At 69.1% G+C, this 54875-nt stretch carries 54 protein-coding genes and 1 pseudogene (2 of these 55 only partly in view); 20 read left to right on the top strand and 35 right to left on the bottom strand.

Translation table 11 applies throughout. From position 1 onward, the window contains the following. The 4 genes in view from BLR05_RS14755 to BLR05_RS14740 are tightly spaced (at most 42 nt apart) and all read left to right on the top strand, a layout consistent with a single transcriptional unit that may run on beyond the window. A protein-coding gene (locus BLR05_RS14755; RefSeq protein WP_092835471.1) for an HNH/endonuclease VII fold toxin-2 domain-containing protein crosses the window boundary here: on the top strand, positions 1-337 show its 3' end. Its footprint begins 899 nt before the window's first position; 337 of the gene's 1236 nt are visible here — the last part of the coding sequence; its start codon lies beyond the left edge, outside the window; it ends in the stop codon at positions 335-337. Between the two features lies 1 nt (position 338). Further along, complete coding sequence (locus BLR05_RS27230) at positions 339-1289, top strand: beta propeller repeat protein (RefSeq protein ID WP_143015918.1); 951 nt, start codon at positions 339-341, stop codon at positions 1287-1289. Continuing rightward, positions 1271-2641: a hypothetical protein gene (locus BLR05_RS14745; protein ID WP_143015917.1), complete on the top strand. Its 1371-nt coding sequence runs from the start codon at positions 1271-1273 to the stop codon at positions 2639-2641. The genes BLR05_RS27230 and BLR05_RS14745 overlap by 19 nt, the downstream gene beginning before the upstream one ends. Before the next feature lie 42 nt (positions 2642-2683). Further along, the gene (locus BLR05_RS14740; RefSeq protein WP_092835465.1) at positions 2684-3070 is read left to right on the top strand and encodes a thioredoxin domain-containing protein; all 387 of its coding nucleotides are present in this window, start codon (positions 2684-2686) and stop codon (positions 3068-3070) included. 539 nt (positions 3071-3609) lie between these two features. Here the strand turns inward: BLR05_RS14740 and BLR05_RS25910 are convergent. From BLR05_RS25910 to BLR05_RS14725, 4 genes and pseudogenes are all read right to left on the bottom strand, one after another. Continuing rightward, positions 3610-4122, bottom strand: coding sequence for a hypothetical protein (locus tag BLR05_RS25910; protein WP_143015916.1), 513 nt, complete (start codon positions 4120-4122; stop codon positions 3610-3612). Then, positions 4112-4888 (bottom strand): TIGR04255 family protein, encoded by a 777-nt coding sequence (locus BLR05_RS14735; RefSeq protein WP_092835463.1) that lies wholly within the window; start codon positions 4886-4888, stop codon positions 4112-4114. Before BLR05_RS14735 ends, BLR05_RS25910 begins: the two co-directional genes overlap by 11 nt. Positions 4889-5090: 202 nt before the next feature. After that, positions 5091-5384 (bottom strand): annotated as a pseudogene (locus tag BLR05_RS14730) (transposase); the annotation flags it as partial. Between the two features lie 114 nt (positions 5385-5498). Continuing rightward, positions 5499-6386 (bottom strand): LysR family transcriptional regulator, encoded by an 888-nt coding sequence (locus BLR05_RS14725; RefSeq protein WP_092835461.1) that lies wholly within the window; start codon positions 6384-6386, stop codon positions 5499-5501. Between the two features lie 275 nt (positions 6387-6661). Between BLR05_RS14725 and BLR05_RS14720 the strand changes: the two genes are divergently transcribed. The 3 genes from BLR05_RS14720 (at position 6662) to BLR05_RS14715 (ending at position 8435) form a co-directional block, all read left to right on the top strand. After that, positions 6662-7666 (top strand): TerC family protein, encoded by a 1005-nt coding sequence (locus BLR05_RS14720; RefSeq protein ID WP_092835459.1) that lies wholly within the window; start codon positions 6662-6664, stop codon positions 7664-7666. Between the two features lie 29 nt (positions 7667-7695). After that, complete coding sequence (locus BLR05_RS26585; RefSeq protein ID WP_167361269.1) at positions 7696-7860, top strand: hypothetical protein; 165 nt, start codon at positions 7696-7698, stop codon at positions 7858-7860. 104 nt (positions 7861-7964) lie between these two features. Then, positions 7965-8435: a DUF2062 domain-containing protein gene (locus BLR05_RS14715; RefSeq protein WP_244160102.1), complete on the top strand. Its 471-nt coding sequence runs from the start codon at positions 7965-7967 to the stop codon at positions 8433-8435. A gap of 22 nt (positions 8436-8457) precedes the next feature. On the opposite strand, the gene BLR05_RS14710 is transcribed toward BLR05_RS14715, so the two are convergent. Further along, positions 8458-9675, bottom strand: coding sequence for an MFS transporter (locus BLR05_RS14710; RefSeq protein WP_092835455.1), 1218 nt, complete (start codon positions 9673-9675; stop codon positions 8458-8460). Positions 9676-9775: 100 nt separating this feature from the next. Here BLR05_RS14710 and BLR05_RS14705 point away from each other — a divergent pair, with 100 nt between their 5' ends. Beyond that, positions 9776-10384, top strand: coding sequence for a TetR/AcrR family transcriptional regulator (locus BLR05_RS14705; RefSeq protein WP_092835453.1), 609 nt, complete (start codon positions 9776-9778; stop codon positions 10382-10384). Between the two features lie 168 nt (positions 10385-10552). Further along, complete coding sequence (locus tag BLR05_RS14700; protein WP_092835501.1) at positions 10553-11572, top strand: formylglycine-generating enzyme family protein; 1020 nt, start codon at positions 10553-10555, stop codon at positions 11570-11572. A gap of 23 nt (positions 11573-11595) precedes the next feature. Here the strand turns inward: BLR05_RS14700 and BLR05_RS14695 are convergent, their stop codons facing one another. Together BLR05_RS14695 and BLR05_RS14690 are read right to left on the bottom strand one after the other, a co-directional pair. After that, positions 11596-13857, bottom strand: a complete 2262-nt coding sequence (locus BLR05_RS14695; protein WP_208606019.1) for a protein-disulfide reductase DsbD family protein — start codon at positions 13855-13857, stop codon at positions 11596-11598. A gap of 48 nt (positions 13858-13905) precedes the next feature. Further along, a complete protein-coding gene (locus BLR05_RS14690; protein WP_092835451.1) occupies positions 13906-14673 on the bottom strand; it encodes an alanyl-tRNA editing protein in 768 nt (255 codons plus the stop codon). Positions 14674-14872: 199 nt separating this feature from the next. Here BLR05_RS14690 and BLR05_RS14685 point away from each other — a divergent pair, with 199 nt between their 5' ends. The 3 genes from BLR05_RS14685 to BLR05_RS14675 all read left to right on the top strand — a co-directional run bounded on the left by BLR05_RS14685 (position 14873) and on the right by BLR05_RS14675 (position 19026). Then, the gene (locus tag BLR05_RS14685; protein ID WP_244160101.1) at positions 14873-15241 is read left to right on the top strand and encodes a DUF2946 family protein; all 369 of its coding nucleotides are present in this window, start codon (positions 14873-14875) and stop codon (positions 15239-15241) included. A 180-nt stretch (positions 15242-15421) separates the two neighbouring features. Continuing rightward, on the top strand, positions 15422-17533 hold the full coding sequence (locus BLR05_RS14680; RefSeq protein ID WP_244160100.1) for a TonB-dependent receptor: 2112 nt from the start codon (positions 15422-15424) through the stop codon (positions 17531-17533). Between the two features lie 2 nt (positions 17534-17535). Then, the gene (locus BLR05_RS14675) at positions 17536-19026 is read left to right on the top strand and encodes a PepSY-associated TM helix domain-containing protein (RefSeq protein WP_092835445.1); all 1491 of its coding nucleotides are present in this window, start codon (positions 17536-17538) and stop codon (positions 19024-19026) included. 36 nt (positions 19027-19062) lie between these two features. On the opposite strand, the gene BLR05_RS14670 is transcribed toward BLR05_RS14675, so the two are convergent. Further along, positions 19063-20880, bottom strand: coding sequence for a methyl-accepting chemotaxis protein (locus BLR05_RS14670; protein ID WP_092835443.1), 1818 nt, complete (start codon positions 20878-20880; stop codon positions 19063-19065). 164 nt (positions 20881-21044) lie between these two features. Here BLR05_RS14670 and BLR05_RS14665 point away from each other — a divergent pair, with 164 nt between their 5' ends. Next, positions 21045-21878 (top strand): creatininase family protein, encoded by an 834-nt coding sequence (locus tag BLR05_RS14665; protein WP_092835441.1) that lies wholly within the window; start codon positions 21045-21047, stop codon positions 21876-21878. 280 nt (positions 21879-22158) lie between these two features. On the opposite strand, the gene phnX is transcribed toward BLR05_RS14665, so the two are convergent. From phnX to BLR05_RS14640, 5 genes are read right to left on the bottom strand one after another with little or no spacing between them, the layout of a single operon-like run. Further along, positions 22159-22989 carry a phosphonoacetaldehyde hydrolase gene (gene phnX / locus BLR05_RS14660; RefSeq protein WP_092835497.1) on the bottom strand — a complete coding sequence of 277 codons (831 nt, stop codon included), beginning with the start codon at positions 22987-22989 and terminating at the stop codon, positions 22159-22161. A gap of 17 nt (positions 22990-23006) precedes the next feature. Continuing rightward, the gene (locus BLR05_RS14655; protein WP_092835439.1) at positions 23007-24152 is read right to left on the bottom strand and encodes a TIGR03364 family FAD-dependent oxidoreductase; all 1146 of its coding nucleotides are present in this window, start codon (positions 24150-24152) and stop codon (positions 23007-23009) included. A gap of 32 nt (positions 24153-24184) precedes the next feature. After that, positions 24185-25900, bottom strand: coding sequence for a putative 2-aminoethylphosphonate ABC transporter permease subunit (locus tag BLR05_RS14650; RefSeq protein ID WP_092835437.1), 1716 nt, complete (start codon positions 25898-25900; stop codon positions 24185-24187). A 4-nt stretch (positions 25901-25904) separates the two neighbouring features. Continuing rightward, positions 25905-27092, bottom strand: coding sequence for a putative 2-aminoethylphosphonate ABC transporter ATP-binding protein (locus tag BLR05_RS14645; RefSeq protein WP_092835435.1), 1188 nt, complete (start codon positions 27090-27092; stop codon positions 25905-25907). Continuing rightward, positions 27092-28126, bottom strand: coding sequence for a putative 2-aminoethylphosphonate ABC transporter substrate-binding protein (locus BLR05_RS14640; protein WP_092835433.1), 1035 nt, complete (start codon positions 28124-28126; stop codon positions 27092-27094). Before BLR05_RS14640 ends, BLR05_RS14645 begins: the two co-directional genes overlap by 1 nt. Positions 28127-28260: 134 nt before the next feature. Here BLR05_RS14640 and BLR05_RS14635 point away from each other — a divergent pair, with 134 nt between their 5' ends. Together BLR05_RS14635 and BLR05_RS14630 are read left to right on the top strand one after the other, a co-directional pair. Beyond that, positions 28261-29028 (top strand): phosphonate utilization associated transcriptional regulator, encoded by a 768-nt coding sequence (locus tag BLR05_RS14635; RefSeq protein ID WP_092835431.1) that lies wholly within the window; start codon positions 28261-28263, stop codon positions 29026-29028. Continuing rightward, positions 29025-29894: an EamA family transporter gene (locus BLR05_RS14630; protein WP_092835429.1), complete on the top strand. Its 870-nt coding sequence runs from the start codon at positions 29025-29027 to the stop codon at positions 29892-29894. Before BLR05_RS14635 ends, BLR05_RS14630 begins: the two co-directional genes overlap by 4 nt. A gap of 20 nt (positions 29895-29914) precedes the next feature. On the opposite strand, the gene BLR05_RS14625 is transcribed toward BLR05_RS14630, so the two are convergent. From BLR05_RS14625 to BLR05_RS14585, 9 genes are all read right to left on the bottom strand, one after another. Continuing rightward, entirely contained in the window at positions 29915-30589 is a 675-nt protein-coding gene (locus tag BLR05_RS14625) for a histidine phosphatase family protein (protein ID WP_092835427.1), read from the bottom strand. A 110-nt stretch (positions 30590-30699) separates the two neighbouring features. Beyond that, entirely contained in the window at positions 30700-31719 is a 1020-nt protein-coding gene (locus tag BLR05_RS14620; protein ID WP_092835425.1) for a threonine dehydratase, read from the bottom strand. Then, positions 31716-32372: a LysE family translocator gene (locus BLR05_RS14615; protein ID WP_092835423.1), complete on the bottom strand. Its 657-nt coding sequence runs from the start codon at positions 32370-32372 to the stop codon at positions 31716-31718. The genes BLR05_RS14620 and BLR05_RS14615 overlap by 4 nt, the downstream gene beginning before the upstream one ends. Further along, positions 32369-32605, bottom strand: coding sequence for a hypothetical protein (locus tag BLR05_RS14610; RefSeq protein ID WP_230681055.1), 237 nt, complete (start codon positions 32603-32605; stop codon positions 32369-32371). The genes BLR05_RS14615 and BLR05_RS14610 overlap by 4 nt, the downstream gene beginning before the upstream one ends. Then, positions 32602-33486, bottom strand: a complete 885-nt coding sequence (locus BLR05_RS14605; protein ID WP_092835421.1) for a PhzF family phenazine biosynthesis protein — start codon at positions 33484-33486, stop codon at positions 32602-32604. Before BLR05_RS14605 ends, BLR05_RS14610 begins: the two co-directional genes overlap by 4 nt. A gap of 143 nt (positions 33487-33629) precedes the next feature. Further along, positions 33630-34250 (bottom strand): glutathione S-transferase, encoded by a 621-nt coding sequence (locus BLR05_RS14600; RefSeq protein WP_092835419.1) that lies wholly within the window; start codon positions 34248-34250, stop codon positions 33630-33632. 4 nt (positions 34251-34254) lie between these two features. After that, entirely contained in the window at positions 34255-35451 is a 1197-nt protein-coding gene (locus tag BLR05_RS14595; RefSeq protein ID WP_092835495.1) for an aminotransferase-like domain-containing protein, read from the bottom strand. A gap of 126 nt (positions 35452-35577) precedes the next feature. Beyond that, the gene (locus BLR05_RS14590; RefSeq protein WP_092835417.1) at positions 35578-36576 is read right to left on the bottom strand and encodes a DMT family transporter; all 999 of its coding nucleotides are present in this window, start codon (positions 36574-36576) and stop codon (positions 35578-35580) included. Then, the gene (locus BLR05_RS14585) at positions 36573-37172 is read right to left on the bottom strand and encodes a LysE family translocator (RefSeq protein WP_092835415.1); all 600 of its coding nucleotides are present in this window, start codon (positions 37170-37172) and stop codon (positions 36573-36575) included. The genes BLR05_RS14590 and BLR05_RS14585 overlap by 4 nt, the downstream gene beginning before the upstream one ends. A gap of 145 nt (positions 37173-37317) precedes the next feature. Here BLR05_RS14585 and BLR05_RS14580 point away from each other — a divergent pair, with 145 nt between their 5' ends. Then, the gene (locus BLR05_RS14580; RefSeq protein ID WP_092835413.1) at positions 37318-38787 is read left to right on the top strand and encodes an aminotransferase-like domain-containing protein; all 1470 of its coding nucleotides are present in this window, start codon (positions 37318-37320) and stop codon (positions 38785-38787) included. Here BLR05_RS14580 and BLR05_RS26580 read toward each other — a convergent pair. The 6 genes from BLR05_RS26580 to BLR05_RS14550 all read right to left on the bottom strand — a co-directional run bounded on the left by BLR05_RS26580 (position 38726) and on the right by BLR05_RS14550 (position 46452). Continuing rightward, on the bottom strand, positions 38726-39466 hold the full coding sequence (locus BLR05_RS26580; protein ID WP_279616013.1) for a YopT-type cysteine protease domain-containing protein: 741 nt from the start codon (positions 39464-39466) through the stop codon (positions 38726-38728). The genes BLR05_RS14580 and BLR05_RS26580 overlap by 62 nt on opposite strands. Positions 39467-39772: 306 nt before the next feature. Then, positions 39773-41002, bottom strand: coding sequence for an HDOD domain-containing protein (locus BLR05_RS14570; protein ID WP_092835409.1), 1230 nt, complete (start codon positions 41000-41002; stop codon positions 39773-39775). Positions 41003-41069: 67 nt separating this feature from the next. After that, positions 41070-42356 carry a flagellar hook-associated protein FlgL gene (flgL, locus tag BLR05_RS14565; RefSeq protein ID WP_092835407.1) on the bottom strand — a complete coding sequence of 429 codons (1287 nt, stop codon included), beginning with the start codon at positions 42354-42356 and terminating at the stop codon, positions 41070-41072. Positions 42357-42392: 36 nt separating this feature from the next. Next, entirely contained in the window at positions 42393-44324 is a 1932-nt protein-coding gene (gene flgK / locus BLR05_RS14560) for a flagellar hook-associated protein FlgK (protein ID WP_092835405.1), read from the bottom strand. Positions 44325-44340: 16 nt separating this feature from the next. Next, positions 44341-45243, bottom strand: coding sequence for a flagellar assembly peptidoglycan hydrolase FlgJ (gene flgJ / locus BLR05_RS14555; RefSeq protein WP_092835403.1), 903 nt, complete (start codon positions 45241-45243; stop codon positions 44341-44343). A gap of 42 nt (positions 45244-45285) precedes the next feature. Continuing rightward, on the bottom strand, positions 45286-46452 hold the full coding sequence (locus tag BLR05_RS14550; RefSeq protein WP_092835401.1) for a flagellar basal body P-ring protein FlgI: 1167 nt from the start codon (positions 46450-46452) through the stop codon (positions 45286-45288). Positions 46453-46704: 252 nt separating this feature from the next. On the opposite strand from BLR05_RS14550, the gene BLR05_RS14545 reads away from it, so the two are divergent. Beyond that, a complete protein-coding gene (locus tag BLR05_RS14545; RefSeq protein WP_092835399.1) occupies positions 46705-47058 on the top strand; it encodes a helix-turn-helix domain-containing protein in 354 nt (117 codons plus the stop codon). 17 nt (positions 47059-47075) lie between these two features. After that, positions 47076-48374 carry a HipA domain-containing protein gene (locus tag BLR05_RS14540; RefSeq protein ID WP_244160103.1) on the top strand — a complete coding sequence of 433 codons (1299 nt, stop codon included), beginning with the start codon at positions 47076-47078 and terminating at the stop codon, positions 48372-48374. Between the two features lie 40 nt (positions 48375-48414). Here BLR05_RS14540 and BLR05_RS14535 read toward each other — a convergent pair whose 3' ends face one another. The 7 genes from BLR05_RS14535 to flgB form a co-directional block, all read right to left on the bottom strand. Then, entirely contained in the window at positions 48415-49128 is a 714-nt protein-coding gene (locus tag BLR05_RS14535; protein WP_092835493.1) for a flagellar basal body L-ring protein FlgH, read from the bottom strand. A gap of 41 nt (positions 49129-49169) precedes the next feature. Continuing rightward, complete coding sequence (gene flgG / locus BLR05_RS14530; protein WP_011797436.1) at positions 49170-49952, bottom strand: flagellar basal-body rod protein FlgG; 783 nt, start codon at positions 49950-49952, stop codon at positions 49170-49172. 64 nt (positions 49953-50016) lie between these two features. Further along, the gene (gene flgF / locus BLR05_RS14525; RefSeq protein WP_092835395.1) at positions 50017-50757 is read right to left on the bottom strand and encodes a flagellar basal-body rod protein FlgF; all 741 of its coding nucleotides are present in this window, start codon (positions 50755-50757) and stop codon (positions 50017-50019) included. Positions 50758-50818: 61 nt separating this feature from the next. Then, the gene (gene flgE, locus BLR05_RS14520; RefSeq protein WP_092835393.1) at positions 50819-52096 is read right to left on the bottom strand and encodes a flagellar hook protein FlgE; all 1278 of its coding nucleotides are present in this window, start codon (positions 52094-52096) and stop codon (positions 50819-50821) included. A gap of 55 nt (positions 52097-52151) precedes the next feature. Beyond that, entirely contained in the window at positions 52152-52802 is a 651-nt protein-coding gene (locus BLR05_RS14515) for a flagellar hook assembly protein FlgD (protein WP_092835391.1), read from the bottom strand. 22 nt (positions 52803-52824) lie between these two features. Further along, a complete protein-coding gene (flgC, locus tag BLR05_RS14510; protein ID WP_092835390.1) occupies positions 52825-53229 on the bottom strand; it encodes a flagellar basal body rod protein FlgC in 405 nt (134 codons plus the stop codon). Between the two features lie 53 nt (positions 53230-53282). Further along, positions 53283-53726: a flagellar basal body rod protein FlgB gene (flgB, locus tag BLR05_RS14505; RefSeq protein ID WP_092835388.1), complete on the bottom strand. Its 444-nt coding sequence runs from the start codon at positions 53724-53726 to the stop codon at positions 53283-53285. Between the two features lie 245 nt (positions 53727-53971). Between flgB and flgA the strand changes: the two genes are divergently transcribed. Both flgA and flgM read left to right on the top strand, forming a co-directional pair. Then, complete coding sequence (flgA, locus tag BLR05_RS14500; RefSeq protein WP_092835386.1) at positions 53972-54754, top strand: flagellar basal body P-ring formation chaperone FlgA; 783 nt, start codon at positions 53972-53974, stop codon at positions 54752-54754. A 91-nt stretch (positions 54755-54845) separates the two neighbouring features. After that, positions 54846-54875 carry the 5' end (the start) of a flagellar biosynthesis anti-sigma factor FlgM gene (gene flgM / locus BLR05_RS14495; RefSeq protein ID WP_092835384.1) on the top strand. The gene runs 312 nt beyond the window's last position, so 30 of the gene's 342 nt are visible here — the first part of the coding sequence; it begins with the start codon at positions 54846-54848; its stop codon lies beyond the right edge, outside the window.

Genomic DNA, 54875 nt, shown 5'->3' with positions numbered 1-54875 from the left:
CCATGACGCCGCGCCAACGATTTGCGTTGAAGGGGTAAACAACAGTCATGGTTCTCACGGTACTGCTCACGACCGCTTAGAGGGCGAATTGAAAAGACTAGGTTTTCCAGATGGCAAGCCAATTACCAAAGAGGATGCAATTAACGCTGGAGCCAGGTCAGTGGTGGAAGCTTTTCCAGAGTCTGGCTGCGACATACGCTGCATTCAATCCCAATTGCATGCATTCTATGACAAGCTAAATTGCCCCGCAAAAAGCGCATCAGGAAAGTCGCCGGGACCAAAGGGAGGTGGCGGCAAACCCAAACCCCAGCCCGGAAACACGAAGAAGTCTAAATAACATGTCCATCTTTTCCCTTACAAATGAAGAGCGCTCGAACGCATTTGAAGGATTCTTCATCTACGACTGCGTAGTCCGTGATGCCAAGACTTTCTCATTTCTCCTGCTCCAAAATATAGAAGATGCAGCATCAGGTGACAGACGCCTCCTGAGCTACTTCCCGTACGACGAGGAGGGAGAGCGCTTGAGTTGGACGGACTATGAAGGCTTCAGTAGCCCACGGCTCGGCGTCAGCGAAATACCAAAAAATCAAGCGGTACTTGTTGGTGGCCCAAATGCAGTTGCCGTCTTGGGAGGCGGCGATGATGGAATGGAAGAAGCTATTCCTAAAGAAGCGGTGTTTTCCTGTTTTAATTTGGTGAAAATTGAAGGCTCTATCTATGCAGCTGGTCCTTGGCGAACTGCCGCAAAGAGAATCGGCCCAAATAAGTGGCAGTCAATTGTTGGAGATCGCAGTACATTGCCGCTTCCACCCAAGGTAGGAAGGAGTACCGATGGCGGATTTAATGCTATCGACGGTTTTAGCGCTTCTGATATCTACTGCGTTGGCGGCAAAGGTGACGTGTGGCGTTATGACGGACAGCGCTGGTATCAGTGCGTAGTTCCGACCAACATGTATTTTTATACCGTCTGCTGCGCAGGCGATGGTCACGTTTATATCGGCATGCAGAGCGGCTCCGTAATGCGAGGTAGGGAGGGGGCATGGGAAATCATCCACCGCGACGAAATGACCCTGCCCTTCAAGGACATGGTCTGGTACGACGGGAAGGTGTGGTGCACGTCGGACTACGGCTTGTGGGTGATCGAGAACGGCAAGCTCAAGGAGGCAGACGTTCCACCTGAGGTGACCTCCTGCTCGGGCAACCTGTCGGTGGGCGATGGCGTGATGCTGCTGGCAGGCATGTACGGAGCCACGGTGTACGACGGGCGCGAATGGCAGCGGATTCTGTGATGGATCCCGTGGTGCGGCCTGCGCCAGCGCCCGTGATTCCCGCGCTGGTTGCCCGGCATGCGGGCGATGCGGCGTTCTACTGGCAGCAGCACGATGCGTCCCCAGGCGCACCGCTGGTGGGCCTGCCGCAGATCCTGGAGTACGGCCGGCTGCTGGATGCCCACCTGGACGGATTGCGAGTGGCTGGCGATGCCGGTTGGGCCGCAGCGCTCAACGAAGTGAAGCGCTGGAATGGCGCGCCTGAGGTATTCGTCACCACGCTGCTCGCGCTCGAGTCCCAGCCGCCTGGGGATCGGCTGGCGGGCATGTGGGCCATCGCGAGTACGCGGCCCGAGCGCACGTTGCGAGGTCTGGTGTCGGCCCTGGCATGGCACGAGGACCCCGCGCCTGCGCTGGTGTGGTTGCGGCATTGGCTTGGCCACGGCGATGGCGTACCCGTGCCGCTGCAGGTCGCATGCTGGCGCGTCCTGGCGTTGCGCGGGCGCGGCGTAGGAGATGCGGAGGGGCGGCACTTCGCAGGGTTGCTAACCACCGCATTGTCTGCGCCGGATGCCCACTTGCGCGCCGCGGCCTGCCGGTTCGCTGCGGTGTGGGATGCCGGGCGATTGCCGGCGATGCTGCAGGATTCCGAGGTGGCGGTGCGTGCGGAGGCTGCGGTCGGGCTCTTGGGTGCGTCCGCCACCGCTACCGCAGAAGGAGCGCTGCCGCATCCGGATGGCCGCATGCGGGGCGTGGAAGTCCTGTGGCTGGCCTGCCATACGCTGGCGCAGTCCCTTCCCACGCTGTCGGGCTGGTACCGCCACCGTGCCGAGCATCGGCTCACGCGCTGGGTGAAAGAGTTGGCCATGTCCGCTCCGCTGGGGCACCCCGGCGTGGCCCGGCTGTTGGAATTGCTGCCGTCCCGGCTGGGATTGTGGTTCGTGCTCCACCATGTGGATGCCTGCTATCTGCCCTGGGTGGAGCCGCGGATGGCCGATCCGGCGATGGCGCGCTTCGCCGGCTGGGTATGGAGCATGCTGTCCGGTGTGGACCTGCAGGGCCAGGGATGGGTGCATCCGCCGAAGAAGGACGATGGCAGCGCCCCCGCGGTGGATGCCAGGGACGCCGGCCTGCCTGAGCCCGATGGAGCGCGGGTCGCTGCGGCAGGCATTCGCTTGCCTGCCCATGTACCGCACCTCATGGGCAAGCCGCTGGAAGGCGAGCACGTGAAAGACGTCCTGCGGAGCGGACCGCAAGCCCTGCGATGGATTGCAGCGAGGCACATGGGCCATGCCGTGAATGGTGTGCAACCGTTCTCGCCACGGGATCCCGCGCCACGCCAGTGGCAATGGATGGCTTCCGCATTCGGATGAAGTGGACGATGCGGAGCAGCGAACGACGAAGGAGCATTCCCCATGCGGCTGGATCCCTGGGATGACGCGGCGCGCATCGCCGAGCGGCTGGCCCTGCCCGGTGCGAAGCTGATCGTAATGGTGGGCGCGGCAGGCTGGTGCGAAAAGTGCCGCCAGGCGCTGCCGGTTTTCGATGCGCGGGCGCGTCTGGCACCGCCGAATGAAACCCATGTGTGGATGGATCTCGAAGAGCATGCGGGACTACTCGGTGCCTGGATTCCTGAAACGCTGCCCGTTGAGCTGGTTTATGAGAATGGCCGCCAGGCAAAGCACCGTCACTGGGAGCCAGGATCATCGGACTTCGCGTCGGTGCCGGGGATCGTTGCCGATGCGCCGGATCTGTGGCGCGCCCTCAGCCATCGCGACTGGGCAGAGGAGCAAGGCTCTTGAACAGGGTCGCCCAGCGACAATCAAACCATCAACCCCGTTGAACGGGCATTGCCTGCTCGTGGTGGCACACATTGAGCCACAAATACTGAGTTACGGCTAAATGTGCTGGATCGTCAGCACCGTTGATCCAGTGATCAACGCCGGGAGACGGTTGCACACCACAGTGTGGATCTCCATTCGCGCGAGGATGCTGGTGGCAGTCCAACGTTGTTCCGACCGTCTGCAGGTCTGCAGCTCTGATCGCCCCGACTGTTAGAACAGCATAGGCCATTGTGGAACTCGGCCTAATCATATTCACCTTTAAGGGATTCTCACGGTGGTAGCTACGCAAGACCGCCAATCGTTCTGGAATGGTGCCGACGGAGCCGGGCAGTATTTCAAGCCCATCCACGGAGAGATACGCATCTAGCCAATCCCCTTGGTTATCGAGCCGAAACTCGAATGACGCCGGGGTCGGAGCTTTGGTCTCCTGATCCAGACTTGACTTCCGGCAGAGCCGGGCAACACAGTTTTTGTCTTGAAGCACAGCCGATTGGTTATCAGCAAGCCTTCAAGAAGCGGGTAGCAAGCGGCTCCGCTGTAAGGAAGTTCAGCAGATGATCCGTTCCCCAGCGGCGGATAGTTTGTCCATCATTAATACAAGTGATAGCGAACTTGAATTTGAACGCGTTAAGGAATTCAAGCGTCAGCGCCCCCTCATCCGTCCGCCAAGTCGCGACAATCCGACCAGACGAGGCGGCGCTGACCGACTGGACACCCTTAGCTTCGAACCGTTTCACGAGCTTTTCGAAGCCTTTTGCTGATTCGGCATCAATAGATCTACCGAAGTCCTCATAGAAGGCTGCGTTGACGTCGCGGATAACCCTTTGCAACTTTTGAACCCGTTGCCCAGCGGCTAATTCAGCCTCGCTAATCGCAGATGGAGCCGAAAACTTGAGTCCGGCTTCAAATGGGTCGAATAGTGCACTCTGCACCACATCAACCGCCTTTCGACGCAGCATGGGCGAGGTGCGAATCTCAATAGAGGGCGAGGGTAAGAAGTTACTTAACATTTCGAAGCTCCCACTTCTCGTGCATTTTTTTTGTCGTCATGTCCTTGAACGAGGCCACCAAAAAGTTTCTAGCGGCAACGGCCCAGGTGTCAAAATCTTGATTAGCCTCGTCTGAAACTCGACCGCGGACCTGCATGTCTACCTTCAGAACCGCGGCGCCGTCAGCAGTCCGCTTGCCAGACGTGATTGCAGCAGTGAGTTCCCCTATGCCGTTAGGGATGTCAAATGAATAGCTGTGAGCAATTGCTTTAGGCTGGGGTAAAAATCTGGTGCCGCCACTCCAGACACAATCTCTTAATGCACCTTGCGATAGGCCAAAGAGGTCAGCTCCTTCTTCGCCGATGTGGTTGGTGTACACCATCTCGTTCATTACTGGCTGCAGTGGTGCACCGGTAACCTGGGTCACGAACGCATCGAACTTCGCCCACAACTCGTGATGTTTTTCTAGGACCGCCGGAAATCGCACATATTCAGGATTAGCGGAGGTCTTGCGCCAGTTAACGTGAAATCTATCCTGCTGAAGTTGGATTAGAAAGACATCATCTAAAGTGCTCAACCAGATGCGAGGAAGCCAGTAACCCTCGTCAGCCACGACTACGGCATCCGTTGCCTGCGCGATAGGCGCCGCATGTGCGACCTTTGGAAACGCACCTCTCACTTGCTCCCAGAAGGAACCGAAGTGGGGGACCAAGAGGTCTTGTCGCTGTAGGAACACCCTCCCTAACGCGACTTCGACCAAAGGCGGTTTGTCGAACGTGATCACCATTTCGCACTACTCTATCAAAGATCTGCTGATGTTCTAGGCTTCCCCCTGATCGCGGACTCAGCGCTGAGAATTTTTCATCCATTCCCAGGGTCTTGGAAGCGCTCAGCCGCACCGCGAAGGCCCGGCGCCGACGCACTGGGCCGCGTCCACCTCCTGACGCTAGGTGCGATCTAAGGCACACCTTTCCAGGCCGCTCACATATTTAGAGCGGCCAACACCATCGATCCACGAAGCGCGCCCAGATGTTCGCCGCAGCCAGTTTCAACAGCGCTTCGTGGATGTCCAGCCGCCGCTCGACGCGGATACGCAGCTTGCCAAAGCCTGCAGACCATCCATGCGTTCTCTCCACCTCCCAGCGATGTCGACCCAGTCGCTCGCTGCTCTCCATGCCTCTTCTGGCAATCCGGCTGGTGATGCCCTGCTTCTTCAGATAGGCGCGGCAACGCGCGTAGTCGTAGCCCTTGTCGGCGTGCAACTGCGATGGCCTGCGAGGCGGAGCTGTCCGTCTAATAACTGGCGCCCTGTGCCAAGTCTTAGGAGGACGAGTCGCTCAAGGCTTGACGCACAAACGTCTCAGATCCGCCTTCTGCCGCCTTTGCTGAGCGCTCAGTCAATCCAATCCCCCCTCCACCAACCGCACCACCAGCGGATGCATCACCTTCCTCGCACTGAAGATCAGGTGAAACTGCTCCTGCACGTCCGCCGTCGTCCCCACCGCCACCAGCCCGTGCGTGCGCGCCAGGTGCTCGCCCATCGATTCCGGCGCGGGCATCACGCCCATCCCGGTGCTGGCAAAGGTGGCGAGCAGTGCGCTGTCCTCGAATTCACCCGCAATCCGCGGCCGGATGCGTTCCCGCTCCAGCCAGTGGTCGATGCGCGCCCGCGCGGCGGCGTGGCCGGTCGGTAGCAGCACGGGCACGACGGCGAGGCTCTGGGGGAAATTCCGGGCCGCTGCCTCGGCCCACTGGGGCGGCGCATACCAGGCGATGGGGCTGGTGCCCAGCAGCTGGCTGGTGGTCTTCAGGGCCGGGTTGGGCGGGGTGGGGCGGTCGGCGAGCACGGCGTCGAGCTTGTGCAGGGCGAGTTCGCCCAACAGGGGCTGGAATTCGCCCTCGTGGCACAGCAGGCGCAGGTGGGGCGCGTCCAGCACGGGGGTGAGCAGGCGGTGCACGGCCACCTTGGCGATGCCGTCGGAGATGCCCAGGTTCAGTCGCAGCACGCGGCCGGTGGCGGCTTCGGCCACGCGGTGCTGCAACTGCTCGCCCAGCGCGAAGATCTGGTCGGCCTCGTGCATGGCGGCCACGCCCGCGTCGGTGAGCACCAGGTTGCGGCCTTCGGAGCGCAGCAGGGCGGTGCCCAGGTCTTTCTCCAGCGAGCGCACCTGGGCGCTGATGGTCTGCACGGCCATGTCGAGCCGCTCTGCGGCGCGGGCCACGCCGCCTTCCTTGGCGACCACCCAGAAGTAGTACAGGTGCCGGTAGTTGAAGCTCTGGCTCATTTTTTGTAGGACAAGGAAGCGAAACAGTTCGTAAAAACCGAAGTGATCTTACGGCGGGGCTATCTTCTTTTCCGGGCCCGCAGGCCCGACAGTGCGGGTTCGCATTCCCTCTTTGTCTTCCCCACTTCGATTGCCCTCCATCATGACCACCACCCGACTTCTTCTGGTGCCGCATGCCGCACCGCCGGGCGCCGAGCCAGCCGGGCCCGGCGCTTTTGTCGTTGTTCCATCGACCACCACCGCAATGCGCCGCGTGCGCCGGGAGGGCTAAAGCCATGGTGGAAACCATCGGAACCCCCTGGATGTGGGCCGGCTTCGGCCTGTTCGTGGTCGTGGCGATCGCCATCGATCTGCTGGTCATGGAGCGCCAGGGCGCGCACAAGGTGACCATGAAGGAGGCGCTGAGCTGGAGCCTGCTGTGGTTCTCGCTCGCGTTCGTGTTCGTCGCCATCCTCTGGTGGTACCTGGACGGCGCGCAGGGCCGGGAGGTGGCCAACACGGTGTCGATGCAGTTCATCACCGGCTACCTGGTGGAGAAGAGCCTGTCGGTGGACAACATCTTCGTCTTCCTGATGATCTTCAGCTACTTCGCGGTGCCGGCGGAGTACCAGAAGCGCGCACTCATCATCGGCATCATCGGCGCGATCGTGCTGCGCACGGTGCTGATCCTGGCGGGCGCCTGGCTGCTGGCCACGTTCCACTGGCTGCTGTACGTGTTCGGCGCGTTCCTGGTCATCACGGGCGTGAAGATGTGGATCGCCGCGGGGCAGGAGCCGGACATCTCCACCAACCCGGTGCTGAAGTTTTTGCGCAAGCGCATCCGCATGTCGGGCACGTTCGACGGCGAGAAGATGACCACGGTGGTGGGTGGCGTGAAGCTGTTCACCCCGCTGTTCGTGGTGCTGATCATGATCGGCGTGACGGACGTGATCTTCGCAGTGGACAGCATCCCGGCGATCTTCGCGATCACGAGCGACCCGTTCATCGTGCTCACGGCCAACATCTTCGCGATCCTCGGCCTGCGCGCGCTGTATTTCCTGCTGGCCGACCTGGCGGACCGCTTCCACCTGCTGGCCTATGGCCTGGCGATGGTGCTGGTGTTCATCGGCGCGAAGATGCTGCTGATCGACCTCTACAAGATCCCGATCGGCTATGCGCTGCTGGTGACGGGTGCGCTGATCGCGGGCTCGATCGTGGCGTCGCTCTGGACGTCGCGCGGCAAGGACGGCGATGGTGGTGGCGGCGGCACGCCCCCTGCGCTGCCCGGCACGGGCGCCTGAGCCCGGCCTGAACGGGAAAAACCGACACCATGGATCTGACGATGATCGAGGGCGTGATGGCCACCCTGCTGGCCGCGTTCGCGCTGACCACGTTCCTGAGCTGGCGCGGCGGCAACGAACGCCGCGACGTGCGCCTGCTGGCGGCCCTGACCGGGGCCTGGGGCGCGGCCACCGCGGTGGCGGTGGCGCTGTGAATGCCGCCGGGGCGTTGGCTGGATGGCTTGCACAGCCGCTGGCCCGGGCGATGACCGGCGTGCGCCGTTGGTTGCGACGCCAGGAGCCGGCCGCCCGCGCGCTGATGGAGCGGCCCTTTCTCGCGCGGCTGCGCCCCTGGCTGGAGCGGCGCCAGCTGCTGTGCCTGCGTCGCGAGGCGCTGGCGCGCGGCGCGGCGGCGGGACTGTTCTGCGGGCTGATCCCCGGGCCGCTGCAGATTCCGGCCGCGATCGCCGCATGTGCCGCATTGCGCGGCAATGCGGTGGCCGGTGCCGCAGCCACGCTCTACACCAATCCGCTGACCACGCTGCCGCTCTATGCCCTGGCCTTCCAGGTGGGCGCCTGGGTGCTGCCGGGCGAGCAGCGGCTGCCGGCCTGGGAGGGGTGGTCCGCCACGGGCGGTGTGGAGGCCATGGCCACGTGGATGCACGCATTGGGCGCGCCGCTGGCCGTGGGCCTTCCCCTGCTGGCGCTGGCTTTCGCGGTGATGGGGTACGCGCTGGTGCAGGCGCTGTGGTGGGTGCCGGTGTGGCACCGGGCGCAGCGGATGCGGTGACGCGCTCTGCCCTCCGGCGGGATCAGCGGTCGGCCACGGCCCGGGCGCTGAAGGCCGATACGGCGGCCAGGGCGATCAGCAATGCGCCGTAGCCGAGCGCGGTGGCATGCAGCCCGTACAGGCCCGTGAGCAGGCCGGCGGCGATGGCGGGCAGGCTGAAGGCGAGGTAGCTCAGCACGAAGAAGCTGGCCATCAGGCCGGCGCGGTCCTGCGCGGAGGCCATGGGCACGAGGCAGCGCACGGAGGCATTGAAGCCGGCGCCGAAGCCCAGGCCCGCCACCAGCGTGCCTCCGAAAAACGCCGCCGGGCTGTGCCAGGCCACGCCCGCCAGGGTGATGGCCAGGCCCAGTGCCAGCGCTGCGGCGCTGCCCTGCAGCACGCCGCGCGGCGGGCGTTGCCGCACGGCGCCGATGGCCAGGGCGCCGGGCAGTACGAGCGCGGCGATCAGCAGGCCGCCCACGAGGGGCGAGGTGCTGTGCGTGATGAGCTTGCCCAGCGAGGGGCCGAGCGAGAGGTAGAAGCCCCCGAGCGCCCAGCCGGCCGTGCTGAGCGGCAGGATGCGCAGCAGCGGCGCCCGCGCGGCGTGCGGCACGTGCATGCGCGGCACCAGGGAGCGCCAGGCGCCGGGGCGGCGCCCCACCGTCTCGGGCAGCCAGAAGGCGGCGGCGCACTGCAGCGCGATCACCACCAGCAACAGCTCGAACACGAGGTGCGTGGGCGAGGGCAGGTACTGCACCAGCACGCTGGTGCCGAGCGCGCCGATGGCCATGCCGATCATGGGCGCCACGCTGTTCATCAGCGGGCCGCGCACGGGATGCAGGTCCACCAGCAGGGCGCTGAGCGCGCTGGTGGCCATGCCCGTGGCCACGCCCTGCAGCACGCGGGCCGCGACCAGCCAGGCCACGGATTCGGCCTGCCAGAAGGCCAGCACCGAGACGGATTCCAGCGCCAGCGCCGCGATGACCACGTTGCGCCGGCCCACGTGGTCCGACAGCGCGCCGAAGCACAGCAGCGCGGCGAGCAGCGCGAATGCGTAGCTCGAGAAGATCACCGTGAGGCTGAAGGCCGAGAAACCCCACATTTCGCGATAGATCGCGTAGAGCGGCGATGGCGCGCTGGATGCGGCGAGGAACATCATCAGCACGGACACCGCGAGCCACAGCGCGGCATCGGGCCCGAGCCGGCGCGCAGGCCAGGCCAGGGGCAGGGACGAGGGGGCAGGAGACAGGGCGATGGGCATGGCTTTAACGCTAAAAAATTGCGTTAGTGGATTCTCTCACTAAAGCAAATTCTTTGCTTTACGGCGGGACCAGCTGGCCTGCCTCTCCTAGAATCGCCCCATGACGTCTGGAGCCACCACCCGATTGCGCCCCGGCGGGCGCAGCGCCCGCGTGCAGGCCGCCGTGCACCAGGCCGTGCGCGACCTGACGGCGCTGCACGGCCGCGATGCGCTCACCATCCCGCAGATCGCGGCGCAGGCCGGCGTCACGCCGTCCACCATCTATCGCCGATGGGGCGACCTGGTGGAACTGCTGGCGGACGTGTCGATCGAGCGCATGCGCGACGAGGCCGAGCCGTCCGACACCGGCAGCGTGCGCGGCGACCTACTGGCCTGGGGCGAGCAGTTCCTGGAGGAGATGTCGTCCGGCCCGGGGCGGCAGATGCTGAAGGACGTGCTCACCGCCAGCGGCTACGGCGATGGCTCGGCGCCCTGCCAGTGCATGCACATCACGGCCGGGCAGATCACGGTGATGGTGGAGCGCGCACGGTCCCGGGGCCATGCGACGCCGTCGGTGGACTGCGTGCTGGACACGGTGGTGGCGCCCCTCATCTACCGGCTGCTGATGGGGGTGGAGACGCCCACGGTGCAGCAGGTGGTGCAGTGGGTGGATGCCTGCATGGTGCGTTCGGATGCGGATGCGGATGTGGGTGCGGAGGGGGCGCGCTAGCACGGTGCCTTCGTCGCGGGCCGTCGGGGTGGCGTCCCGCGGATGTGGAATCTCCGCATCCGGCACGCACCGGGGGGAATGGGCGTGGCACGATGGCTGCATCGCCGCGATGCCGGCAGGAGCGCCGCCATGGTTTCTCTTCCGTTCCCTTGCCTGCCCCGCGTGGCCATGGCGGTGCTGTGCCTCTCCTGGCCGGCCGTGGAGGCGGTGGCCGGCAAGGCTGCCACGCCGGCAGGGGCTGCCGTGCCGGTCTGGACCAATTCACTGGGCATGCGGTTCGTGCGCGTGCCCGCCGGGAGCTTCCGCATGGGCAGCGACGAGCCCGTGGAGCGCCTGGCCCGCGATTACCCTGGCATGGAGGCCAGCCGCCTGGCGGCCCTGGATGACGAGGCACCAGTGCACGCCGTGCGCATCACCCGCGCGTTCTACCTGGGGCAGACGGAGGTCACGGTGGGGCAGTTCCGGCGGTTCGTGCAGGCGTCAGGCTACCGCGCCGAGTCCGAGGCCGATGGTACGGGCGGCTATGGCTACAACCCCGCCTACGATCCGGCCACGACGGTGCGGGGCGATGCATTCGAGGGGCGCAGTCCGCGGTATTCCTGGCGCGAGCCGGGCTTTGCGCAGGGCGACGACCATCCGGTGGTCAACGTGACCTGGCACGATGCGCACGCACTGGCCGCGTGGCTCAGCGCCACCGAGGGCCACCGTTACCGGCTTCCGACCGAAGCGGAATGGGAATATGCCTGCCGCGCTGGCAGGCACACGCGTTACGGCCATGGGGACGACCCGGCGGCGCTCGCGCGCCATGCCAACACGTTCGACCAGGATGCCGCCCCATACTGGCCGCGCTGGCAGGCGCAGGCTGTGCCGGGCCACGACGGGCACGCATTCACTGCACCCGTGGCGAGCTACCCGCCCAATGCTTTCGGGCTGCACGACATGAATGGAAACGCCTGGGAATGGGTGTCTGACTGGCATGCGGACGACGCCTATGCGCGGTCGGTGCACGACGACCCGCAGGGCCCCGCCACGGGCACGGTGCGCGTGCGGCGCGGGGGCTCCTGGCACACCTGGCCGCTGTATGCGCGCTGCACCTACCGCAACTGGAACACCCCGGAGACGCGATACACGCTGGTGGGGATGCGCCTGGTGCGGGAGATACAGCCGGCGCCGCGCTCGCGGCGGTAGCGCGGCATGCATTCCGGGCCGGGCTACAGAGCCGCCAGCGCCGTGCGCAATTCCCTCTCCCCCAGGATCTCCGAGAACACCACCGGCGGCCGGCCGGGCGCCTGCAGCACATAGACCGGCACGCCGCTGCGCCCCAGTTGCGCCAGCGCGGCGGTGATGGCGGGGTCGCGGCGCGTCCAGTCGGCGCGCAGCAGGGCCACGTTGCGGCCCGCGAATTCGCGCAGCACGGCGTCGCTGGCGAGGGTGGTCTTCTTGTTGAACTGGCAGGTGACGCACCAGGCGGCGGTGTAGTCCACGAACACGGGGCGCCCCTGGGCGAGCAGTTCGTCCGCGAGGCCCGGGCGCCAGGGTTGCCAGGCCGATGCGGCGGCACCGGGCGTGCCCTGGGTTGCGGAGGCGGCCGAGGCCACGGGCGGGACGGCTTCGGTGATTTTGGGAACCGCCGCCACGGCCAGGGCTGCGAAGACTGCCAGCGAGAGCGGCGCCAGCGCCAGGCGCGCGCGGCCCGCGAGCGTGCAGGCCCACACGACCATGCCGAGCGCGACGAGCAGGGCAAGCAGGGCGGCCGCGCCGTCGATGCCGCTTTGCTGGCCGAGCACCCAGACCAGCCAGACGACGGTGGCGAACATGGGGAAGGCGAGGAAGCGGCGCAGCGTGTCCATCCAGGCACCGGGGCGGGGCAGGGCGCGGGCGACGGCGGGCACCCAGCTGGCGGCGAGGTAGGGCAGGGCGAGGCCGATGCCGAGCGCCGCGAACACCGCCAGTGCCTGCGCGGCCGGCAGCGTGGCCGTGAGGCCGACCGAGGCGCCCATGAAGGGCGCGGTGCAGGGCGAGGCCACGGCCACGGCCAGCACGCCGGTCAGGAAGGCGTCGGCCACGGGGTGGCGCGCCTGCAGGCCGGCGAAGGAGGAGGGCAGCATGCGGCCGAACTCGAACACGCCCGAGAGGTTGAGGCCGATCAGCGTGAACAGCGCGGCCAGCACAGCCACCACGGCGGGCGACTGCAGCTGGAAGCCCCAGCCCACGGCCTCGCCGGCCGCGCGCAGCGCCAGCATGGCGCCGCCCAGGGCGAGGAAGGACAGCACCACGCCGGCCGTGTAGGCGATGCCGCCCAGCCGGTGGGCGCGCCGGTCCTGCCCGTGGCGCGCGAAGCCGGCCACCTTGATGGCGAGCACCGGGAACACGCAGGGCATGAGGTTGAGCACCAGCCCGCCGAGCATGGCGCCCAGCAACGCGGCCGCCAGCACGCCGGCCGGGGCCGGGGTGGCGGGTGCCGCCGGAGCCGGTGCCGATGCCTGTTGCGCATTCGCGCGCAGGGCGGCCTCCAGGGCGGGCGAGACGGTGGCCATGGAGGCGGGCCGGGGCCAGCCGCCTTCCACGGGCAGTTCGGCGCGCCAGCCCCGGCCGCCCTGGGCGAGCACGATGGGCAGCGGCATGGGGCCCTCGCTGCGCTGGGCCGATAGCGCCACGCGCGCGGTCCAGACGTCGCCCTGCCAGTCCTGGGTGCCGTCGTCGGCGGTTTCGATGACGCCGGGCGTTTCCGGGAAGAAGTCCATCGGCTTGCCGCGCACCGCCTCGGGCAGGCCGGCCACGGTGAGTACCAGCATGCCACGTTCCACGCGCGCATGGCTGCGGGTACCGCCGGCGGCCGCGGCGGGCGGCGCGGGCAGCGGCTGCGGATGGGCCTGGCGCGCCGTCTCGAAATCCTGCGCCTGCATGGCGGTGGTGCTGGCGATGGGCACCTGCAGGGTGAAGGTGCCCTCTTCGGGAATGCACTCCTTGCGGCAGACCAGCCATGAGGCATGCAGGGTGAAGGTGGCATTGCGCGCCAGCGGGCCCGGCGAGAACGCGCCCGAGACGGTCATGGGCACGGGCAGCAGGACCGTGCCCTCGTAGCCGTAGTTGGCCAGGGTGCCAATGGGGATCTTGCGCGGTACGGGCCAGGCGATCTCGCCCGCGTCGATGCCCGTCGGCAGCTGGCGCCATGCGATCTGCGTGGGCAGGCCGGAGTCGCCCGGGTTCTTCCAGTAGGTGTGCCACTCGGGCTGGTGGGTGATCGACAGGCCCAGCCAGAGCGGCTTGCCCGGCCCCACGCCGTCGGGAGCGTGGGCCACCAGTTCGGCGCGCACGTGCGGGGTGGTGACGGTGCTGCTGCCGGCCGCCGTGCCGGCGGAGGCGCCGCCGGCGGGCTGGGACAGCAACTGGGCGGAGGCCGGGGCCGCCAGGGTGAAGGCAGCCAGGAGGGCGAGGGGCGGCAGCAGGCGCTGCAGGAGGCGGACGGACATGGCGCGGTGTGGGAGCGGCGCGGGCGGCGTTGGTTCCTGGACGCGCGCTCAGGCCGCGAAGCCCAGCACCACGCGGCGGGCCATGGCGCCTTTTTTCTCGATCCTGGTGACGACCACCGCGCCGATCTCGGTGGTGCTGCCGACGTGGGTGCCGCCGCAGGGCTGCAGGTCGATGAGCGGCTGCCCCGGCGTGCCCACGCGCACGGTGCGTACCTGGCCGCTGCCGCGCGGCGGCTGCACGCTCATGCTCTTGACGAGGTCGGGCTGGGCGTCCAGTTCGGCGTCGCTGATGGCGCCGATGGTGACGGGGTGCGCCTCGGCCACGAGCCGGGCGATGTCGGCGTTCAGGGCGGCGGCATCCAGCGGGCCGTCCATGTGGAAATCCAGCCGCGCGGTGTCGGGCGTGACCGAGCAGCCGTTGACGGGCTGGGCCACCAGGTGGCACAGCAGGTGGGTGGTGGTGTGGAAGCGCATCAGCCGGTGGCGGCGCTCCCAGTCGATGCGGGCGGTGACTTCCTCGCCCACGGAGGGTGGCTCGGCGCCGGGCGCCGGCACATGCACGATGGCGGCCGTGGGCTTGCCTTCGGCGTCCTTGGCCTTGCGCGTATCGGCGATCGGCACCTCGCGCCCGTCGGCCCGCACCAGCACCCCGGCATCGCCCGCCTGCCCGCCGCCCAGGGGATAGAACACCGTGCGGTCGAGCACGATGCCGCCGTCGGGCAGCACGGCGGCGACGGTGGCGCGGCATTCGCGCAGGTAGGCGTCTTCGCGGAACAGGTCGCGGGTGGTGGAGGCGAGGGCTTCGTCGTGGGTCATCCGGCGATGGTAGCGCCGGCTCCGGCGGCGGGAGCGCTTGCGTTCCAAAGACCTGCGCCGAGCGTTCCGGGTTCATCGCGGGCTTGCCTGGCGGGTGGACTTCCGAAAGAGGGAGTTTGCACTGCCGCCGCATAATGCTCCGGTAATGCAGGACGCCCGCCTTGCCGTCTCTGCATCCGAACCATCTCTTGTCGTCCTGGTGACTCCCTTCCTGCCCCGCCTCCGCCGCCTGGCCCCGCTGGTCCTGGCGTGGTGGATGCTCGCCTTCGGCATGGCCGCGGCGTCGCCGCTGCTGCATCCGCAGAGCCTGCAGGTGGTCTGCAATGCGGCCGGCGCCGCCAAGCTGGTGGTCATGCGGGACGACGGCAGCGGCCTGCGCGAGATGGGCCAGCATGGCCTGGATTGCGCGCTGTGCCTCGCGCCGGGTGCCCCGCCGCCCGTGCCGGTGGTGCTGGCGGTGCCGATGGGGCAGCCGCTGGCGCATGCATTGCAGCCGGTGGCGGCCGCGCGCCTCGCGGCGCTGGTGGGTGCGCCGCTGCCGGCGCGCGGGCCGCCCGCGCGGGCCTGACCGGCCTGCCTTCTTCCGGCAGGGCTGCCGCGCTTCCAGGTCCCCTGGGGCCGCCTCCGCGGCAGAGGTCTTCCTTCTCCTTCGTCTCCCCGTTTTTTTCCGTCCGGTCCGCGCTCGCGTGGGCCGGGTGGGCACCGCTTGCGCGAGGTGGATATGGACCGGCTTCGTCGTCGCTTCCGTTTGTCTTTTTCTTTTTCTGTTCCTTCTTCGTCTTCTCCCGCGTTCCGGCTTCCTTGGCCCGCGGTCGCGCTGGCGGCCCTTCCCGCGCTGGCGGCCTGGGGGCAGGAAGTGCCCGGGGCCGTCGGCGGCCATGGCACGGCGGCAAACTCCGTACCGGCGGAAGCCGGCCCCGCGCTCACGCTCGGCACGGTGGAGGTGCGCGAGGGCCCCGGCGGCGCGCTACCGGCGCGCAGCGTCTCCACGTCGGTGGACATCGTGGGCGGCGAGGTGCTGCAGGACGCCCGCGTGGACCACACCTGGGAGCTGCTGGGCCGCGCGCCCGGGGTGCAGGTCACGCCGTTCCGGCAGGGGGTGGACGCGGGGCGTTTCTCGTTCCGCGGCTTCAATGGCGAGGGCCGGGTGAATGCGGTCAAGCTGCTGATCGACGGCATCCCGTCGAACGACAACGCGGGCGGCATGCCGTTCCTGGATGCGGTGTTCCCGCTCGACATCGAGGCGGTGGAAGTGGTGCGCGGCACGAATGACCCGCGCTACGGGCTCAACAACATCGCGGGCAACGTGAACGTGCTGACGCGCACGGGCGGCAACGAGGGCCGCGCGACGCTGACGGCGGGCAGCTTCGGCACGCGCGACCTGCAGGTGGTCAAGGGCATCGAGTCGGGGCCGTGGAGCCAGAACTACGGCGTGTTCTGGCGCACGGGCGACGGCTGGCGTGACCATGCGGAGGGCACGCAGCACGCGCTGTCGGGCAAGTGGTTCTACACCGATCCGGGCGGTGGCTGGCGCGCAGGCCTCACGGCGCGCACTTTCCGCAATGCGGCGGATGAATCCGGCTACCTGACGCGCGAGCAGGCGGCGGCGCAGCCGCGCTGGTCGCCGCCGTGGTCGGCCTCGGACCGCAGCACGCGCGAGACGGGGCAGCTGGGGCTGCACTGGGAGGCCCGGCTGGCCGAGCGCCTGTCGTGGACGGCGCGCGCGTACGCCAGCCATTACGAGAACCAGCGCTGGGTGCGGTTCTCGCCGTCGGGCATGCAGCAGGAGCGCGACAACGATGAGGACCAGCGCGGGCTGTCGGGTGTGCTGACGTGGCGGCCTGCGGTGGCGTGGGCGCATGCGTTCACGCTGGAAGGCGGAGTGGATGCGCAGTGGCAGGACAACGGCGCGCAGCGTTGGCGCACGGCCGATCGCGTGCGGACTTCGCAGTTCCGGGACTGGGATTTCGACGTGCATACGCAGGGGGCGTATGTGCAGGCGGTGGTGCAGCCGGTGGCGTCGCTGCGCATCGTGCCGGCGCTGCGCGTGGACCGGCTGGGCGGGGATTTCACCGACCGGCTGACGGGGCAGCGCTACGGCATGCACGACTACGGCACCATCCGGCAGCCCAAGCTGAGCGTCGCCTGGACGGCGCGCGAGGGCGTGACGCTGTATGCGAATGCGGGCCGCACCTTCCAGGTGGGCTCGGGCATCGATGCCTACCGCACGCAGGCACGCGACCTGGGCCCGTCGATCAACGACGGCTGGGAGACGGGCGTGCGCTGGCAGCCTGCGCCGGGCTGGGAGGCGCGGGTGGCGGCGTGGCAGCAGCGCGCCTCGGGCGAGGTGGCGCGCGTGCTGGGTGTGGACGGGCTGCCCGATCCCGGCGGGCTGGGCAACGTGGGGCGCACGCGGCGCAAGGGCTGGGACGCGCAGCTCAATGCCCGCCTGGACGCGCGCTGGACGGGCTGGGTCGCCTATTCGCACCAGGTGGCGCGCATCACCGTGCCCGACCCGTCGGCGCCGGACACCGCCGGGCGGGAGGTGGAGAACGTGCCGCACTACCTGGCGAGCGCAGGCCTGCAGGTGCGCGCAACGGAGGTGCTGCGCCTGTCGGCCATGGTGACGGCGCAGGGCGACTATGACCTGGACCGCACCAACACCCAGGGCCGCACGGGGCGCTATGCGCTGCTGGACCTGGGCGCCAGCTGGCAGCTCACGCCCACCGTGGACGTCGGCGTGCAGGTGCGCAACGCGACGAACCGGCGCTATGTCTATGCGTGGTACGACAGCGGTTCTTCGGGCTATTCGCCGGGCGACGGCCGCAGCGTCGCGGTCAGCCTGGGATGGAGGTTCTGACCATGGCATCGACCACCAAGACCGCGGCCACGATCACCGCCGGGAGCCTGTACCGCGCGGTGTGGCGCTGGCATTTCTATGCCGGGCTGCTGGTGCTGCCCTTCCTGGCCTGGCTGGCGGTGACTGGCGGGGCGTTCCTGTTCCAGGGCGAGATCGATGGCTGGTATCACCGCGATCTGCTGCGCGTGGCGCAACCCGTGCCACCGGGCGCGGCGCGGCCGCCCAGCGCGCTGGTGGCCGCTGCGGTGGCGGTGCAGCCGGGGCAGTGGTTCCGCTACACGCCGGCCGCGGGGCCGGGGGACAGCGCGAACGTGGGCATCGCCACCGCGGACGGGCGCCGCGTGGCGGTGTACGTGGATCCGGGCTCGGCACGGGTGCTGGGGCAGTTGCCGGAGCGGGGCACGCTGTCGTGGCAGATCCGGCGGCTGCACAGCCTGAAGGTGATCGGCCCGGTGGCGCGCGGCGTGATCGAGATGGCGGCGGGCTGGGCCGTGGTGCTGGTGGCGACGGGGTTGTACCTGTGGTGGCCGCGCGGCCGCCGGGGTGGGGTGGTGACGGTGCGCGGGCGCCCGGCCGAGCGGGTGTTCTGGCGCGACCTGCATGCGGTGCTGGGCCTGGGCGTGGGCGCGATCCTCGCGTTCCTGGCGCTGACGGGCATGCCCTGGTCGGTGTTCTGGGGGGCGCAGGTGAATGCCTGGGCCAACGGCAGCCACTGGGGCTATCCGGCCGGCGTGCGCGTGCAGGTGCCGATGTCGGCCGTGCCCGTGGCGGACACGCTGTCCGTGCCGTGGAGCCTGCAGCAGGCACGCGTGCCCGTGGCCTCGGCCGTGCCGGCCGCGATGGTGGCCGGCGGGCGCGGAGGCCATGGAGGGCATCCAGGCCATGAAGGCCATGGGGGCCAGGACGGGGCCGGGGAGCACGCAGATCACGGCGGAGAGGCGGCAGCCCAGGCCGCCGGGCCGCAGCCCATGCCGCCGGTCGGCCTGGACGCCGCGATGGCGGTGTTCACGCGGCTGGGCCTGGCGCCGGGTTTCGGCGTGGCTGCGCCGCAGGGAGCGGGCGGCGTCTATACCGCCTCGGCCTATCCGGCCGATCTCGGCCGGCAGCGGGTGGTGCACCTGGACCAGTACAGCGGCCGGCCGCTGCTCGACATGGGCTATGCCGACTACGGGCCGGTGGCGCGGGGACTGGAGTGGGGCATCAATGTCCACCTGGGCCAGCAGTACGGCGCGGCCAACCAGATCGTGCTGGCCGTGGCCTGCGCCGGCATCGTGCTGCTGTGCGTCGCGGGCGCGGTGGCGTGGTGGAAGCGCCGCCCGGCCGGGGGGCTGGGCGTGCCGCCGCTGCCGGCGCAGCCGCGCGCCCTCTGGGTGGTGGCCGGGATGATGGCCGTGGCCGGCGTGCTGCTGCCCCTGCTGGGGCTGTCGCTGCTGTGCATGCTGGCGGTGGATGCCGCCTGGCGCAGGCGGCAGGCGAGGGCGCTGCGGAGGTAGGCCCCCGCAGGGCTCGGCGCCGCGGGCCGCCCGGTGTCAGAAGGTTTCCCAGTCGTCGTTGTTCGGGCTGGCGGCCCGGGCGGGCGCAGGTGCGGCCGGCTGCTGCGCCGGGGCCAGGGCTGGCCGAACGGCGGCCGATGCCTGCACCGATGCGGGCATCTTCGGAGCGGCAGTGAGGCTGGGCATTGCGCGCGGTCCGGCGGCGGGCGTCCTGGCGTGCTGCAGGGCGGCGGATGCGGCGCGTGCGGTGTCGCGGCTGCGGGACTGAGCCTGGGCGATGACGGCCTGGGATGCGTCGGCATCGACCTGGAAGACGCTGACGAGCTCGACGAGGCGGGAGGCCTGGGAGTTGAGGCTGTCGGCGGCGGCGGCGGATTCCTCGACGAGGGCGGCGTTCTGCTGGGTGACCTGGTCGAGCTGGTTGACGGCGTCGCTGACCTGGGAGATGCCCTGCTCCTGCTCGTGGGTGGCCGCACCGATTTCGGCGATGAGGTCGGCGACGCGGCGGGCCTGCTCGACGATCTCTCCCATGGTGGAGCCGGCCTCGCCCACGAGCTGGGAGCCGGTCTCGACCTTGGAGACGCTCTCGCCGATGAGGGCCTTGATCTCCTTGGCGGCCTGGGCAGAGCGCTGCGCGAGGGTGCGGACTTCGGAGGCGACGACGGCGAAGCCGCGGCCCTGCTCGCCGGCGCGGGCGGCCTCGACGGCGGCGTTGAGGGCGAGGATGTTGGTCTGGAAGGCGATGGAGTCGATGACGCCGATGATGTCGCCGATCTTGCGGGAGGAGGCGGTGATGTCCTCCATGGTGCGCACGACGTTGCCCACGACCTCGCCGCCACGGGCGGCGGTGGCGGAAGCGGAGGAGGCGAGCTGGGAGGCGGTGCGGACGGTGTCGGCGTTCTGCTTGACGGTGGAGTTCATCTGCTCCATGGAGGCGGCGGTCTGCTGGAGGTTGGAGGCCTGCTCCTCGGTGCGCTGGCTGAGGTCGGCGTTGCCGGTGGCGATCTGGGAGGCGCCCGTGGCGATGGATTCGCTGCTGTGGCGGACTTCGGAGACGACCTGGGCGAGGTTGGAGCGCATGGCGCCCATGGCGGCGAGGACGGAGGAAGAGTCGCCGGGGCGCAGGTCGACGTGGACGGCGAGGTTGCCGCGGGCGACTTCCTGGGCGATCTGGGCGGCGTAGGCGGGTTCGCCGCCGAGCTGGCCCTTCACGCGGCGCGTGATCGACCAGGCGACGAGCGCGCCGAGTGCTGCAGACAGCACGGCCAGCACGATCATGGTGTTGCCCGCGGCGCTGGCGGTGCTGCTGGAGGACTCCGCCATGTCGATGGTCATCTTGCGCTGGTAGGCGATCATGTCCTCCACGGCCTGGAAGTAGGCGTGCTGCGCGGTGCGCATCTCGCCGAGCAGCACGGTGCGCGCGTTGACCATGTCGTTGGCGAGGCCGAGCTTCGCCGCCTTCTCGACGGTGCCGAGGAACTGCGGGCGGGCATCGGAGATGCGTTCCATGAGGACCTTGCCCTGGGGCGAGCGCACGCGCTGCTGCATCTTGCCCATGAGTTCCGAGGTCTGGGCGATCACGTTGTCGAGCCGCTTCTTCTCTTCGGCCATGGAGGCGTCGTTTTCCAGCATGGCGAGGTTGCGCACCGCGAGGGCGACGACGTTGGTGTTGTCCTTGACCTGCTGCAGCTGCAGGAGGATGTCCAGCCGTTCGCGCGACAGCGCCTGGAGATTGGTGCCCGTGCGGTCGAGCTGGAACCGGCCGTACGCGGCGACCAGGAAGCCTATGGCGATCACGATGGCGAAGCCCGTGCCCAGCATGGCTCCCAAACGGATGTTCTTCAATAAATTCACGACTTTCCTCCCTGTGGCAACTTTCTACGGAACGTATAGGACGCTATCACTCCGGGGGTTGTTACTTATTGTTTTTATTCAATGCAAAATGATATGGGAAGGTGATGTCTATGCGTAACGGCGCGCCTATCGTTACCACTGATGGGCTGGGCCCATGCCCTACGATGGCGGCCATGGCTTATCCCTCCCGCTATTGGGCCGAACTCTCCACCCGCGATTTCTCCGAGGCCCGGGCCTCGGGCCTGGCCGGGTGCACCGTGGCCGTGCTGCCGGTGGCTGCCATCGAGCAGCACGGTCCGCACCTGCCGCTCGCCGTGGACGCCGCGCTCCTGCGGGGGGTGATCGATGCCGCGCTGCCGTTGCTGCCGGCGGACCTGCCCGTGCTCTTCCTGCCGCCGCAGGACGTGGGCCTGAGCACCGAGCACACGGCCTTTCCGGGCACGCTCACGCTGTCGCCGGCCACGGTGATCGCGCTCTGGAGCGAGCTGGGCGCCTGCGTGGCCCGCGCAGGCATCCGGAAGCTGCTGCTCTTCAACGGCCACGGCGGGCAGGTGAGCGTGATGGACATCGTGGCGCGCGAGCTGCGGCAGCGGCACGGCCTGCTGGTGTACAGCGCGAGCTGGTTCAGCCTGCCGCTGCCGGATGCGGTGCAGGGCCTGTTCAGCGCCGAGGAGCACCGCTTCGGCATCCACGGCGGGCAGGTGGAGACGTCGATGATGCTGCACCTCGCGCCGCAGACCGTGCGCATGGCGCATGCCGGGCGGTTCCGCTCGACCTCGCAGGACCGCGCGGAGCGCTATCCCATACTGGGCAACGGCCGCAGCGCCAGGATGGGATGGGCCATCCAGGACTACCACCCGGCGGGCGCGGTGGGCGATGCGGCCGGCGCCACCGCGGAAAAGGGGCGTGCCGTGGTCGAGGCCGCGGCTGCGCAGCTGGCGGCGCTGCTCGGCGAGATCGCCGACCTGCCGGACGGCACGCTGGTGGAAGGGCCCTAGGGCCTGTTAACGCTATGCAAGGGGTCGCGAAGCTCATCACAGCCCGCCCATCAAGGCGCGCGACGCCGTGCGTGTGTCCACACGTACAAGGAGCGCAACGCCGGGGGGCGGGCTGTGATGAGCTTCCCTTCGGGTTGCTCCGCGAAGGGGCCGCTTGCAGCGTTGCCCGTGCTTGCAAGGCCCCGGCCTTGCTACGCCCAGGCGCCTTGCACCCAGCCCCTTCGCGAAGCAACGCGATCCCCTTGCATAGCGTTAACAGACCCTGGGGCACGGCCCCGGATCAGGCGGTGGGCGGCGTTTCGCCCCGCGCCAGCCGGGCATCGATGTCGTCCAGCACGGGCAGCAGGTCCGCCACGGTGTCGATCACGTAGTGCGCGCCCGCGGCCCGGAGTTCGGTGGTGGCCTGGCCGCGCACCTGCTGCTGCGCCGCGGCGTCCAGCGCATTCCATTCCTGCAGCGACAGGCCGGCCGCGTTGCCGCTGATGGCCAGGCCCACGGCCCAGGTGCCGGCGGCGGTGCCTTCCTGCACGCCCACGCCGGTGTCGTCCACCTTCACCACGGTGGCGGGGGGCCACACGCCCAGGTCCGTGAAGCAGCGGTACATCATGAGCGGCGAGGGCCGCCCGGCCGCCAGGTCGCCCGCGCAGACCAGGTTGTCGGGCGCGTAGCCGGCGCCGCGGGCGAGGGGCGCGAGCACCTCCATGATGGGGCGGTTGTAGCCGGTGGTGGAGCCGATCTTGACCCCGCGCGCGCGCAGCGCGGCCACCAGGCCGAGGGCGCCGGGAATGAAGTCGGCGTGTTCGGGGATGACGGCGGCGTTCATGGGCGTGAAGACCTCGTGCAGGTGGTCCACGTCGGCATCGCCGAAGGGCCGGCCGTGCCGCGCCTGCCACTGCGCGGCCACATGGGGCAGGCGGCCCAGGGCCTGGATGTGGTTCCATTTGGCCATGCCCATGGGGCCGCGGGCGTCGGCGGTGGTGATCTCCACGCCGAACTGCGCGAAGAGCCGCACGAAGGCGCCCATGGGCGCGCGGGAGCCGAAATCGACGATGGTGCCGGCCCAGTCGAAGACGGCGGCCTGCAGGCGGAGCGGAGGGGGGCTTGCGTTCATGGAGTGGATGGCCCGGTTCACCAGGCGGCGAAAACATCCTCGGCGATGCCGAAGGCGGTGCTGGCGCCGGTGCCGCTGGTGACGAGGACGAGGCGCGTGGCGTCGTCGGGCGCATCGATCAGGCAGTCGGTGGCGGGCGAGGAGGGGTAGGTGCCGAGCCAGCGGTGGGTCACGCGGCAGTCGGGCAGGTGCAGGGTTTCGCGCAGGTGGCGCAGGATGAGATCGTCCACGCGGGTGTCGGCGAAGGGCTCCAGCACGGGGCCGTAGTGGTGGGAGTCGCCCACCACCAGCGATCCGTCGGCGCTCTGCACCACGATCAGGTGGATGCCGTGGGCCAGCGATTCGCCTTCCTCCACGTCGAGCTGCGCGCGCAGGACCCGGGCGGCGGGCAGGCGACTGTAGCCGTGGTAGCGCACGAGGCTCAGGTCGCCCATGACCGAGCCGGGCAGCTGGAAGCCCTCCGGAGGCTGCACGCGCAGCATGTGGAGCTGGCACAGCCGCAGGCCGTGGGGCGCGATGCGGCCGGCCAGCAGGCCGCCCAGTTCGGTGTTGGTGCAGATGGCCACCCGCTCGGCGTGCAGCGTGGCGCGCGCGGTGCGCACGCGGGGCGCGGCCACTTCCAGCACCTGTTCGCCGAAGCGGAAGGCGACGCCGTGCGCCTCTTCCAGCCAGCGGGCGAGCAGGCCGATGGCGGTGCGCGATTCGATGCGCGCCTCGTGCGGGCTGTACAGCACGGCCTGGGCCGGTCCGCGCGGGCCGTCGAGCCGCAGCGCCGGGGCGCGCCGCGCGGCCTCCGGTGGCGCCAGCAGCTCGCAGCCTTCGGCCATTTCCGTCGCCATGAACTGCTCGAGCACGCGCAGCGCCTGCGACCGTTGGGCCGTGAGCCACAGGCCCTGGTGGACGATGTCGATGCCGGCCTGCGGGGCGATGTCTTCCCACACCTCGCGCGCGCGCCGTGCCCGTCGCCAGGTGTCGCCCGCGCCCTGGCCGGTGACGGTGACGAAGCCGAAGTTGCGGATGGAGGCGCCGACGCAGGCGGCATCCTTGTCGACCACGCACACCGACAGGCCGCGGCAGGCGGCAGTGTAGGCGTGCGCCAGGCCGACGATGCCGGCGCCGACGACGATCAGGTCGTAATGCGGTGAAGCGTGCTGTGCTTGCATGCAGGGTGTGGGTTGAAATCCGTGGTGCCGCATCAGCGCGCCCGCCAGCGCTGGGTGCGGCGTTCGGCCAGGCAGCCCGCCAGCAGGAAGAGCAGGCTCGTGCCGATGGAAACGGCCGAGACCAGCACCGCCATGGCGGCCGCGCCGGCGGTGTCGCCCGCATCGTCGAGGTTGAGGATGCCGACCGAGGCGGGCCGCGTCTGCGGTGCATACAGGAACACCACGGCCGACACGGTCGTCATCGCGTTCACGAAGAAGTAGCGCGCGACGTCCAGCAGCGCGGGCAGGCAGATCGGCAGCGTGACGCGCCAGAGCGTCTTGTAGAAAGGCACCTTGAGCGAGGCGGACACGGCCTCGAATTCGCCGTCGATGGCGCGCAGCGCGGTCACCAGAGTGAGATGGCCGGTGGTGTAGAAATGCACCACCGTGCACAGCACCAGCAGCGCCATGGTCTGGTAGAGCCCGTGCAGCGGATTGCCCGGTGCATTGAAGAAGAAGATGTAGCCCAGGCCCAGTACCAGGCCCGGAACGGCCATGGGCAGCATGGCGATCAGGCGCAGCAGCGTGCGCAGCGCGGGCATGCCCCGCATCTTCTCCTGCAGGTAGGCGCCTGCGAACGCCGCTGCCGTACCGCAGGCGGCCGTGCCGGCCGCGAGCACCAGGCTGTTGAGCAGCGCGTCGCCCATCTCGGCATCGACCAGGCCCGACACGTAGTGGTCCAGCCCGGGCGCGAGGTTGTAGGGCCAGAGCGTGGCGAGCGAGGCGAACGATGCCATGCCGAACATCGCCAGCATCAGCACGGCGACGAGCCCGCAGAATGCGGCCATGGCCGCGTCGAAGGCGGGCGCGGGCCGGGGCGCCAGCACCACGGCGCGCGCGCCCAGCGCGGCGGTATGCCGGCGCCGCACCAGGTGGTCGATGCAGAAGGTGAGCACGGCCGGCGCCAGCAGCAGCAGGGACGCCACCGCGCCGCGCCGGAAGTCCTGCTGGCCGATGACCAGCTTGAACACGTCGGTGGCCAGCACGTTGAAGTTGCCGCCCACCACCTTCGGAATGCCGAAGTCGGTGATGGCGAGCGTGAACGTGACCAGTGCGGCGGAAACGAGGCCGTACCTCGCGCCGGGCAGGGTGATGGTGAGAAAGCGCCGCAGCGGGCGCGTGCCCATGGCGTCGGCCGCTTCGTAGAGCCGCGCATCGGCCAGCGCCAGCGCGGTGGCGAGGATCATGAGCGCATGCGGAAAGGTGGCGAAGCACTCGGCCAGCACGATGCCCGGTGCGCCGTAGATGCCGTCGAAGCCCAGGGCCTGCCACAGCCCGCGCGCCACTCCCTGGTTGCCGAACCAGTAGATGAGCGCGATGGCCGACAGCAGCGAGGGCGCCAGCAGCGGTAGCAGCGCGATGCCGCGCAGCAGGCGCTTGAGCGGCATGCAGCTGCGCGTCAGCGCATAGGCGAAGGCGAAGGCCGGCGGAATGACGATGGCGGTGGTCAGCAGCGAGACCTGCAGGCTGTTGGCGAGGCTCTGCAGCAGCGCGGGCGAGCGCAGGTAGTCGGCGAATGCGCTGCCGCCGCCACCGTCCGCGGCAGGCGCGAAGGCCTGCCCCAGGCTGGCGGCCAGGGGGGCGAGCAGCCCCACGCAGAGCAGCGCGACCAGGGCCAGCAGCGCGGCCTGTGCGAGCCGGTCGCTCCAGGCCGTGCGCGGGCGCGGCGCCGCCGGGGAGCCAGGATGGGCGGCGGGCAGGGTGGCCATGGCGTCAGCTCCGTCCGCCGGGCTGCGCAAAGGCGCGCAGGCGATCCTCGCGCAGGGCGAACTCCAGGCGGCGGCCTTCCTGCACGCCGAATTCGTCCATCTGGTTCAGCGAGAACTGCAGCAGCAGGGGCTGGCCGGGCAGCCCTTCCACGTCCAGCTCCGCCAGGCAGGTGCCGCCCAGGAACTCCAGCCGCCGCACGGTGCCCGCACACAGGCCGGGCTGGCCGGGCACGCCGGATGACAGGCGCTCGATGATGCGGTCTTCGGGGCGCAGGTAGAGCAGGGCTTCGCTGCCGGCAGGCAGCGCCTCGGCGCCGCGGCCTTCGGCGCAGCGCAGGCGCAGGCCGCCGCAGCGGAACCAGCGGTCGCCTTCGGCCACCGCGTGCAGGCGGTTGGCCTTGCCCACGAAGTCGGCCACGAAGGGCGACGCGGGCTCGCGGTAGATTTGCAGCGGCGTGCCCACCTGCTCGATCACGCCATGGTTCATCACCACGATGCGGTCGGCCAGGGTCAGGGCCTCTTCCTGGTCGTGGGTGACCATGATGGTGGTCACGCCCAGGCGGCGCTGCAGGGCGCGCAGTTCCTTGCGCAGGTGCACGCGCACGATGGCGTCGAGCGCGGAGAGCGGCTCGTCGAGCAGCAGCAGGCCGGGCGAGGTGGCCAGGGCCCGCGCCAGCGCCACGCGCTGCTGCTGGCCGCCGGACATCTGTGCGGGATATTTGCCGCCGCTGCCGGGCAGGCCGACGAGCTGCAGCAGTTCCTCGACGCGCGCCCGCACGGCCGCACGTGGCTGCCGGCGATTGGCCAGGCCGTAGGCCACGTTGTCGGCCACGCGCAGGTTGGGAAAGAGCGCATACGACTGGAACACGATGCCGTAGTCGCGCTGTGCAGGCGGCAGGTGGGAGATCTCGTGCCCGGCCTGCCAGAGCCGGCCGCGCGTCTGTGCCTCCAGCCCGGCGATGATGCGCAGCAGCGTGGTCTTGCCGCAGCCCGAGGGGCCGAGGAAGCACACGAACTCGCCCCGGGCGACGGACAGGTCGATATGCTCCAGCGCGGTGAAGGTGCCGAAGCGTTTGTGCACGCCTTCCAGGCGGAGGTGGCCCGCCGGGGCCTGCGCCGCCGCGGCGGCAGCACCCGGAGCAGCGCCGGCGCTGCGTTCCACGCCGAAGGCACGCGCCGCCGGCGCATTCATCACTTCTTTGCCTCGCTTTTCGCGTCGTAGCGCTTCGTCCACTCGGCCAGGATGCGCTCGCGGTTCAGGGCGGACTTCTGGAAGTCCATCTTGACGAGGCGCGACTCGTAGTCGGCGGGTATGCCCGGTAGCTTCGGCGCCACGCCTGGCTGCGCGGTGACGGCGAAGTTCCTGCCGTAGAGCATCATCGCGTCCTTGGACGTGGCCCAGTCGGCCAGCTTCCTGGCCGCCGCCATCCTGGGCGTGCCCTGGTAGATGCCGAAGGCTTCCAGGTCCCAGCCCAGGCCTTCCCTGGGGAACACCAGCTCGATCGGCGCGCCCTTGGCTTTGTTGGCATAGCCGCGGTACTCGAACGAAATGCCTGCCACGTATTCGCCGGCGGCGGCCATGTTGCAGGGCTTCGAGCCGGAGTGGGTGTACTGGGCGATGTTCTGGTGCAGCGCGTCCATGTACTTCCAGCCGCCACCCTGGCCGGCATCGTCGCCCCAGAGCTGCAGCCATGCGGCCACGTCGAAGTAGCCGGTGCCCGAGGATGCGGGGTTGGGCATCACCACCTGTCCCTTGAATTCGGGCTTGAGCAGGTCCTTCCAGGTGGCGGGCACGGGAATGTTCTTCTTTTTCGCCTCGGCGGTGTTGAAGCACACCACGGCGCCGAACACGTCCATCCCCACCCAGGCCGGCGGGTTCTTCGCGTCGCGGTACTGCGGCATGACGGCGTCCAGGTTCAGCGGCGCGTAGGGCTGCAGCATGCCCTGGCTTGCGAACAGCGCCATGCTGGAGGCGGCCACGCCCCACACGGCATCGGCCTGCGGGTTGGCTTTCTCGGCCAGCAGCCTGGCGGTGATGACGCCCGTGGAGTCGCGCACCCACTTGATCTCGATGTCGGGCTCCACCTTGTTGAAGGCGGTCTGGTAGGCCTTGATCTGGTCGGTTTCCAGCGCGGTGTAAACGGTGAGCTGGGTCTTCTGCGCCAGCGCGCCCGTGGCGATGGCGAGGCCGATGGCGAGGGCCGTGAGAAGCTTGAGCGGACGCATGGAGAACTCCTTGGGGAAAGTCCGCACTGTGCATACCCGACGTGACAGTCGCATGTCACGGAAACAGGTTGGATGGAAGATTGTTTTTTGCAGATTGCAGACAATCTGCGGTGTTTCGGCATAGCATCGTTGCCATGACCGACCGAAGAATCTCGCCGCTGCCGGGCATCGCGCAGTTGCAAAGCCACTCGCTGGCGGACCTGGTGCAGACCGAGATCGAGCGCCTCATCCTCGATGGCGTGCTGGCACCGGGCGCCAAGCTCACCGAGGCCACGCTGGCCGACCGGCTCGGCGTCTCGCGCGGGCCGGTGCGCGAGGCCTTCCGCATGCTGGAGGAGGCCGGGCTGGTGCGCACCGAGAAGAACCGTGGCGTGTTCGTGCGCGACGTATCTGTCGATGAGGCGCTGGAGATCTTCGAGGTGCGCGCCGTGATGGACTTCTGCGTCGGCCGCAAGCTGGCCGAAACCGCCACCCCGGCGCAGGTGCGGGAGCTGCGGCAGATGGCCGATGCGATGGACCGCGCCGCGCGCGCCGGCGCGGCGGCTGACTTCCACCGCACCAACCTCGCCTTCCACGACCGGCTGCTGGAGCTGGCGGGCAATGCCAAGCTGGTGGCTACCTATCGCAAGCTGGTCAAGGAGCTGTCGCTCTACCGCCGCCGCAACCTGAATGACGAATCCATGGCCGTGTATGCGCGCGAACACAGGCAGATCGTCCGGGCGATCGCCTCGGGCGATCCGGAGGCGGCGGGCCAGGCCATGTTCCAGCACGTGATGAACAGCCGGGCCCGCACGCTGGAGGCCAGCCGTCGGGCGCCTGGGGGCGCGGCCGCAGGCGCTCCCGCCCGGGCCGGGGCGCGCAGGCCGGTGCGCGGTACCGCCGCCGCAGCAGCGGCCCCATGAGCCTGGAGGGCGGTGTCGTCCTGGCCGTGCTGTGCGGCGCGCTGCTGCACGCGGGCTGGAACGCGCTCATCAAGTCGGCGGCGGACAAGGCCCTGGACACGGCCCTCATCCACAGCCTGGGTTGCGTGGCGGCGCTGCCGCTGCTGGCCATCGCGGGCCTGCCGGCAGCGGCGGCCTGGCCGTACATCGCGGCCTCCACGGTGGTGCATATCGGTTACTACGCGGCCCTGGCCGGCGCCTACCGGCATGGTGACCTGGGGTTGACCTATCCGGTCATGCGCGGCTGCGCGCCTCTGCTGGTGGCCCTCTGCAGCCAGCCGTTCATCGGCGAGGCGCTCTCGGGCCGGGCCTGGTGGGGCGTGGCGGGCATCTGCTCGGGCGTGCTGCTGCTCGGCCTGTCCCCCGCCAGCCTGCAGGGCGGCGGCCACCGCGGCAAGGCGTTGCGCTTCGCCCTGGCGAATGCCGCCATCATCGCGCTCTACACCGTCATCGACGGGCTGGGCGTGCGCGCCTCCGGGAACGCGGTGGGCTATGTGGCGGCCCTGTTCCTGTTCGATGGGCTGCCGTACCTCCTGCTGGTGCTCCACCAGCGAAAGGGCGAGGGCGAGCGCCGGGCCGCCCTGCGCTACATGGCGGGCCGCTGGCGCATCGCGGCGCTGGGCACGGCCGCGTCGCTGGGCAGCTACGGTATCGCGCTCTGGGCCATGACGCGCGCGCCGGTGGCGGCGGTGGCCGCGCTGCGTGAAACCGCGGTGTTCTTCGCCGCCGTCATGGGCACCCTGTGGCTGCGCGAGCCCTTCGGCCTGCAGCGTGCCATGGGCACGGCGGTGATCCTGGCGGGCGTGGCGGCGCTGCGGTTCGGCTGACGGAAGACCCGGGACAGGTCTCAGGCGTGGGTGGCCCAGCCCGCGTGCTCGGGCGTGTCGAGGTGCGGCAGGGCGTTGAAGGTCTGCAGCATCAGCCGCTTGGGAGCGATGCTGAATTCGGTCACTGCAGTGTTGCGGATGCGCATGTTGAGGGCGATGGTCACTTCCGGCGGGGTGGAGAGCACCGCGCCCACGGCGGTGGAGATCGGGCCGCCGCTGGAGACCAGCAGCACGTTCTGGCCCGCATGGTGGCGCCGCACATGGTCCAGCACCGCGCGCACCCCGTCCGAGAATCCGGTCCAGCTCGGCATGTTTGCCGGGCTGATGGTGCCGCCCATCCATTGCGCCAGCGCATCGCACAGCAGGCGGAAGTGCTGGCGGTAGAGCTCGGGCGTGTCTGCTGGCGGCAGCGGCTGCGGGTGGATGGCGCCGATCAGGGCGGCACTGTCGTATTCATTGAGCGTGGGCAGCGTCTGCAGCGGCTCGGGCGCCGCCTGCAATCCTTCGGCGATGCCCGCCAGCGTCTGCGCGTGCCGTCGCAGCGTGCCGGTATAGGCGGCATCGAAGCGCATGCCGCGCTCGCGCCAGTAGGTGCCCAGCCGCACCGCCTGCTCGTGGCCGCGGGGGCTGAGCTGGTCGTAGTCCTGGGCGCCGAACGAGGCCTGCGCATGGCGTACGAGGTAGAGGGTTCCCATGCACGGCAATGTGGCAGAGCGGCCGGCCGCGCCGTGTCGCGGCAGCGACGGGGTGTCGCGGACGCGCCGCACTCCGTGTCTCCGGCCCTCGCCGCCGGCGGGCGCCCTCGTCAGTGGCCGGCGGCGGCCAGCACGCCTGCGAACGCCTGCGCGTCCACGTTGCCGCCCGTGAGCGGCAGCCCGACCACCTGGCCCGCGATCCGGTCCTGCTCCTGCAGCGCGGCGGCCAGGGCGGCGGCGCCCGCGCCCTCGGCCACGTTGTGCGTGTCGGCGAACAGCGCGCGCATGGCGGCGGCCACCTCGTCGTCGGTCACGCGCACCACGTGGTCCAGCCCGGGCGCGAGGATGGCCAGCGCCTCCGGGTCCGCCACGCGACAGGCCATGCCGTCGGCCAGCTGCGTGGAGACGGGCGCTTCCACCACGTGGCCGGCCGCGATCGATTCCGCATAGGTGGTGGCGTGGGCGCTCACCACGCCCACGATGCGCACGCCGTGCCCCAGCGCCCGCTTGGCGGCGAGTGCCGAGCAGGCGCCGGAGCCCTGGCCGATCGGCACGTAGGCCACGTCCATGTGCGGCACGGCGCGCAGGAATTCCCACCAGTAGGTCGCCACGCCGCGCAGCAGGTCGGCATGGAAGCTCGGCACCATGTGCGCGCCGCGCTCGTCCGCCAGCTGCATGGCGTGCTCGCGCGCTTCCTGGAAGTCCTGCCCGTGCTCGATGAGCGACACGCCCAAGGCGCGCATGGCGGCGTTCTTCTCCACCGAGTTGCCGTGCGGCACGACGATGGTGCAGGCCACGCCGTGGCGGCGCGCGGCCCAGCCCAGGCTCTGGCCGTGGTTGCCGCGGGTGGCGCTGATCACCTCGCGGGGCATCTCCCCGCGCCGGGCGAGCTGGTCGAAATACGTGAGGCCGCCGCGGATCTTGAACGCACCCACGGGGGTGTGGTTCTCGTGCTTGACCCAGCATTCGGCGCCCAGGCGCTCGCCGAGCAGTGCCCAGCGGTACTGCGGGGTGGGGGCGAAGTCGGCATAGACCACGTCCGCCGCGGCCTCGATGTCCGACAGGCTGGGCAGCGCGGCGTGGGGCCTGGCGGGTGCATCGAGCGCGGATTCGGGTAGCGCGGCGTTCATGGCGTGGCCTTTCTTTCGGTGAAGAGGATCTTGAGGGCGAGCACGCCGAGCACGGTGCCCATCAGGTAGCGCTGCGCGCGCACCCAGGCGGCGCTGCGGTGCAGGAAGCGGGCCACGCGCGCGGCGAACAGCACCAGCAGGGCATTGACCAGCGCGCTGATGCCGATCTGCAGCGCGCCCAGGGTGAAGGTCTGCGCGAGCCACTGGCCGCGTTCCGGGTGCAGGAACTGCGGGAAGAAGGAGACGTAGAACATGGCCACCTTGGGGTTCAGTGCGCTCGTGAGAAAGCCCATGAGGACCAGCTTGCGCGGCCCGTCGTGCGGCAGGTCGCGCGCCTCGAACGGTGCGCTGCCCCCGGGCTTCACGGCCTGCCACGCCATCCACAGCAGGTAGGCGGCGCCCGCGATGCGCAGCACGTCGAAGGCGAGCGGCACGGCCACCAGCAGCGCCGACAGCCCCAGCGCGGTGGCCAGCAGGTGCACGCCGAAGCCTGCGACCACGCCCGCGAGCGAGAGCAGCCCGGCGCGCGGCCCCTGCGTCAGGCTGCGCGAGACGCAATAGACCATGTTCGGGCCGGGCGTGAGCACGAGCACCAGCGCCGCGAAGGCGAAGAGCAGGAGTTCCTGCGGGGTGAATGCGAAGGCGGACGTCATGGGCGGCTCTCCTGGGAGTGGGACGTGCAGGTGACGGTATCGAGCGGCGTGGCGAAGGTGGCCGCGAGGCGCGGGGTGGAGGATCGGTCAGCCGGTCCGCGCAGCAGCCCGTGGACGCCCGCCGTGGCGCAGGCGCTTTGCAGCGCCGCGGCATCGGGGTGGGCCATCGCCAGCGATTCCAGGGTGATGCGCCACTCCACGGCGGAAGCCGGGTCCGTGGGGGCCGGGCTCACAGCAGCACCTGTCCGTCCACGCAGGTGATGGAGCCGCCCCCCACCCAGATGTTCTCGCCATCCTGTTCGACATGCACGCGGCCTGCGCGGCCCAGGGCGGTGCCCTGGCTGGCGATGTAGCGGGGCGGGGCCAGGTGGGCGCCGATCAGCCATTGCGCCAGGGCGGCGTTCAGGCTGCCGGTCACCGGGTCCTCGGCCAGGCCGTTGTTGCCGGGGAAGAAGGCGCGCACCTCGAAATCCGGCGCGTCCACCTCCCCGCCGGGGTGGCTGCCGATCACGCCCACCTTGCCGCGGGGGCCGACCACGCCGACGTCGAGCGCGCTCAGCACGGCCCCGTCGGGCCGCAGCGCGAGCACGGCCTCGGCCGAGGAGAGCATCACGCCGCGCCAGTTCGGGCCGTTGTCGCACCAGGCATGGCCCACGATGTCGGTGCGCGCCAGCCCCAGGCCGCGCGCGATGAGTTCCACGTCTGCCTCCGGCAGCGGGCCGCTCTTCTTGAGCGGCGGGGCCGCGAAGGCCAGCCGGCTGCCGTCCTGCCGCAGCGTGACCAGGCCCACGCCGCATTCCTGCACCACGCGTCCCGGGGCGCGAGGCCGGCCGCCGGCCTCCAGCCAGGCGTGGCAGTTGCCGAGCGTGGGATGGCCCGCGAACGGCAGCTCGCGGCCGGGGCAGAAGATGCGCACGCGGTAATCCGCCCCGGCCGCACGTCCCTCGTCCGTCGGGGGCAGCAGGAACGTGGCTTCGGACAGGTTGGTCCAGTTCGTGAAATGCTGCATCTCCTCGGTGGACAGGCCCTCGCCGTCGAGCACCACGGCCAGGGGGTTGCCGAGGTACGGGCGGCCGGTGAACACATCGACTTGCTTGAAGGGACGCTGGCGCATGGTGAACTCCTGTGGAAAAACGACGGACAAGGAAAAAACGGCAGGGCCGCCGGGCGGCATCCTGACCCGTGCGGGCGCAGCCCTCCCCCGGCGGCCATCCTGACCACCGTCGCATCGGGTGAAAGCAGCCGCCGCGGGCGGTATCAGGCGAGCGGCTGGTCCAGCACGCCCAGGCTGCCGCTGCGCGCGCGCAGCGCGTTGAACCAGCGTTCCAGGTGTGGACGGGCGGGCCGCTCCTGCGGCAGACCCCACCAGCGGTGGATTTCGCAGCCCACGGGGATGTCGGCCATCGTGAAACGGTCACCCGCCAGGTAGGCATGCCGCGCCAGGTGCGCGTCGAGCAGTTCCATCAGCGGCTCGGTGGCGGCCACGGAGCGGGCGATCGCCACCGGGTCGCGCTGCGCCGCGGGCGTGCGGATCCACTGCAGGAATGCGTCGCGGCCGGCCGGGTTGAAGGTGGTCTGCTGCCAGTCCATCCACTGTTCGGCCAGGAAGCGCGTGGGCAGGTCCTCGGGGTAGAGATCGCCCGGCGCATAGCGCGCGCAGAGGTAGCGCACGATGGTGTTCGACTCCCAGAGCGAGACGCCCTCGTCCTCGATGAGCGGCACCAGTCCGTTGGGGTTGAGCGACAGGAACTGCGGCTCGCGCACGAGCCCGAACTGGCCGCCCGCGTCGGTGCGCTGCAGTTCCAGCCCCAGCTCCTGCGCGGCCCAGAGGACCTTGCGCACGTTGATGGACGACACGCGTCCCCAGAGTCTCAGCATCGCGTCAGGCCTCTGCAGTCTGCGGCAGGCGCGCGCGGATGGCGGCGGCCAGCGCGGTGATGCCTTCCTGGATCTGCTGCGCGCTCGCGGTGACGAAGGACAGGCGCAGCGTGCGCGCGTCGGCATTGTCCGCATAGAAGGCCGCGCCGGGCACGAAGGCCACGTTGCGCTCCACGGCTTCGGGCAGCAGGTCCAGCGCGCTCATGCCTTCCGGCAGGCGCGCCCAGAGGAACATGCCGCCGTCGGGGCGGTTCCAGGTCACGCCGAGGCCCTGCATCTCGCGCTCCATGGCCGAGAGCATCGCGTCGCGCTGCTGCTTGTAGAGCGCGCGGATGGTGGGCACGTGGCGGTCCAGGAAACCGCCCTTCATCACCTCGGCCACCATGCGCTGGTTGAAGCCGGGCGTGTGCAGGTCGGCTGCCTGCTTGGCCTGCAGCAGCTTGGGGTAGAGGGCGCGCGGCGCCACCAGGAAGCCCAGGCGCAGGCCGGGGGCCAGCACCTTGGAGAACGAGCCCAGGTAGATGCAGCCTTCCGGGTTGCGGGCGGTAAGCGGCAGCGGCGGCGGCTGGTCGAACCAGAGGTCGCCGTAGGGGTTGTCCTCCACCAGCGGCAGGCCCAGCTCGGCGGCCTTGGCCGACAGCGCCAGGCGGCGTGCTTCGGTCATCGTGCGGCCCGTGGGGTTCTGGAAGTTGGGCAGCAGGTACATGAAGCGCGCGCGGTCCGCACCCGCGCCCACCTTGGCGGCCAGGTCGTCCACCAGCGGGCCTTCGTCGTCGCTCGCCACGCTGTGCACCTCGGGCTCCATGGGCGCGAAGGCCTGCAGGGCGCCGAGATAGGTCGGGGTTTCCACCAGTACGCGGCTGCCCGCGTCGATGAGCACCTTGGCCACCAGGTCGAGGCCCTGCTGCGAGCCGGTGGTGATCAGGATCTGGTCGGGCGACACGTTCCAGGGCAGGAAGTCGGCCACGGCCTCGCGCAGGGGCAGGTAGCCTTCGCTCGCGGCGTACTGCAGCGATGAGGCGCCGTCGTTGCCGAGCACCGCCGCGCAGGCCTGCGCGAAGTCATCGACCGGGAAGGTCTTGGGGGAGGGCAGTCCGCCCGCGAGGCTGATGATGCCGGGCTTCTCGGTCACTTTCAGGATCTCGCGGATCACCGAGGGGTTCATCTTCGCGGCGCGTTGGGCCAGGGTCCAGGTCGTCATGGAAAGCATCTCCTGCGGCAAGCCCGTGGAGGAAAGGGCCGTGCCTCGTTCGTGTCGTCGTTGTCGAAAAAAAGCCGTCGTGCGGCCAGTCGGCGGGGCAGGGGTGGGCCCCGCCAGGAAAAGAGCTTAACTGCGCGGCGGCCTCCCCGGTGCGGCACGTGCCGCCGGCAGGCCGCCGCGCTGCTGCCCCGAGGGGGCGCGCCGGCCGATGAGGACCGTGGCCATCACGGCGAGCCCGAAGCCCAGGCTGGCCGCGTCCAGCCGCTCGCCGAGCAGCGGCACGGCGAACAACATGCCCAGGAACGGCTGCACCAGTTGCACCTGGCTCACCCGCACGGTGCCTCCCAGGGCCAGGCCGCGGTACCAGGCGAAAAAGCCCAGCCACATGGAGAACACCGATACGTACGCCAGGGCTGCCCAGGCCGCGGGGGCCACGGAGGCCGCGGCATCCGGCGGGGGCGCGACGATCCAGGCCGCCGGCAGCGCCACGGGCAGCCCCATCACCAGCGCCCAGCAGATCACCGCGCCGGCCGGCATGCGTTGCGACAGGCGGCCGCCGAAACCGTAGCCCACGGCCGCGCAGAGCACGGCGGCGAGCAGCAGCAGATCGGCCGGATGCAGCGTCAGCCCGCCGCCCTCCGGGCGCCGCAGGGCGAAGGCCACCACCAGCGCGGTGCCCGCCAGCGCGCAGAGCCAGAAGCGCGCGGAGGGCCGCTGGCGGTGCAGCAATGCCCCTACCAGCGCGGTGGCCAGCGGCAGCAGGCCGATGACCACGCTCGCATGCACGGCCGCCACATGGCGCATGGCCAGCGAGGTCAGCAGCGGGAAGCCGAACACCACGCCGAGCGACGTGGCGGCGAGCGGCAGCCAGTCTTCGCGGGCTGGCAGCGGCGCGCGCTGCGCCAGCAGCAGGGCCGCCGACAGCAGCCCCGCGATGGCGGCGCGGGCGATGGCCACGAACGCACCCGGCAACTGCGGCGCCTCGGCCGTGCCCACGGCCAGCCGCGTCATGGGCAGCGTGAACGCGAAGATCGCCACGCCCAGCAGGCCCCAGAGCAGGCCGCGCGTTTCGGCGGAGTGCGGCGCCGGGGGGCGCTGCGCAGCGGCTGCGGGCACGGCGCTCATGCCGTCACCATCCAGGCGGCAGTGGCCGCGAGTACCGCCGCCATGCCGCGGTTGAACCAGAGCAGGCGTGCGCCGCGGGCCAGCCACTGGCGCAGCAGCGCACCGGTGGCGGCGTAGAGGAAATTGCTCGCGAAGGCGAACACGATCATGACGGGCACCACCACCGCCAGGCGCGGCAGGCTGTCGGGCCGGCCGGCCACCCAACCCGCCACGATGGTGAGCGCCAGCAGCCAGGCCTTGATGTTCACGAGCTGCAGTGCGGCGCCGGACCAGAAGCCCACGTCCATGCGGGCCGCATCGGCATCGGCGAGCCGGCCGCTGCGCGAGAGCTTCCTGGCCAGCCACAGCAGGTAGGCGATGCCCACCGCCTTGATGCCGGTGCGCAGCGCCGGCGCGGCCGCCACCAGGCTGCCGATGCCCCCGGCGCACACCAGCAGCAGTGCCGACCAGCCCAGCGGCACCGCGCACACGAAGCGCATGGCCGGCCGCAGGCCGCGGTTGGCCGCGATGGCGGTGGACAGCGTGGTGTTCGGGCCGGGCGAGAAGCTCATGGCAGCCGCCAGGACCAGGAGAGCGGTGAATTCGACCAGGGGCATGGGAGCGGCGGAGTTGCGGGCGGGGCACGTTGCGGTTACGGGAACCACTGTAGGCATGATTCCGCTACAGTACCGATACAGACAGCTGCACAAGCTCATGAACTGTACCGGTGCGTTGAGCAACACAGTTTCCAGAAAGCCTTCCATGTTGACCCGCACGCCCGAACGCACCCTGACCGAGCAGCTCGCCGAGCGCTTCGCGGAACGCATCCGCAGCCGGCTGCTGCCCGTCGGCGCGCGGCTGCCGTCGGTGCGCGAATGCGCGCGGCAGCAGAGCGTGAGCACCCATACCGTGGTCGCCGCCTATGACCAGTTGCTGGCGCAGGGCCTCGTGGAGGCGCGGCGCCAGCGCGGGTTTTTCGTGCGCGATGCGGGGCAGCGGGCCACGCCCACGGTGTCGGGCGCCCCTGCCGGCGTACCCCCGGGGTCACCGGGCGGACCGGCCGCGGGAGCCTCGATCCTCGGCGCCGCCGCACTGCCGATGTCGGGCTCGCACATCAACGCCACCACCCTGATCCGCGGCATGTTCCACCAGGCCTCGTCCAAGCCCCAGCCGGGCGCCGGCGTGTTTCCGCCGGGCTGGCTGGAAGACGCGCGCTTCATGTTCGCCGCCGTGCGCCGCGTCACCGCGGGGCGTGCGCTGCAGGACGGCTCCCTGGCCTATGGCGAGCCCCGGGGCGACGCGGGACTGCGCGCGGCGCTCGCGTGGCGGCTGGCCGACCTCAGCGTGCCGGCGGAACCCGCGCAGATCATCACCACCATCGGCGCCACGCACGCCCTGGACATCGTGAGCCGCACCCTGCTGAAGGCCGGCGACCCGGTCATGGTGGAGGAGCCCGGCTGGTCGGTGGAGTTCGCGCGTCTCGATGCGCTGGGCATGCGCGTGCTGCCCGTGCCGCGCGGCCCCGAAGGGCCGGACCTGGACGTGATGGCGCGTTACTGCGAGGCCCATGCGCCCAAGCTGTTCGTGAGCGTGAGCGTGCTGCACAACCCCACCGGCTACAGCCTGTCGCCGGGGCATGCGCACCGCATCCTGCAGCTGTCCCACCGGCACGGCTTCCACATCGTCGAGGACGACACCTACGGTCACATCGCGCCCGACCATGCCACGCGCCTGTCCGCCCTGGACGGGCTGCGGCGCACCATCTACGTGAACGGTTTCGCCAAGATCCTCGCGCCCAACTGGCGGGTGGGCTACCTCGCCGCGCCCGATGGCCTGGTCGAGCGGCTGCTGGACACCAAGCTGCTGTCCACGCTTACCACGCCATCCATCCTCGAGAAGGCCCTGGCGCAGTGCATCGAGCAGGGCCAGTTGCGCCGCCACGCCGAGCGCATGCGCCTGCGCCTGGCCCAGGCGCGGGCACGCAGCGTGCAGATCGCGCTGGAGGCCGGGCAGCGCTTCGCGGCGGAGCCCGCGGGCATGTTCGGCTGGGTGGAGACGGGGGTGGACACCGACATGCTCGCCCAGCGCATGCTCGACGAGGGCTACCTCATCGCGCCCGGCGCGCTGTTCCACGCCACCCGCCGGCCCTGCACGCTCATGCGCATCAATTTCACGACCACGCAGGATCCGGGGTTCTGGAAGGTGTTCCAGCGCGCGGCCCGGGGGCTTTGACCAGGTTGCAGGCCTGCGTCCGCATCGGCATGACCAGGATCTCGGGAATGGGGAAGTCCAGCGAATTCCGGGCGACGATCTCACGCATGACCATCGGTACTTCGGAAGGCCTGAGCCGGAATTCACCCAGGTTCGCGTCGAAAAGAATGCACCGGCCGTCTGCCGCATGCGCGGCGATCGCATGATTGTTGGAACCCAGGTTTCCCAGCCACAGCAGATGCGAACTGCCGCGTTGGCTGAGGATGCCGGCGATTTCCGCCATGGCCGCTTCTTCGTTCTCGAGGATATCGATCGCCATGGTATTGCCGGCAGGCTCGACTCCCTGTGCCCGTGCCGTCTGCAGCAGCGGCTCTTTCCGGCGATGCGGGTCCTGGTCGCTGTGCTCCACCCTCTCCACGTATTGCTCGTGCAGCGAGATGATTTCCTGCGTCGAGCGGTCCAGCCGGGCCATCCTGGACGCGGCGTTGCCCTGTCCGCTGCTGACATCGTTCATCCACAACAGGCTGTAGATCACGCAGGCGCCCAGGTGATCCGGATCGACGCGTGACAGGGCGCTGGCCTGGTCGAATGCCGCAGAGCGCTTCGCTGCCCAGCCGGACGCTCCTGGCGCATAGGCGGGTTCATCGGCCCGAGGTTGCGATGCGCAGATTCCATGGATGACAGGTGACCGCCCGGGCATGGCAACGCAGGGGATTCGGCCATCGGCAGCACGCCTTGGCAACGCGTCCCATCTTGCATCGTGCGCCGGGAATTGTCGGGAGCGTTTTCTGTCCAAGGGTGCAGTGCCGCCGCGTGCCGTGGGGGGCATGGATGGGAGCGTCGCCGCCAATCCGCGAGAAGTCCGTGAACTTTCCATGTTTTGAAAGAAGAGAAATGCAATTGCACCCATCTTTCACGAAGCGCGCGGGCCATCAATCCCCCATGCGAACTCCTGCGTCGCCAAACGTAGCCCTGCTGCCGCAGAGCGGAGAAGGGAGGAGGTGTTTCACCGTCCAGCCGGCCGTTCCACCACCAGGTCCGAGATCACCCGCAGCAAACCCCGGTTGATTTCCTCCAGGTCCATCTCGTGCGTCTCGCACAGTTCGCGGATCGGGGCGGCATCCTCGGATTCGAGCGCGCACGCCATCTCCAGGCTGGGTGCATAGGGCCCCTGGTGCAGCACGGCCGCGTCGTAGATCCGCTCGGACAGCGGAAGGCGCCGCAGGACGGCGCCCAGCGGCTCGGACAGCAGCTCTCCCAGCTGCGACAGCAGCCCGCAGAGATAGACCTCGCGCCGCAGGTCGTTCTCCACCCCGGCGTCGAGCAGTCGCTCGGTCAGGTGCGCGCGGATCACCATGGACTCGCGGATGGGCTGCAGGTTGGGATCGGTGCTCGCATGCGGGAGCTGGTCGCCCAGCCAGCGCTGCAGCGATCCGTAGCCCATCATCACCAGTCCGCGTCGCAGCGAATCCACGCCCGTGCGCAGCCCCAGCGCAGCGGAGTTGGTATAGACCATGAACCGGTAGGCGAGCAGGGGGTCTTCGCCGAGGATCTGCTCGAAGGCCTCCAGCGACTGCTCCGCGTCGATGGCGCGCATCAGCTTGTGCACGGTCTCGTGGGCGGGCTGCAGTTGCTGGTGGCGCAGGCTGTAGAGCACATCCTCCGACGGCCAGCCGGCGATGGCGAGCGCGCCGTGCCGGTCCAGGCAGTGCTCCATGAGCGGGCGGCTCGCGATGTTCTCGTAAATCTGGCCCGCGATCACCGGGCTGGGCTGGGCGGGGGCGCCGCGGATCGGGCCACCGGCCGCGCGCAGCGCCGCCATGGCGTCGCTGGCGGACAGCGACAGCAGGCTGTTGTCGAAACAGGCCGCGATCTCCCCCGGCGGCAAGCGGTCCAGCGACCCGCGCCAGACCAGCTTCAGGCCGCGCTGGTGCGCCGTGCGCACGTGCTCGAGGACGCCGGCATCGGCCAGCCATGCATCGGGCACGCTGATCCAGGGCGATCCGCGCGGCGCCTGGGCGAGCAGGTCGATGAGCAACTGGGGGCTCTGCGGCGACAGCAGCAGGGGAGGGGAGCTCGCGCTCCAGAGCTCCTGCAGCGTGCGCAGCAGATGCGGTGCATCGACCATGGCTTCGCCGGCGTTGTGCACGTGCAGTTGCACGGCCGTGAGCCGGCGCGCGGCGTTCCAGAGGGGACGGTAGCCCAGGATCAGGCTGCCGAGGACGGATTGGACCATGTTGGGCTTTGCGGGGGCGGGCCGGCGGAGGAGGCCGGGCCCGATGCCCCGCGTGTCTCGCTTCTGCTTAGCCGATGTAGTTGAACAGCGACAGCTTCTGCACCTGGGCATAGGACTGCAGCGCTGCCTGGTAGCCGGTCTGGTTGTTCTGGAAATCGGAGATGCCCTTGATCATATCGAGATCCTCGGCACGCGAGCGGTCCGCCTCGAGCTGCACCGAGCGCTTGTCCTGGTCGCCCGTGATGCGGTCGGCGCGGTTGAGCAGTTCTCCGGCATAGCCGCGCATGTTGTGGATGCGCTCCATGCCGATGTCGATATTGTTCAGCGCCTGGCCCACGGCCTGCGCGGCCGCATTGCTGTTGCCGGCGCTGCCGATGTCGCGGACCGCCTGGTCGATGGTGCTGAAGATGCTGGCGCTGGGCTTGAGCGTGACGGTATCGCCGTTCGCCGGCGAGAAGTTGTAGGTGCCGTCGGACTGCTTCGTGGGCGTGCCGGTGATGTTGAAGCTCACGCCCGGAATGCCGCTCACCGCGATCGACACGGGCTTGTCGGACGGGAAGTCGGGCACCGTGACCGGCGCGGACGACACGCCCGTGGTCGTGTTGGTGATGGTGTAGGTGGCCGTGGTGGTGCCTGCCGTCGCGCCGGGGCCCACGCCGCTGAAAACGATCTGGTAGTCGTCGCCCGTGACCTGGGACGTATTCACCGGCTTCACGCCGTCCGTCACCAGCAGGCGGCCCGAAGGGATGTCGCTCACCGAGGCCGTATAGACGCCGTCGCGCTTGGGCTGGAACATGAAGGCCGACTCGCCGTCCAGCGACAGGGGCAGCGAGGTGGCCGAGCCGGAGGCCTGGCCCGGCTGGCCGGTGAAGCTGTAGTCGGGGGTGCCGGTCTGCGGGCCCAGGAACGGAGAGAGTGCGCTGCCCAGCGCGCCCAGCAGCGGCAGCCCGTTCGTGTCCTTGCGGTTGACCAGGTCGGAGAGCTGCTCGCGCAGGCCCTGCACCTGGTTCATCATGGTCTTGCGGTCTTCCGGCTTGAGCGATCCGCCGCCTGCGTTCACGATGAGCTGGCGCAGTTCCTGCACGATGTCCACCGCCTGCCCAAGCGTGGATTCGGCCTGCGTGACGGTGTTGCGCGCATTCTCCAGCGCGCGCTGCTCGCTCTGCACGCGCGAGAGGCGCGTGATGGCGCGCTCCGCCTGGGCCGCGGCGACCGGGTCGTCGCTGGCACGCACCACGCGCTTGCCCGAGGTCAGGTTCTCCTGCAGGTTGGACAGCGCGGTCTGGCGCTGCGACAGGTTGCGCAGCGCGTTGTCGTACTGGTTGGCGGAGGCGGTGCGGTAGAAGGTGCTCATGGCGATCTCCGGAAGGCCGGTGCGGCGCGGGCGGCGTCAGCGGCCCATCGTCTGGATCAGGTTGTCGAAAATGTTCTGCGCGATCTGCAGCACCTTGGCGGAGGCCTGGTACGCCTGCTGGTACTGGATCAGCTTGGCGGCTTCCTCGTCCAGGTTCACGCCCGAGACGGCGGTGCGGTCGCGTTCGAGGTTGGTGGAAATGGTGGCGGAGACATCCGAGGCGTACTTGGCGTTCTGCGTGCGCGTGCCCACCTGGGCCATCAGGCCGGCATAGCCGTCGCTCAGGGTGGCGTCGTCGAACATCTTCACGTCGGCCAGCGCGTCCATCGCCGAGGCATTGCCCGCGTTGCGCTTGTACGCATCGCCGTACTGCGGATCGAGCGAGTTGCCCACCTTCACCGTGTCGCCCGTGCCCGGCGTGCCCTTCAGCGTGATCTGCCAGCCGTCGATGGTGATGGGCTGGCCGGGCGTGTAGGCGAGCCCGGTGGTGCCCGAGGCCGGCGAGGTCGATCCCGTCACCCCGTAGGTGGACGGCGGGCCCGCGTCGAACGTCAGGGTCACGCCCCCCGGGGTCGGTGGCAGCGTGTAGGGGTTGGAGGCAGCCTGGACGGAGCTCAGCTGCAGCGAGCCGTTGTTTGTCGTGCCCATGGAGGCGTTGACGGGGCTTGCGGCGGCGAGGTCGCGCGGCGACAGCACCTTGGCCTGGATGTTCAGCGCCGTGCTGCTGAAGGGCTTGAAGAGCACCCGCTCTCCGGCGGCGCCCGCGGCCGTCATATTGAAGTTGAGCCCGTCGATCTGCTGCCCCGCGAGGTTCGTGAGGTCGGTGAAGGCCGTGGCTTTGCCGTCGGACAGGCGCACCACCTGGCCCGCGGGCGGCGTGGTGAAGCGCACTTCGTAGTCCGAGGCGGCGAACTGGGTGGCATCGGAGAACGACACATTCCCCGCCGCCGAGCCGCTGGTATAGCCGGGCATGCTGGTGGGTACCGAGAACAGGTCCTTGCCGGGCTGGCCGTCCAGTGTGATGCCGAGCTTGTGCTGGGCATTCATCGTCATGCCGATGGCCTGCGCCATGCGGCCCAGCAGGTTGCGGCCCTCGGCGAGGTCGGTGTTGTGGAAGCGCAGCAGCCCCGAGAGTTCCCCCCCCGCGAGCATGCTGTCGTCCAGTTCGATGGGCTTGGTGCCGGGCGGGCTGAAGTACACCTTCAACTGGCCGCTGCCCGGGAACTGGCTCGACTCCTGCACATCCAGCGGCGTGGCCGTGGTGCCCAGCACGAGCGGCTGGCTGCCGGCCACGAACAGCCCCACCGTGCCGTCGTCAGCGGCCACCTGGGTGGTCTGCACGTACTGGTTGATCTGGCGGATGATCTGGTCGCGCTGGTCCAGCAGGTCGTTGGGCGTCTGCCCGTTGCCCTTCACGCGCGCGATCTGCTCGTTCACGCTCGCCATCTGCTTGGCCAGGCTGTTGATCGCGTTCACGTCGCCCGTGAGCTGCTCCTTCACCGTGTACTGGATCTCGTTCACGCGCTCGGCCGCCGAGCGCATGCGCGCGGCAGTCTCGTCCATGCGGGTGGTGGTGACGGTGCGCGCGGTCATGTCCGTCGGCGAGGCCACCACGTCCTTGAAGGAGTTGAGCATGTCGGTGATCGCGGCGCCGAGCCCGCTGGTGCCTCCGCTGAACACGTCCTGCAGTTGCGACAGCCGCTCCGCGCGCGTCTTGTCGGCCGACTGGGCGGAATCCGCCGCCGCGGCCTGCCGCGTCAGCAATTCGTTCTGGTTGCGCAGGATGGTCTGCACGTCCACACCCTGGCCGATGTAGCCGCCACCGGTGAATTGGCCCTGCACGGTCTGCAGCGACAGCGTCTGCCGCGAGTAGCCCGCGGTATTGACGTTGGCAATGTTGTGCCCGGTGGTCTGCAGGGCCACCTGGTTGGCGAGGAGGGCGCGCGCGCCGACGTTGAGCAGACTCATGTGCGTTCACCCGCCTTCATGCCGAGGGCCCCACCCGCAGCGTGCTGTGGATGGCCCGGCTCAGCTTGTGCGCGTATTCGGGGTCCGTGGCGTAGCCCGCCTTCTGCAGCTCGGCCGCATAGGCCACGGCCGAATGCGTCTTGCTGCGGGCCTTTTCATAGCGCGGGTTGTCGTTGATGAGGCGCGCGTAGTCCTTGAAGGAGTCCTCGTAGGAATCGTAGGCGCGGAACTTGGCCGTCACCTTGCGCGGCGTGCCGTCGATGTACTCGGTGGTGGTCACCTCCGCCACCTTGCCCGTCCAGCCCTTGCCGGCCTTGATGCCGAACAGGTTGAAGGAGTTGCTGCCGTCCTTGCTGCGGATCTCGCTGCGGCCCCAACCGGTCTCGTGCCCGGCCTGGCCGAGCATGAAGCTCGCGGGGATGCCGCTTTCCTGCGACACGCGCTCGGCCGCGTCGCGGTGGTGCTGCACGAAGCCGTCGCGGCCCTTGGGAGCCGGTGCGTAGGCGCTGGCCGCCGCGGCGGCGCGCGCGGACTGCTGTGGCTGCAGGCTCAGCGTGGACGGCGGGGAAAACGTGGGCGCGGCTTCCTGGCCGCCGCCGATCTGGCGCGTGAGCTGGCGCTGGATGGCTTCCGACAGCCCGCCCTGCAGGCCCGACATCTGCACCGAGAACTGCTGGTCCAGCATGTCCTGGCCCAGGTTGCCCTGCTCACCTTCCATCAGGCCGGACTTCATCGTCGCTTCGCGCATGCTCTTGATCATCTCGCGCATGAAGAGCGACTCGAACTGCTTGGCCGCTTCCTTCGCGGCCTTCGGGTCGTTCTGCCCGGCCTGGAACTTCAATGCATCCAGCGAGCGCGCATCCACCGCCAGCGCATTCGAGGCCGTGGCGGGGGCGGAGGAGGACAGGCTGAGCGACATGGCGGTCTCCCGGCGGTCAGGCGGTGGCGGACGGGGCGGCCATCAGATGACCTCCAGTTCGGCATTGAGCGCGCCCGCAGCCTTGATGGCCTGCAGGATGGCCAGCAGGTCCTGCGGCGTGGCGCCCAGCGTGTTGAGCGCGCGCACCACGTCGGCGAGCTGCGGCGACGGCGGCATCTGGATGATGTTGCCAGGCTCCTGCTTGATCGCGATGTCGCTCTTCTGCGCGACCACGGTCTGGCCCTGCGACAGCGGGTTGGGCTGGCTGATCACCGGCGTGGAACTGATCGTGATCGACAGGTTGCCGTGCGCGATCGCGCAGGGGCCCAGCGTAACGGCCTGGTTGAGCACGATCGAGCCGGTGCGCGCGTTGATGACGACCTTGGCGGACGGCGTGGCGTCGGCCACCGGCAGTTCCTCCAGGTCGGCGATGAAGTTCACCCGCCCGCCCGGATCCTGCGGTGCGCGCACCTGCACCGTGCGTCCATCCAGCGCGGTGGCGATGGACGCCCCCTTGCCGAGCTTGTCGTTGATGGCCTGCGCCACCTTGCGCGCGGTCTGGAAATCCGAGGCATTGAGGCCCAGGTTGATGGTGTCCCCGTCGTGCAGCGGCGTGGGCACAGACCGCTCCACCTGCGCGCCCTCCGGAATGCGGCCCGCGCTCAGGTGGTTGATCTGCACCTTGCTGCCACCGGCTGCGGCGCCTGCGCCACCGACCACCAGGTTGCCCTGTGCCAGCGCATAGATCTCACCGTCGGCGCCGCGCAGCGGCGTGGCGATCAGCGTGCCGCCCTTGAGCGACTTGGCATTGCCCATGGAGGACACGTTCACGTCGATGAACTGCCCGGGCTGGGCGAACGCCGGCAACTGCGCCGTCACGATCACCGTGGCCACGTTCTTGAGCTGCGGCGCTGCCGTGCCGGGCGGCAGGCTGATGCCCATCTGCTGCAGGTAGTTGGTCAGCGCCTGTGTGGTGATGGGCATCTGCGTCGTCTGGTCGCCCGTGCCGTCCAGGCCCACGACCAGGCCGTAGCCCGTCAACTGGTTGCTGCGCACCCCCTGCACGGCCGCCACTTCCTTGATGCGCAGCGCGTGCGCGGGCGCCACCGCCCCCAGCAGGGCGATCGCGGCGAGGCCGTGCGCGAGCCCCAGCCGCAGGGCGGCCCGGTGCACGCGTGCGAGGAAGGAGGGGGGGGCAGGAGACTTCATGGCACCGATTGTGGGATCGGAGGGCCCCGGGGGATGGAGGGAAAAGGCGCCGGATCACCCGCTTTCTTGGCTGGATGCCAGGCGGGCAGAACACCTTGCAGTGTGAGATTTTCTCGTGAAATCTAAACGATCATTTATTTTTTATTGCTTGTTGAATTGAATGATGCAAATCGCAGCGAGCATTTCTATTCCAAGCTTGAATTGCGCTCAGCGCAGATAAAATCTAAGCAATCACTTCTATTGGAGTGCTCCATGAAGAACTATTTGATCAACAATGTTGGCGACATTGGCCAAGTCATCCGTGCCGCACGCAAAGCCCATGGCGTCCGCCAGGACGACTTGGCTGGCAGTGCGGGAGTGAGCCATGTCTATATGCGCGATCTGGAACATGGGAAAGAAACCGTTCAGATGGGCCGCGCGCTGAAGGTCTTGAAGGAATTAGGCGTCAGGTTCACGTTAGAGATGCCTGATGATGTCCATGAGCGGCTGATGAGGGATCAGGAGAAGGCGGCATTGCTGAAAGCGAAGCGCGCTCTTTTTGAGAGTCATGAGCTGTCTCCGGGTGCCATTGGGCCGGTAAGGTCTGCCAGGGTAGAACGCAAGTGAGCCAACGCACCTTGGCCGTGCTCATCAACGGCGAATGGATGGGCGACCTGACCGACCAGAACAACCTCTGGGGCTTCCAGTACGCAGCCAGTTGGCTGTCCCGTCCCCAGCCCTATCCGCTGTCTCCCTTTTTGCCGCTGGGCCGGGAGCCGCTACTGGATGGCGCAACGGTCCGGCCGGTGCAGTGGTTCTTCGACAATCTCCTGCCGGAAGAGACGCTGCGCACCATGATCGGCAGGGAAGAAGGTGTTCCGGCAGAGGACGCCTTCGGGCTGCTCGAGCGGCTCGGGGCCGAGTCGGCCGGGGCTCTGGTGCTGCAACCCCACGGTGCTGAAGACGCGGTGCAGGGTACGCAGGAACTCCGCTATGAGGTTCTGTCCGCGCGCATCCGCAAGCTGCCTGCGGCCTCCCTTCATCGGCAGGCCCCCAAGCGCATGTCGCTGGCGGGTGCGCAGCACAAGATGGTCGTTTGCTTCGATCCCGCGACGGGCGGGCTGGCCGAACCTTTGAAGGGAAGCGCCTCTACGCACATCCTCAAGCCCGACTCTACGGCAGTCGGGTATCCACGCTCAGTGGTGAACGAAACCTTCACGATGCGTCTGGCGGCCATGCTGGGCGTGAAGGTGCCCTCGGTATGGCGTCTCTATGTTCCCGAGCCCGTGTACATCATCGAGCGCTTCGATCGCATCCGCGGAGCGGACGGCCGACCGCTGCGTGTGCATGCAGTGGATGGCAGCCAGGCATTGAACGAAAGCGGGCACAACAAGTACGCGAGCGCAACCTTTCCCGCGTTGCTGCGGCTTATCGGGCTGTGCTTGAACAAGGCCGTGGCGAGACTGGAGATATTCCGCTGGATCCTGTTCAATACCCTGGTCGGCAACTCGGATTGCCACCTGAAGAACATCTCATTCCTCATCGATTCGGAAGGCATGCGCGTGGCGCCCTTCTACGACCTGCTCTGCACGGCGGTCTACCACACGCCGGCTTTGGCGGACGAGCCGTCCATGAGGGTATGGCCCGAAGAAACCCTGGCCATGCCGGTGGCCGGCGCAGCGAATTTCTGCGAGGTCACGCAGGAAAAATTGGTGGCCACCGGGATGGAACTGGGCCTCGGCAAAGGCACGGCGGTCCGGGAAACCGCCAGGATGATCGCGCGATTGCCGGATGCCGCGGACGGACTGATCGAGCGCATGACGGAAGAATATGGAGCCATGCCAATCGTTCAGATCCCGTCCGAAACCCGGGCAGCCGAGTTGCACCTGCTGCGTGCGATACGCCATGTGGTGATCGCAGACATGCTGAGGTTCGTGCGGTAGCCTGGCCTTTGCACGCGGCCGGACTACGCACCTCGGAATCTCAGAACGGCGCCACCGAATTGAACGCCCGCGCCAGCCACCCCATGGCCTGCGCCTCGGCCGGAGAGCCTCTGCCGCGCGACTGCACGCGGGCATTCGCCACCAGGGTGGAGCTGACCACGCTGCCCGGCTGCAGCGAGCGCGGGTCCACGGTGCCCGAGAAGCGCAGCACGTCCACGTTCTCGGCCACGCCGATCTGCTTTTCGCCCGCGATCACGAGGTGGCCGTTGGGCAGCACGTCCACGACCGTGGTGGTGATGGTGCCGGTGAAGGTGTTGGTGCTCTGCAGGTCGCCCTTGCCCTCGAAGTTGTTGGTGCTGTTGCCGCCCAGCTTCAGCTTGCCGATGTCGCTCGCGCCGATGAAGGGGAACGCGGTCACGCCGGCCGTGTTGGCGGCCGTGCGGTCCACCTTGGAGCTGGATTTCTGCGATGCGGAGATCGTCTCCACGATCTGGATGGTGACGATATCGCCCACGAGCCGCGCGCGGCGGTCCTCGAACGCCGGCCGGTAGCTGGCTGTATGGAAGAGGCTGCCGGTGGCCGGCCCGGTCGCGCGGGGAACCGCCTGCACGGCGATCGGCGCCTGGGTGGGCGGCATGTCGATCGGCGGCGGCGGGTTGACGGACGCGCAGCCCGTGGCGGCCAGCAGGGCGGCTACGGCGGCAAGGCGCAGCGGCGCGGCGTGCAGGAAGGAGGAGGAAGCGGTGTGCGGCATGGTCGGTGTCCCGGCGGTCGTCAGGAAGGGGAGGGCGCGCATCACAGCTGCGCGAGCTTGGCCAGCATCTGGTCGGATGTCTGGATGGCCTTGGAATTCATTTCGTAGGCGCGCTGGGTCTGGATCATGGACACCAGCTCTTCCACCACGTTCACGTTGGATGTTTCGAGGAAGCCCTGGCGGATGATGCCCAGGCCGTTGGTGCCGGGCGTGCCCTGCTGGGGCTGGCCCGAGGCTGCGGATTCCTTGAACAGGTTCTGCCCGATCGGCTCCAGGCCGGCCGAGTTGATGAAGCTCGCCATGCCCAGGGTGCCGATCTGCTGCGGTGCGGTCGTGCCCGGCACGGTGGCCGAGACGATGCCGTCCGTGCTGATGCTGATGCCCGTGGCGTTGGCCGGCACGGTGATGCCGTTGGCCACGGGCAGGCCGCTGGACGTGACCAGGCGCCCCTGGGAGTCGAGCTGGAACGACCCGTCGCGCGTGTAGCCCGTGGTGCCGTCCGGCATCGTCACCTGGAAAAAGCCGTTGCCGTTGATGGCCACGTCCAGGTTGTTGTTGGACTGCGCCAGGCTGCCCTGCGTGAAGTTGCGGCTGGTGGCCACCGTGCGCACACCCAGGCCCAGGTGCAGGCCGGTCGGCAGCTGGTTCTGCTCGGTGGTCTGCGCGCCCACCTGGCGCAGGTTCTGGTAGATCAGGTCCTCGAACACCGCGTTGTTGCGCTTGTAGCCGGTGGTGGAGACGTTGGCGAGGTTGTGGGAGATCACGTCCAGCTGCGTTTGCTGGGCGGACATGCCGGTCTTGGCGATCCAGAGCGAGTTGATCATGGCGGTTCCTCGGGGAATGCGTGCTTGTCTTGGCTTGGCGTGCGGGGTGGCGTCGGCGCGGGCTTCAGCCGTTCAGGTTGAGCAGCTGGGCAGCCGTCTTGTCGTTGGCCTCGGCCGTCTGCAGCAACCGCATCTGGGCCTCGAACTGCCGGGAGGCGGCGATCATGCCGACCATGCTTTCCACGGCGTTCACGTTGGAGCCTTCCAGAGCGCCGGACAGAAGCCGCGCGTTCGGGTCATTGGGCATCGGGTCGCCCGATGCAGGGCGGAAAAGGGCGTCGTCGCCCCGCTTGAGCGGGTCTTCCGGCGTCGGAGTGGCGAGCTTCAGCCTTCCGATCGGCGTGGCCTGCTGGCCCGCGACGCGCGCGGTCAGGGTGCCGTCCGAGCCCAGGGTCACGTCGGCGCCGGGCGGCACATCGATCGGGCCGCCGCCGTCCGACAGCACGGTAAGCCCGTTGGAGGTGCGCAGCTGGCCCTCCGCGTTCACTTCGAAGCTGCCGTTGCGGGTGTAGGCCTCGGTACCGTCCAATCCCTGCACCGCGAACCATGCGTTGCCCACCGCCATCGCATCCAGGTTGCGGCCGGTGCGCTGCACGGGGCCGGGCGTTTCCACATGGCCGGAGGTGGCCTCCAGCGCGAACACGCGGGTCTTGGAGCCGTCGCCCTGCACGGGCACCGAGCGGAAGGTGGACATCTCCGCGCGGAAGCCGTTGGTGGAGGCGTTCGCGAGGTTGTTGGCCAGCACCGCCTGCCGTTGCGCGGCGGCACTGGCGCCCGTCATGGAGGTGTAGATGATGTGGTCCATCGCTCGGCCTGCAGGAAGGTGGGGGTTCGGAGTTCAGTGGCGGATCAGCCGGATCGGGCCGTCAGCGCAGGTTCACCAGCGTGGACATCACCTGGTCCTGCGTCTTGATGGTCTGGGCGTTGGCCTGGTAGGCGCGCTGGGCGGTCATCATGCCCACCAGCTCGGCCGTGAGGTCCACGTTGGAATCCTCCAGTGCGCCGGAGCGCAGCCCGCCGAACTTGCCTTCGGTGGGCGTGCCCAGCACCGGCTGGCCCGACTCGAACGTCTCCACCCAGTTGTTGCTGCCCACCGAAGCCAGCCCCTGCGTATTGCGGAAGCTGGCCAGAGCCACCTGGCCTTCTGCGCGCGTCACGCCGTTGGAGTAGCGCGTCATCACCGTGCCGTTGTTCTCGATGCTGATGCCCGTGAGTTCGCCGGCCGTGTAGCCGTCCTGCGACAGGTTGGACACCGCGAACGCCTTGCCGTATTGCGACACGCCGTCGAGCTTGATGTTCACCGTGTAGTCGGCCAGACCGTTCGGGTTGGGCGGGGTGGGCTTTACGGTGAGCGGCATCTGGAAGCCGGTTTCCGGTGCGGTGGCGGTCGGCGAGATGATCTTGCCGCTGTCGTCGAACTTGATCTGGCCGATCGGCGTGGCCACCACCGGCGGCGTGGCCGTGGCGTCGTCGAGCTTGTCGTACACGTCCCAGGTGTTGGCGCCGTTCTTCTGGAAGTATAGGCTCACCGGCTTGGCCACGCCCTGGCTGTCGTACACGTTGATCGACGTGCCGTAGGTGGAACGCGGCGTGGCGGGCACGGGTGGCGTGGCCGTGGAGTCGCCGGCGGCATCGGGCGCGCGGGCGTCGAGGTTGAACTCCGCCGTGATCGCCGTGGTCTGCTTGGCGGGAATCGGCTTGGATGTGGGGAAGGACAGCGGCGCGGCGTTGCTCGCCGTGCGCTTGCCCGTGGTCGGGTCCAGCGCGTAGCCCATGACCTGCGCCTTGGTGTTGGTCACCAGCTGGCCGTTGCTGTCGAGCTTGAAGTTGCCGGCACGGGTGTAGGCGCGCGAGCCGTCGGGCTGCTGCAGCGTGAAGAAGCCGTCGCCGTTGATCGCCACGTCCAGGCTGTTGCCGGTGACGGAAACGTTGCCCTGGTTGAACTGCTGCGACACCGCCGACAGCTCCACCCCGATGCCGGCATTGGTGCCGCCCGCGGAGCCGATGGCATTGGCCACCATCTCTGCGAATTCGGCGCGCGACGCCTTGAAGCCGACGGTGCCGGAGTTGGCCACGTTGTGGCCGATCACGTCCAGGTTCTTGCTGGCGGCGTTGAGGCCGGACAGGCCTTGCTGGAAGCTCATGGTGCTCTCCTCGGGGACGAAAAAGGGGTGTTGTCTTGCGGAATGCGCGAGGCCGTCAGAGCACCGCGCGGATGTTGCTGTAGTTCACGGTGCTGCCCGTGTCCAGGTTCAGCGTGAGGGCGCCGGCATTGGAGCCCGTGCCCACCACCTTGGCCTGCATGAGCGGCGTCGCCTCGACGGCGCCGTCCTTGGTGGACGCGACCACGCGGAAGCTCAGGTCGCTGGGGGTACCGCTGTACTTGCTGCCGTCCCATGTGAAGTCGTGGCGGCCCGCCGCGCTCGCGCCCACGTCCACCGTATCGACCACCTGGCCACCCGGCGTGACGACTTCCACCTTGACGTCGGTGGCGGCGCTCTTGAGGTCGAAGGAGCCCGTGCCGGTGCTGTCCTTGAAGGTCATCTTGGAGCCCTCGGTCAGCACGCTGCGGCCGATCATCATCGTGCCCTGCAGGGTCTGCATGGTCGTGAACTGTTCGGCCATGGTCTGCATGCTCAGGTTGAGCTGCTGGATGCCGGTCACCGTGTTGATCTGCGCCATCTGCGAAGTCATCTGGGCGTTGTCCAGCGGATTCATCGGATCCTGGTTGTTGAGCTGCGCCACCAGCAGCTTCAGGAAACGGTCCTGCGCGGCGGCCGGATCGGTGGCGGAGTTCGAGCTGGAGCTCGTATTCACGGTGGCCGTGGAGCCGATGGGATTGAGAATCATGGTGCGGTCCTTCGGGAAGGAGTTACTGGCCCATCTGCAGCGTCTTGAGCAGCAGCGACTTGGTGGTGTTGAGAACCTCGACGTTGTTCTGGTAGGAGCGCGAGGCCGAGATCATGTTGACCATCTCTTCCACCGGATTCACGTTGGAGTGCGTGACGTAGCCTTCCGCGTCGGCCTGCGGATGGGTGGGATCGAGCACGCGCTTGCCGGGCGCCTGGCTTTCGGTGATGGAGCTCACGCGCACGCCGGCCGAGCTCTCGTCGCCCATGGGCGCGGTCTGGAAGACCACCTGCCGGGCCTTGTAGGACTGGCCGTCGGGGCCGGCCACGGCATCCACGTTGGCGAGGTTGCTGGCCACGACGTTGAGGCGCTGCGCCTGCGCGCTGATCGCGCTGCCGGACACGCCGAAGATCGAGAACATGGACATGGCGGGGGTCGCTTTCCTGGTGCGTTGCGGGCGGCGAAGGCGTGCGGGTGCCCTCACTGGCCCTGGATCGCGCTCAGCATGGTGCGCGCGTTGCCGTTGATGAAGCGCAGCGTGGCCTCGTAGCGCACGGCGTTGTCGGCGAACGCGGCCCGCTCGCGGTCCAGGTCCACCGTGTTGTTGTCCAGGCTCGGCTGGGTCTGCACCGTGTAGCCCAGGGAGCCGGGCGCGCCGCTGCCCGTGGTGGCGCCGGGCAGGGGGATGTGGCGCGGATCGGTCGCGCTCTGCTGGCGCTGGAGGGCGCGCTCCACCGCGTTGAACGAGGCGCCCGTTCCCTGGCCGGTGGCGTCGCGCAGTGCATCGGCGAAATTGAAGTCGCGCGCCACGTACCCGGGGGTGTCGGCATTGGCGATGTTGCTCGCGATCGCGCGCTGTCTCTCGGCACGCAGCATGAGCGCGTTGCCGTGGAAATCCAGCCTTTCGGTCAACTTGTCGAGCATGGGGCACCTTGCGGAAAACAGGGAATCGGAAGCCGTCGCGGGGCACGGGGCCACGGGTTTTCGGCGTGGTCCGATTATGGAAACGGACCCTTTTTTCTAAAGCGCGAAGAACGCGGGGATTGGCGCGCAGTTCGGTCCATCGCCGGCGGCTCCACGCCCTAGAGTCCAGGTTGTGCAATGGCCCCCGGACTGCCCCGTCCGGGCGGCCCCGTCCATCGCCGCAGCCCGGCTGCCAGGAGGCCCCCATGTCCCCCCATTCCCATCTGCCGAATTCCCGCCCCGCCGCCTCGCGCCGCACCCGCGTGCTGGCCCGCATGGCCGGCGCCGCGCTGCTGGCCTGGAGCGCCGCCGCGGCCGTGCAGGCCCAGGGCGCACCCGCCGCGGACGCCACGGCCGACCTGGGCTCCATCACCCAGCGCTGGCTCGACGATGCCCTGCAGCGCAGCCAGGTGTCGGGCGCCTCCATGCCGCTGCGCATGGAAGTGAGCGTGGGCCAGCTCGATTCGCGGCTGCGCCTCGCGCCCTGCGCCCGGGTGGAGCCCTACCTTCCCGCCGGCTCCCGGCTCTGGGGCCGCACGCGGCTGGGCCTGCGCTGCGTCGAGGGGGCCACGGCGTGGAATGTCTTCCTGCCCGTCACCGTCAAGGCCTACGGCCCTGCCTGGGTGCTGACCGGCAACGTGGCCTCCGGTGCCGTGCTGACCGAGGCCGATGCCACCCAGGCCGAAGTGGACTGGGCGGCCGAGACGACCGCCATCGTGGCCAACCCGGAAAACTGGGTCGGGCAGGTGGCGTCGCGCCCGCTCATGGCCGGGCAGGCACTGCGCCAGCACATGGTGAAGGCGCCGATGGCCTTCCGTGCCGGCGCCCCGGTGCGGGTCGTTGCCCAGGGGCGCGGCTATTCGGTAACATCTGCGGGGCAGGCCGTCACGGCAGGCTCGATCGGAGAGACTGTGCGTGTCCGCATGGACAATGGCCGGGTCATCGCGGGCATTGTTTCCAACGATGGAACGGTCGAGGTCGGTTTGTGACATCAGTTTCCGAATAAAAGCCTAAAGTCCGCGCTCCGATGGTCGAAAACATTGCTACTGTGCCCCACATCGAACGGGGTGGGAGAGTGCGATGAAGATCAGTCAAAACCCGGAATTGCCG

The sequence above is a fragment of the Paracidovorax cattleyae genome, from assembly GCF_900104515.1.
GTDB lineage: Bacteria > Pseudomonadota > Gammaproteobacteria > Burkholderiales > Burkholderiaceae_C > Paracidovorax > Paracidovorax cattleyae.
Note: the sequence above shows the minus strand (reverse complement) of the source record. Positions and strands in the feature narration are given on the sequence as shown.

Bases quoted from the DNA above. Each gene is read 5' to 3' on its own strand.
- BLR05_RS27230 (WP_143015918.1), top strand. From the start codon at position 339: ATGTCCATCTTTTCCCTTACAAATGAAGAGCGCTCGAACGCATTTGAA.
- BLR05_RS14745 (WP_143015917.1), top strand. From the start codon at position 1,271: ATGGCAGCGGATTCTGTGATGGATCCCGTGGTGCGGCCTGCGCCAGCG.
- BLR05_RS14740 (WP_092835465.1), top strand. From the start codon at position 2,684: ATGCGGCTGGATCCCTGGGATGACGCGGCGCGCATCGCCGAGCGGCTG.
- BLR05_RS25910 (WP_143015916.1), bottom strand. From the start codon at position 4,122: ATGTTAAGTAACTTCTTACCCTCGCCCTCTATTGAGATTCGCACCTCG.
- BLR05_RS14735 (WP_092835463.1), bottom strand. From the start codon at position 4,888: ATGGTGATCACGTTCGACAAACCGCCTTTGGTCGAAGTCGCGTTAGGG.
- BLR05_RS14725 (WP_092835461.1), bottom strand. From the start codon at position 6,386: ATGAGCCAGAGCTTCAACTACCGGCACCTGTACTACTTCTGGGTGGTC.
- BLR05_RS14720 (WP_092835459.1), top strand. From the start codon at position 6,662: ATGGTGGAAACCATCGGAACCCCCTGGATGTGGGCCGGCTTCGGCCTG.
- BLR05_RS26585 (WP_167361269.1), top strand. From the start codon at position 7,696: ATGGATCTGACGATGATCGAGGGCGTGATGGCCACCCTGCTGGCCGCG.
- BLR05_RS14715 (WP_244160102.1), top strand. From the start codon at position 7,965: ATGGAGCGGCCCTTTCTCGCGCGGCTGCGCCCCTGGCTGGAGCGGCGC.
- BLR05_RS14710 (WP_092835455.1), bottom strand. From the start codon at position 9,675: ATGCCCATCGCCCTGTCTCCTGCCCCCTCGTCCCTGCCCCTGGCCTGG.
- BLR05_RS14705 (WP_092835453.1), top strand. From the start codon at position 9,776: ATGACGTCTGGAGCCACCACCCGATTGCGCCCCGGCGGGCGCAGCGCC.
- BLR05_RS14700 (WP_092835501.1), top strand. From the start codon at position 10,553: ATGGCGGTGCTGTGCCTCTCCTGGCCGGCCGTGGAGGCGGTGGCCGGC.
- BLR05_RS14695 (WP_208606019.1), bottom strand. From the start codon at position 13,857: ATGTCCGTCCGCCTCCTGCAGCGCCTGCTGCCGCCCCTCGCCCTCCTG.
- BLR05_RS14690 (WP_092835451.1), bottom strand. From the start codon at position 14,673: ATGACCCACGACGAAGCCCTCGCCTCCACCACCCGCGACCTGTTCCGC.
- BLR05_RS14675 (WP_092835445.1), top strand. From the start codon at position 17,536: ATGGCATCGACCACCAAGACCGCGGCCACGATCACCGCCGGGAGCCTG.
- BLR05_RS14665 (WP_092835441.1), top strand. From the start codon at position 21,045: ATGGCGGCCATGGCTTATCCCTCCCGCTATTGGGCCGAACTCTCCACC.
- phnX (WP_092835497.1), bottom strand. From the start codon at position 22,989: ATGAACGCAAGCCCCCCTCCGCTCCGCCTGCAGGCCGCCGTCTTCGAC.
- BLR05_RS14655 (WP_092835439.1), bottom strand. From the start codon at position 24,152: ATGCAAGCACAGCACGCTTCACCGCATTACGACCTGATCGTCGTCGGC.
- BLR05_RS14650 (WP_092835437.1), bottom strand. From the start codon at position 25,900: ATGGCCACCCTGCCCGCCGCCCATCCTGGCTCCCCGGCGGCGCCGCGC.
- BLR05_RS14645 (WP_092835435.1), bottom strand. From the start codon at position 27,092: ATGAATGCGCCGGCGGCGCGTGCCTTCGGCGTGGAACGCAGCGCCGGC.
- BLR05_RS14640 (WP_092835433.1), bottom strand. From the start codon at position 28,126: ATGCGTCCGCTCAAGCTTCTCACGGCCCTCGCCATCGGCCTCGCCATC.
- BLR05_RS14635 (WP_092835431.1), top strand. From the start codon at position 28,261: ATGACCGACCGAAGAATCTCGCCGCTGCCGGGCATCGCGCAGTTGCAA.
- BLR05_RS14630 (WP_092835429.1), top strand. From the start codon at position 29,025: ATGAGCCTGGAGGGCGGTGTCGTCCTGGCCGTGCTGTGCGGCGCGCTG.
- BLR05_RS14625 (WP_092835427.1), bottom strand. From the start codon at position 30,589: ATGGGAACCCTCTACCTCGTACGCCATGCGCAGGCCTCGTTCGGCGCC.
- BLR05_RS14620 (WP_092835425.1), bottom strand. From the start codon at position 31,719: ATGAACGCCGCGCTACCCGAATCCGCGCTCGATGCACCCGCCAGGCCC.
- BLR05_RS14615 (WP_092835423.1), bottom strand. From the start codon at position 32,372: ATGACGTCCGCCTTCGCATTCACCCCGCAGGAACTCCTGCTCTTCGCC.
- BLR05_RS14605 (WP_092835421.1), bottom strand. From the start codon at position 33,486: ATGCGCCAGCGTCCCTTCAAGCAAGTCGATGTGTTCACCGGCCGCCCG.
- BLR05_RS14600 (WP_092835419.1), bottom strand. From the start codon at position 34,250: ATGCTGAGACTCTGGGGACGCGTGTCGTCCATCAACGTGCGCAAGGTC.
- BLR05_RS14595 (WP_092835495.1), bottom strand. From the start codon at position 35,451: ATGACGACCTGGACCCTGGCCCAACGCGCCGCGAAGATGAACCCCTCG.
- BLR05_RS14590 (WP_092835417.1), bottom strand. From the start codon at position 36,576: ATGAGCGCCGTGCCCGCAGCCGCTGCGCAGCGCCCCCCGGCGCCGCAC.
- BLR05_RS14585 (WP_092835415.1), bottom strand. From the start codon at position 37,172: ATGCCCCTGGTCGAATTCACCGCTCTCCTGGTCCTGGCGGCTGCCATG.
- BLR05_RS14580 (WP_092835413.1), top strand. From the start codon at position 37,318: ATGTTGACCCGCACGCCCGAACGCACCCTGACCGAGCAGCTCGCCGAG.
- BLR05_RS26580 (WP_279616013.1), bottom strand. From the start codon at position 39,466: ATGCCCGGGCGGTCACCTGTCATCCATGGAATCTGCGCATCGCAACCT.
- BLR05_RS14570 (WP_092835409.1), bottom strand. From the start codon at position 41,002: ATGGTCCAATCCGTCCTCGGCAGCCTGATCCTGGGCTACCGTCCCCTC.
- flgL (WP_092835407.1), bottom strand. From the start codon at position 42,356: ATGAGCACCTTCTACCGCACCGCCTCCGCCAACCAGTACGACAACGCG.
- flgK (WP_092835405.1), bottom strand. From the start codon at position 44,324: ATGAGTCTGCTCAACGTCGGCGCGCGCGCCCTCCTCGCCAACCAGGTG.
- flgJ (WP_092835403.1), bottom strand. From the start codon at position 45,243: ATGTCGCTCAGCCTGTCCTCCTCCGCCCCCGCCACGGCCTCGAATGCG.
- BLR05_RS14550 (WP_092835401.1), bottom strand. From the start codon at position 46,452: ATGAAGTCTCCTGCCCCCCCCTCCTTCCTCGCACGCGTGCACCGGGCC.
- BLR05_RS14545 (WP_092835399.1), top strand. From the start codon at position 46,705: ATGAAGAACTATTTGATCAACAATGTTGGCGACATTGGCCAAGTCATC.
- BLR05_RS14535 (WP_092835493.1), bottom strand. From the start codon at position 49,128: ATGCCGCACACCGCTTCCTCCTCCTTCCTGCACGCCGCGCCGCTGCGC.
- flgG (WP_011797436.1), bottom strand. From the start codon at position 49,952: ATGATCAACTCGCTCTGGATCGCCAAGACCGGCATGTCCGCCCAGCAA.
- flgF (WP_092835395.1), bottom strand. From the start codon at position 50,757: ATGGACCACATCATCTACACCTCCATGACGGGCGCCAGTGCCGCCGCG.
- flgE (WP_092835393.1), bottom strand. From the start codon at position 52,096: ATGAGCTTCCAGCAAGGCCTGTCCGGCCTCAACGCCGCCAGCAAGAAC.
- BLR05_RS14515 (WP_092835391.1), bottom strand. From the start codon at position 52,802: ATGATTCTCAATCCCATCGGCTCCACGGCCACCGTGAATACGAGCTCC.
- flgC (WP_092835390.1), bottom strand. From the start codon at position 53,229: ATGTCCATGTTCTCGATCTTCGGCGTGTCCGGCAGCGCGATCAGCGCG.
- flgB (WP_092835388.1), bottom strand. From the start codon at position 53,726: ATGCTCGACAAGTTGACCGAAAGGCTGGATTTCCACGGCAACGCGCTC.
- flgA (WP_092835386.1), top strand. From the start codon at position 53,972: ATGTCCCCCCATTCCCATCTGCCGAATTCCCGCCCCGCCGCCTCGCGC.